Source organism: Pseudomonas sp. 5P_5.1_Bac1 (genome assembly GCF_025466015.1).
Lineage (GTDB): Bacteria > Pseudomonadota > Gammaproteobacteria > Pseudomonadales > Pseudomonadaceae > Aquipseudomonas.
In genome coordinates this window covers 1-57,671 of record NZ_JANLNX010000059.1, presented here as the reverse complement: position 1 = coordinate 57,671, position 57,671 = coordinate 1, and the positions used below count along the sequence as shown (strand labels likewise).

Genomic DNA, 57,671 nt, shown 5'->3' with positions numbered 1-57,671 from the left:
AAGCCATCATCGACAACCCGCCAGCCGTCATCCGCGACGGCGGCGTGCTGAAGACCGGCTACGACAGCGAACTGGACGAACTGCTGTCGATCAGCGAGAACGCCGGCCAGTTCCTGATCGACCTGGAAGCCCGCGAAAAGGCCCGCACCGGCCTTGCCAACCTCAAGGTCGGCTATAACCGCGTTCACGGCTATTTCATCGAACTGCCCAGCAAACAGGCCGAGCAAGCGCCGGCGGACTATATCCGTCGCCAGACCCTCAAGGGCGCCGAGCGCTTTATCACGCCTGAGCTGAAGGTATTCGAAGACAAGGCGCTGTCGGCGAAGAGCCGCGCCCTGGCCCGCGAGAAGATGCTCTATGACGCGCTGCTGGAAACGCTGATCAGCCATCTCGCACCACTGCAGGACACCGCTGCGGCCTTGGCCGAGCTGGACGTGCTGAGCAACATGGCCGAGCGCGCCCTGACCTTGGACCTGAACTGTCCGACCTTCGTGGACGAGCCGTGCATGAAGATCGACCAGGGACGCCACCCGGTGGTCGAACAGGTGCTGACCAGCCCCTTCGTGGCCAACGACCTGTCCCTGGATGACAGCACCCGCATGCTGATCATCACCGGTCCGAACATGGGCGGTAAGTCCACCTACATGCGTCAGACCGCATTGATCGTGCTGCTGGCTCATATTGGCAGCTACGTGCCCGCAGCCGGCTGCCAACTGTCGCTGGTGGACCGCATCTTCACCCGGATCGGTTCCAGCGATGATCTGGCCGGCGGCCGTTCCACCTTCATGGTGGAAATGAGCGAAACCGCCAACATCCTGCACAACGCCACCGAACGCAGCCTGGTGCTGATGGACGAAGTGGGTCGTGGCACCAGCACCTTCGACGGTCTGTCGCTGGCGTGGGCCGCTGCCGAGCGACTGGCTCAACTGCGCGCTTACACGTTGTTCGCCACGCACTATTTCGAGCTGACCGTGTTGCCGGAAAGCGAGCCGCTGGTGGCCAACGTGCATCTGAACGCCACCGAGCACAACGAGCGCATCGTCTTCCTGCATCACGTGCTCCCAGGCCCAGCCAGCCAGAGCTATGGCCTAGCGGTAGCGCAACTGGCGGGCGTACCGTCCGTGGTGATTCAACGGGCCCGCGAGCACCTCGGCCGACTGGAGACCTCCAGCCTGCCTCATGACGTGCCCAAGGCGGTCTCCAGCCCAAGCGCGCCACAAGTCCCGCACCAGAGCGACATGTTCGCCAGCCTGCCGCACCCGGCGATTGAAAGGATCGGCAAACTCGACATGGACAACATGACGCCGCGCCAAGCTATCGAAATGCTCTATGAACTGAAGACTCTGTTATAACGCGCGGCCTTACAAGCTGTTAGAATCCCGCGCGGTTTGGCGGAGCGGCGAGTTATTAGCCTGGCTCGCCGCCAACCTACCAAACCGAGCGGCCCTGACTGGAAGGGCACCGCTGCCGTCGCCTGAGGAGAGAATTAGAAATGACCTTCGTCGTCACCGACAACTGCATCAAGTGCAAGTACACCGACTGCGTAGAAGTCTGTCCGGTGGACTGCTTCTACGAAGGCCCGAACTTCCTGGTCATTCACCCGGATGAGTGCATCGATTGTGCGCTGTGCGAGCCTGAATGCCCCGCCCAAGCCATCTTCTCGGAAGATGAAGTTCCTGATGACATGCAGGAGTTCATCGAGCTGAACGCCGAGCTGGCGGAAATCTGGCCGAACATCACCGAAAAGAAAGACGCTCTGGCGGAAGCCGAAGAGTTCGACGGCGTCAAAGGCAAGATCAAGGATCTGGAGCGCTGAGTCCCAGACTTGCGCCACGATCAACAAAAAAGGCCCTGACGGGCCTTTTTTCATTTTTCGCAGACAAAAAAAGGGGCGGTTTGACCCGCCCACATTTTTTTCCGTAGTCCCTGTATTCCCTATCATCATCCTGATGAATCGCGTCTTGCGATGTCCTTGGTCTTCATCCGTTGAAAACCTGTGTCAGTCCGTAGACACAGGTCAAATATTAACGTTTGCCGCCGCCGCCGCAACTGGCAATGGCTCTCAAAAAAAGACACATGGGTTGTCGACGCACTCTTATAAATGCTTATTTTTCAATGATTTATAAAAAATTCAGACCATATTGAACGTAAAATTTACCCCTATTTACTGCAAATGCTTACATGCAATGTAAGTGATGACTTACACAAAAACACTCAGCTCTGACGGAACTCACTCAGGCAGCCGCATAAACAAGAACGCCCCGATCAGGTCGGGGTGTTCTGTGGGCAAGGCGGATCGTTTTAATTATTGAAACAGCGACTCGCTGGACAGGCCATTCTTCTCCAGGATCTCACGCAAGCGCTTGAGCCCTTCGACCTGAATCTGACGCACCCGCTCACGGGTCAGGCCAATCTCCAGCCCTACATCTTCCAGGGTGCTGCTCTCATGACCGCGCAGACCGAAGCGGCGAATCACCACCTCACGCTGCTTGTCAGTCAGCTCGCTTAGCCACTGATCGATGCTCTGGGACAAATCATCGTCCTGCAACAGCTCGCAAGGATCCGTTGGGCGATCATCTGTCAGGGTGTCGAGCAGTGTCTTGTCCGAATCCGGACCCAGCGATACATCCACCGAGGAAACCCGCTCGTTGAGCCCAAGCATCCGCTTGACCTCGGCAACCGGCTTCTCGAGTAGATTGGCGATCTCTTCCGGGGAAGGCTCGTGGTCGAGTTTCTGGGTCAGCTCGCGCGCGGCGCGCAGATAGACGTTCAGTTCCTTGACCACATGGATGGGCAGGCGAATGGTCCGCGTCTGGTTCATGATCGCGCGTTCGATGGTCTGCCGGATCCACCAGGTGGCATAGGTGGAGAAACGGAAGCCGCGCTCAGGATCGAACTTCTCGACCGCACGGATCAGACCGAGGTTGCCCTCTTCGATCAGGTCGAGCAGGGAAAGCCCCCTGTTGACGTAGCGCCGGGCGATCTTCACCACCAGCCGCAGGTTGCTCTCGATCATCCGCTTGCGTCCCGCCGGGTCGCCGCTTTGCGACAGGCGCGCAAAATGGACTTCCTCTTCGGGTGTAAGCAGAGGGGAGAAACCGATTTCATTCAGATATAACTGGGTCGCATCAAGTGCTCGGGTGTAATCGATGTACTTGTGCTGTTTGAGCGAAGAGCCTTGTTTGGCCCTTGTCCGAACCGGAGATACAGCAGGTTCGTCTGACACCACGTCCGTTTCCAAAACGATGCCGGTCTCCATGAGGAGAACCTCATCGTCGATGTCAAACTCCGGCACTTCTTTACTGAGAGCCATTGTTATAGTCCTTTGCTGAGTTCGAACTCAGACTCGAGCGTACCTTATCCATGGCATCGCTAGAGCCTGTCCCCATTACGCTAAGGAACAGGCCGGGTACCAACCAATCAGCGGTTTGGCAGGAACTGCAAGGGGTCTACCGGTTTGCCCAATCGGCGAATCTCAAAGTGAAGTTTCACCCGATCTGTGCCAGTGGACCCCATTTCGGCAATTGTCTGCCCGACCTTGACCTGCTGTCCCTCCCGAACCAAAAGCCTGCGGTTATGACCGTAGGCACTAACGTAGGTTTCATTGTGCTTGATGATTACGAGTTCACCGTAGCCCCGCAAGCCACTACCGGCGTACACCACCGAACCATCAGACGCTGCAAAAACAGGCTGTCCCAAATCCCCGGCGATATCAATGCCTTTATTCAAACTACCGTTTGAAGCAAATTTTCCAATCAACACGCCGTTTGCCGGCCACGCCCAACCGCCACTGGAACGCTCTGCGGCGGGCACCTGCGTGGGCGCTGTGGAAGGTGTGATGATCGGGGCCGTCGTGGCCGTACCTGTCGATTTCACCGGCGGTGGGGTACCGGCGGGACGCCGTGTCACCGTGGTTTTGCTCGACGGCGACGTTGACGAAACGACCCGTGAAGAGGTGGAACCGGGCTCGTCGAAACGGATCGTTTGGCCAGGACGGATGGTGTAGGGCTGCGCGATGCTGTTGCGGGCGGCCAGGGCCTTGTAGTCCCAGCCGTAGCGGAAGGCAATGGAGAACAACGTGTCCCCGGGACGTACGACATATTGCCCGGAAGTGACCGCAGGACGTTTGGCGGCTGCACTGTTGCGATCAACCACGCGTGCGCTGCTGGAAGAAGAAGAGGTGCTGGAGCAACCTGTCACCAGCGTGCCAAAGGCAAGTGCAACCACCAGAAGCCTGATGCTTGAAAGACCCATACGCTGCCCAATGACTGTTTGACTCACCCGCCGCTCCCTTAAATGGTGTCGAGTTTGAAAATGCAATAACGTTGCAATTATAACCAGGCATGAGCGTCTTGCGCGCTCTGAACAGGTGCAAAACGTGAACCGTTGCAGACTCAGGTTTACAGTGCCCGCCTCATAGACCCGGCGTCGACCCGAGAATTCGCCGATTCTGAAAATAAAGACCGGTCAGGACAGGGTTCCGTTGAGCAGCGGAACGAAGCGCACTGCGCCCAGCACACGCCGGGAGAATCCATGTTCCTCGCGGACGATCAGCAGTAGCTGCTGGGCCTCGCCCACGGCGCCTACGGGGATCACCATGCGTCCGCCTGGTGCCAATTGATCCAGCAGCGCCTGAGGCACTTCCGGTGCTACCGCGGTGACGATGATCCCGTTGTACGGAGCCAATGCCGGCCAGCCTTCGCTGCCGTCGCCCCAACGAAACACCACATTACGCAGGTTCAGTTCGGTCAGACGCTCCTTGGCGCGATCCTGCAGCACCTTGATGCGCTCTACCGAGAACACCCGCTCCACCAACTGCGCCAGCACAGCGGTCTGGTAGCCGGAGCCGGTGCCGATTTCCAGCACCTTGTCCAAAGGTCCCGCCTCAAGCAGCACTTCGCTCATGTGAGCGACCATGAAAGGCTGTGAAATGGTCTGGTTATGGCCGATCGGCAAGGCGGTGTCTTCATAGGCGCGATGCGCCAGCGCTTCATCGACGAACAAATGCCGCGGCGTAAGACGCAGTACATCCAGCACTCGGGGATTGGACACCCCTTCCTCACACAGGCGCTGGATCAGCCGCTCGCGGGTCCGCTGGGAGGTCATGCCGATACCGCGGCGCATCATGTCGCCCTGATCACGCATCAAAGCACGCCCTCCAACCATCCATCCATGCGTTCGAAGGCATCATGGAAGGTGCGGTCCAGTTGCAGTGGCGTGATCGACACATAGCCCTGCATGACCGCATGGAAGTCCGTACCCGGACCACCGTCCTCGGCATCACCGGCCACCGCAATCCAGTAGCCTTCCTTGCCACGCGGATTGACCTCCTTGATCGGAGCCGCGGCCCGCGCGCGGTGCCCCAGTCGGGTCAGCTGGATGCCGCGAATGCGATCAAGCGGCAGGTTCGGAATATTGACGTTGAGCACCGTCCGCGGCGGCAGTTCCAGGCGCTGTTGCGCCTCGACCAGCTTGCGCGCGATGTAGGCGGCGGTCGGCAGGTTGTCGGGCAGGCGCGACAGCAGCGAGAACGCGAACGAGGTGCCCCCCAGGAAACGCCCTTCCAGCGCTGCAGCGACAGTGCCCGAATACAGCACATCATCACCCAGGTTGGCGCCGAGGTTGATCCCCGACACGACCATATCCGGCACGCGATCAAGCAGGCCATTCAGGCCCAGGTGAACACAGTCGGTCGGTGTGCCGTTGATGCTGATAAAGCCGTTGGGCAGGGTTTGCGGGTGCAGCGGACGATCAAGGGTCAGCGAGCTGCTGGCGCCACTCTTGTCTTGATCCGGGGCGACCACCACACATTCGGCGTAATCCGCCAGCGCATCGTGGAGCGCGGCGAGTCCGGGTGCGATGACCCCGTCGTCATTGGAAATCAGAATACGCATGGGCTGTCCGTCTGCCCTACCGGGACCAGGTCAATGAGTTCGCGCACCACGACGGTGGCGAAACATCCGGCCGGCAGGATGAATTCCAGTTGCAGGGTATCAGGCTCTGGATAATGCCACGTCAGACGCCCAATGGGCAGTCGCAGAATGCGTCGTTCCTGCTTCAGCGCAGCATTGCCAAGCCATTCGCAAAGGGCTGCTTCCTGGGTGGCGATACGCTGCTCGATGGCGCCGCCCAACCCCTGCGTCGCGGGTAACCCTTCGCCCCACAACGGCCCGGTAGGATGCAGGTCGAGAATTGCCAATCGTGGATCGCTGCATTCCGGCTCGCCTGCCGGAAAGAAGCTACGGCTATCAGTGAATGCCAGAAGATCGCCAACCTGGGCACGCTGCCAGCTACCGTCGCTCACACGCTCGGCCAGCACCCGGTTGAACAGATAGCTGCGAGCACTGGAAAGCACCCGGGAACGCAGGTTGCGCTGCTCCGGCAGGGCCTTGCGCTCGGCCCAGTGGCGCGCCTCTTCGACGTTGCCTCCCTGATGCCCAAAACGCTGGGTGCCAAAGTAGTTGGGAACACCCTCGGCTTTCAGTTGTTCGAGACGAGCATCCAGCGCCGCGTGATCCGCCTGGAGCCGGGTCAGTCGCAGGGTGAAGCCGTTGGCCGAATGGGCGCCACGCTGCAACTTGCGCGAATGGCGAGTGCGCTTGAGGATGCGCAGGGTTTCGTTTTCGGCGGCGCTCAGGTCCGGATTGGCCTTGCCTGGCAAATGCAGGCTGAACCACTGACGGGTCAGGGCCTGGCGGTCCTTCAGCCCGGCGTAGCTGATGGTCTTCAGCGGAACACCAGCGGCACGGGCCAGACGGCGGGCGGCCTCTTCGGTGTTGAGATCACGCTTCTCGACCCACAGCCAAAGGTGCTCACCCTCTCCCGACAGCGGGATGTCGAGCACTTCATCGACCTGGAAGTCTTCCGCAACGGCCTTGAGCACTGCGCTACCCAGTGCCGGCCCGCTGGCGCGCGGACCGAGAAGATCGAGTTCGGTCATGCGGGCAGCAACAACGCGACGGCATGCACGGCAATGCCTTCTTCACGCCCGGTAAAGCCGAGTTTTTCGGTGGTGGTGGCCTTGACGTTGACCTGGTCGAGCTCGACCTGCAGGTCTTCGGCGATCAGCTCGCGCATGGTTTCGATATGCGGCGCCATCTTCGGTGCCTGGGCAACGATGGTTGCGTCGACGTTGCCGACCTTCCAGCCCTTGGCCTGGACGATGCCAACCACATGACGCAGCAGAACGCGACTATCAGCGCCCTTGAACTGCGGGTCGGTATCAGGGAAGTGGCGGCCGATATCACCCAGCGCGGCGGCGCCAAGCAAGGCATCGCTCAGGGCATGCAACAGCACGTCGCCATCGGAATGGGCGAGCAGCCCGAACTTGTGCGGGATCCGCACGCCTCCCAAGGTGATGAAGTCGCCGTCCGCGAAGCGGTGCACATCGTAGCCGTGGCCAATACGCATAAAAAAACGCCCTGATTGAGTCAGGGCGTGATTCTACCTACTTTGCCGGGCCTTGGGCTTGAATTGTAGGACTCAGTCCTGGCCAATCCCCAAGGCTGTGGCGTGATGTCGCAGGTGGTCATCGATGAAGCTGGCGATGAAGTAATAGCTGTGGTCATAGCCCGGCTGCAAGCGCAGTTGCAGCGGGTAGCCCGCGGCTTGCGCGGCCTGTTGCAGCACCTGCGGCTTGAGCTGGTTTTCCAGGAAGTCGTCGCGATCGCCCTGGTCTACGAGCAACGGCAAGCGCTCGCTGGCCTGGGCGATCAGAACGCTGGCATCCCACTCGCGCCAGCGCGAACGGTCTTCGCCCAGATAGCGGCTGAACGCTTTCTGACCCCACGGGCAATCCATCGGATTGCTGATGGGCGCGAAGGCCGACACCGACACATAGCGCCCCGGATTGCGCAGCGCGCAGACCAGCGCACCGTGCCCGCCCATGGAATGACCGCTGATGGCACGCAGGGTCGAGGCCGGGAAATGCCCCTCGATCAGTGCCGGCAATTCACTCACCACGTAATCGTACATGCGGTAGTTGGCCGCCCACGGCTGTTGCGTGGCGTTCACGTAGAAACCCGCGCCGAGGCCGAAATCCCAGGCACCGTCAGGATCGCCCGGCACCTGCGCGCCACGCGGACTGGTGTCCGGCGCGACGATGATCATCCCCAGCTCGGCGGCGAGCTTGTGCGCGCCAGCTTTCTGCATGAAGTTCTCGTCGGTGCAGGTCAGGCCGCTCAGCCAGTACAGCACCGGCAGCTTGCCGCCCTGCTCGGCCTGCGGAGGCAGGTAGACGGCGAAAACCATGTCGCAACCGAGTGCTTCGGAGCGGTGGCGGTAACGCTTGTGCCAGCCACCGGAACTCTTCTGACAGGAAATGTTTTCCAGGCTCATGAGCACCTCAGAAATGGATGACGCTGCGGATGCTCTTGCCTTCGTGCATCAGGTCGAAGGCCTTGTTGATGTCCTCCAGCCCCATGGTGTGGGTGATGAAGGTATCCAGCGGGATCTCGCCTTTTTCCGCCATGTCGACGTAGCTCGGCAGTTCGCTGCGGCCACGCACGCCACCAAAGGCCGAGCCACGCCAGACGCGGCCGGTGACCAGTTGGAACGGGCGGGTGGCGATTTCCTGCCCGGCACCGGCAACGCCGATGATGACCGACTCACCCCAGCCCTTGTGGCAGCATTCCAGTGCCGCACGCATCAGTTGCACGTTGCCTACGCACTCGAAGGAGAAGTCCACACCGCCGTCGGTGAGGTCGACGATCACTTCCTGGATCGGGCGGTCGTAGTCCTTCGGATTGACGCAGTCGGTCGCACCCAATTGGCGGGCGATTTCGAATTTGCTTGGGTTGATGTCGACCGCGATGATTCGCGACGCCTTGGCTTTCACCGCACCGATGATCGCCGACAGACCGATGCCGCCAAGACCGAAGACTGCCACGGTGTCACCCGGCTTGACCTTGGCGGTGTTGAGCACAGCGCCGATACCGGTGGTCACGCCGCAGCCGAGCAGGCAGACCTTTTCCAGCGGCGCCTCTTTTTGAATCTTGGCGACGGAAATTTCCGGCAGCACGGTGTACTCGGAGAAGGTCGAGGTGCCCATGTAGTGGAACAGTTGCTGACCTTTGTAGGAGAAACGGGTAGTCCCGTCTGGCATCAGGCCCTTGCCCTGGGTCGCGCGGATGGCCTGGCAGAGGTTGGTCTTGCCCGAACGACAGAATTTGCACTGGCCGCATTCCGGGGTGTACAGCGGGATCACGTGATCACCCACCGCTACCGAGGTCACGCCCTCGCCAATGGCCTCGACGATCGCGCCGCCTTCATGACCAAGGATCGACGGGAAGATACCTTCCGGGTCGGCGCCGGACAGGGTGTAGGCGTCGGTGTGGCAGACACCGCTGGCGACCACGCGCAACAGCACTTCGCCGGCCTTCGGCATGGCGACGTCGACTTCGACGATTTCCAGCGGTTTCTTGGCCTCGAAGGCAACGGCGGCACGGGACTTGATCATCAATCTTCTCCAACTGAGGGACAGTTCAAGCACGCAGTGTAATTCAAGCGCTTTTGATGAATAATCCGGCCAAAGACAAAACATTATTGCCATGCAGGGATAATCTATGAGCAACCGCTGGGAAGGCATCGACGAGTTCGTGGCAGTGGCCGAATCCGGACAGTTCACCGCCGCCGCCGAGCGCCTTGGCGTTTCTTCTTCGCATATCAGCCGCCAGGTGGCACGCCTTGAAGAACGCCTGCAAACGCGGTTGCTCTACCGCAGTACGCGACGCGTCACCCTGAGTGAAGCCGGACAAACCTTCCTGCAACACTGCCAGCGGCTGCAGGACGGTCGCGAAGAAGCCTTGCGCGCCATGGGCGATCTCAACAGCGAACCCAAGGGACTGCTGCGCATGACCTGCGCGGTGGCGTATGGCGAACGCTTTATCGTGCCGCTGGTCACGCGCTTCATGACCCAGTACCCGCAACTGCGGGTGGATATCGAACTCACCAACAACACCCTCGACCTGCTCCACGAAGGCATGGACCTGGCGATTCGTCTTGGACGCCTGCAGGAATCAAGGCTGGTGGCCGCGCGAATCGCGCCGAGGCGCATGTTCCTATGCGCCTCGCCGGATTACCTCAGTCGCTATGGCCGACCGCACAGCCTGTCGGAGCTGGCGCGGCACAATTGCCTGATCGGCAGTTCGGATATCTGGGCGGTGCAGCAGGAGGGTCGGGAAATCGCGCAACGGGTTCAGGGCAACTGGCGTTGCAACAGCGGCCAGGCGGTGCTGGATGCCGCGTTACAGGGCATGGGGCTGTGTCAATTGCCGGACTATTACGTGCTGGAACACTTGGGCAGTGGCGCCCTGGTTTCACTGCTGGAGGCCCATCAGCCACCGAATACGGCGGTATGGGCGCTCTACCCGCAGCAACGGCACCTGTCGCCGAAAGTGCGCAAGCTGGTGGATCACTTGCGTGAAGGGCTGGCACTGAGGCCGGAATATCAGCGGGCCTGAGCCGTCAGCCGCGCATCGCCCAACGCTGACGCAGCCACTCCAGGTCTTCAGGACGGGTGACCTTGATGTTGTCGTTGCGCCCTTCGATCAAACGTGGCGCCTGCCCGGACCATTCGATGGCCGAAGCCTCGTCGGTAATCGCAACATCCGCCACCAGGCTGTCGGCCAGCGCCCGATGCAGGGCGCCGAGGCGGAACATCTGTGGCGTGTAGGCCTGCCAGATGGTGCTGCGGTCGACCGTCGCACTGACGCGGCCATCGGCGTCGGCGCGCTTGAGGGTGTCACGGGCGGGCACCGCGAGCAGGCCGCCCACCGGGTCATCCGCCAGTTCCAGCAGCAGCCGGTCCAGGTCGGAGCGAGCCAGGTTCGGCCGCGCGGCGTCATGCACAAGCACCCAATCGCTGTCGGACGCGCCCTGGGCATGCAGTAACAACAAGGCATTGAGCACCGAGTCGGCGCGCTCGCGCCCACCCGCGGCCCGCTGGATACGCGGGTCGCCGGCACACGGCAGGTCGGGCCAGAAAGGATCGTCAGCGGCAAGGCTGACCACCACCCCTTTCACACAGGGATGGTCGAGAAAACAGTTGAGGCTGTGTTCGAGAATCGTAAGTCCGCCCAGTTGCAGGTACTGCTTCGGCCGATCGGCGGCCATTCGCGCACCCACGCCGGCGGCGGGGATCACTGCCCAGAAGGCAGGCAGGGAAGAGTTCATTGGGCCAACTGGTAGAGGGTTTCGCCCTCCTTGACCATGCCCAGCTCGTGGCGAGCCCGCTCTTCGACGGTTTCCATACCTTTTTTCAACTCCAGAACTTCCGCGTCGAGCACGCGGTTGCGCTCCAGCAAACGTTCGTTTTCGGCGTGCTGGTCGGCGATCTGCTGTTGCAGCTCAGCCACCTGGGCCAGGCTGCCATTGCCCACCCACAAGCGATACTGCAAGCCACCGAGCAGTGCGAGAAGGACGAGGAACAACCAATAAGGACTACGCATCAGGACATCCAGTGGCTAAAGACCGCATCTGCGAAGGGCTGATGGCACGAAGCCTGGCCGAAGCCAGGCTTTGTGATTCAAACGCTCGCAGCGCCTGCGCAGCACCGGTCAGGACGACCATGGCGCAACGCAGTGCTGTCTTTTTACCATCTATCGCTTAGCCGCGAAACTCGGCGCGACCACGGTACACCGCCTTGGCGCCCAATTGCTCTTCGATACGCAGCAGTTGGTTGTACTTGGAAACGCGGTCGGAACGGCACAGCGAACCGGTCTTGATCTGACCAGCAGCAGTACCCACGGCCAGGTCGGCGATGGTGGAATCTTCGGTTTCGCCCGAACGGTGCGAGATCACCGCGGTGTAACCGGCAGCCTTGGCCATCTGGATGGCTTCCAGGGTTTCGGTCAGCGAGCCGATCTGGTTGAACTTGATCAGGATGGAGTTACCGATGTTCTTGTCGATACCTTCCTTCAGGATCTTGGTGTTGGTAACGAACAGATCGTCGCCCACCAGCTGTACTTTCTCGCCGATCTTGTCGGTGAGGATCTTCCAGCCAGCCCAGTCGGACTCGTCCAGACCGTCTTCGATGGAGATGATCGGGAAGCGTTCGGTCAGGCCTTTCAGGTAGTCGGCGAAACCTTCGGCGTCGAAGGACTTGCCTTCGCCGGACAGGTTGTACTTGCCGTCTTCGTAGAATTCGCTGGCAGCGCAGTCCAGCGCCAGGGTCACATCGGTGCCCAGCTTGTAGCCAGCGTTGGCTACGGCTTCAGCGATGGCGCCCAGGGCGTCTTCGTTGGAGGCCAGGTTAGGCGCGAAACCACCTTCGTCACCCACGGCAGTGTTCAGGCCACGGGCCTTCAGCACGGCTTTGAGATGATGGAAGATTTCGGTGCCCATGCGCAGGCCGTCAGAGAAGGTCTTGGCGCCAACTGGCTGGACCATGAATTCCTGGATGTCGACGTTGTTATCGGCGTGCTCGCCACCGTTGATGATGTTCATCATCGGAACCGGCATGGAGTACTGGCCTGGGGTGCCGTTCAGGTTGGCGATGTGCGCGTACAGCGGCAGATCCTGATCCTGGGCGGCGGCTTTGGCGGCAGCCAGGGAGACGGCCAGGATGGCGTTGGCGCCCAGCTTGGCTTTGTTCTCGGTACCGTCCAGATCGATCATGGCGCGGTCCAGGGCTTTCTGGTCAACAGGATCCTTGCCCAGCAGCAGGTCGCGGATCGGGCCGTTGATGTTGGCGACGGCTTTCAGCACGCCCTTGCCCAGGTAACGGCTCTTGTCGCCATCACGCAGTTCCAGTGCCTCACGGGAACCGGTGGAAGCACCGGACGGCGCGCAAGCGCTGCCAATGATGCCGTTGTCGAGCAGGACGTCTGCTTCCACGGTAGGGTTGCCCCGAGAATCGAGAACTTCACGACCTTTGATGTCGACGATTTTTGCCATTGTTGTAAGCACTCCAGAATTGACGAAAACAACGCAGCTTGAAGAATCCGCTCTTTCGCAGGCACGGGGCACGGGCAGGCCTGCCGCGGAGAAAACCCCTGGCCATGGACCAGGGGGCGGTACTGTACCGGAGAAACGAGCGTTATGCGGTTTCTACTGTCGGAAAACTCTTGACCAAGTCATCCAGTTGCTTGAGCTGGGCCAGGAAAGGCTCCAGTTTGTCGAGGCGCAGGGCGCAAGGACCGTCGCACTTGGCGTTGTCCGGATCCGGGTGAGCTTCCAGGAACAGACCCGCCAGACCCTGACTCAGGCCGGCACGGGCCAGCTCGGTCACCTGGGCGCGACGACCGCCAGCCGAATCGGCGCGACCGCCCGGCATCTGCAGTGCATGGGTCACGTCGAAGAACACCGGGTACTCGAACTGCTTCATGATGCCGAAGCCGAGCATGTCCACAACCAGGTTGTTGTAACCGAAGCTGGAACCACGCTCGCAGAGGATCAACTGATCATTACCGGCCTCTTCGCACTTGGTCAGGATGTGTTTCATCTCCTGGGGTGCGAGGAACTGGGCTTTCTTGATGTTGATCACCGCGCCGGTCTTGGCCATCGCGACAACCAGGTCGGTCTGGCGCGACAGGAAGGCCGGCAACTGGATGATGTCGCAGACATCGGCGACAGCCTGTGCCTGATGAGGCTCGTGCACGTCGGTGATGACCGGCACGCCGAAGGTCTTCTTCACTTCCTCGAAGATCCGCATGCCTTCTTCAAGGCCCGGACCACGGTAGGAATTGATCGACGAACGGTTGGCCTTGTCGAAGCTGGCCTTGAACACGTAGGGGATACCGAGTTTCTCGGTAACCCGCACGTACTCTTCGCAGACCTTCAGGGCCAGATCACGGGATTCCAGTACGTTCATGCCGCCGAACAGGACGAACGGCTTGTCGTTGGCGATCTCGATGTTACCGACGCGAATGATCTTCTGGGTCATGGATCAGGCCTTGTTCTTCTGAGCCAGAGCCGCCTTGACGAAGCCGCTGAACAGCGGATGGCCGTCACGCGGGGTCGAGGTGAACTCAGGGTGGAACTGGCAAGCGACGAACCATGGGTGATCCTGGGACTCGACCACTTCAACCAGCGCGCCGTCGCCGGAACGACCGGAAACCTTCAGGCCGGCTTCAACCAGCTTCGGCAGCAGGTTGTTGTTCACTTCGTAACGGTGGCGGTGACGCTCGACGATCACGTCCTTGGCGTAGCAATCGTGAACCTTGGAACCGCTCTCCAGCTGGCATTCCTGAGCACCCAGACGCATGGTGCCGCCCAGGTCGGAAGCCTCGGTGCGGGTTTCCACGGCGCCGGTGGAATCTTCCCACTCGGTGATCAGGCCGACGACCGGGTGGCCGCTGTTGCGGTCGAACTCGGTGGAGTTGGCGTCTTTCCAGCCCATGACGTTACGAGCGAACTCGATGACCGCCACTTGCATGCCGAGGCAGATACCCAGGTACGGGATCTTGTTCTCGCGAGCGTACTGAACGGCAGTGATCTTGCCTTCGACACCGCGCAGACCGAAGCCGCCCGGGACCAGGATGGCATCGACGCCTTCCAGCAGGCCGGTGCCCTGGTTCTCGATGTCTTCGGAATCGATGTAGCGCAGGTTGACCTTGGTGCGGTTCTGGATACCGGCGTGGCTCATCGCTTCGATCAGCGACTTGTACGCATCCAGCAGCTCCATGTACTTGCCGACCATCGCGATGGTGACTTCGTGCTCTGGATTGAGCTTGGCATCGACGACCTTTTCCCACTCGGACAGGTCGGCGCCATTGCATTGCAGGCCGAAGCGCTCGACGACGAAGTCGTCCAGGCCCTGGGCGTGCAGCACAGCAGGAATCTTGTAGATGGTGTCGACGTCTTCCAGGGAGATCACCGCACGCTCTTCAACGTTGGTGAACAGCGCGATCTTGCGACGGGAAGAGACATCGACCGGATGGTCGGAACGGCAGATCAGCACGTCAGGCTGCAGGCCGATGGAACGCAGTTCCTTGACCGAGTGCTGGGTTGGCTTGGTCTTGGTCTCGCCAGCGGTGGCGATGTACGGAACCAGCGTCAGGTGCATCAGCATCGCGCGCTTGGAGCCGACTTCGACCCGCAGTTGGCGAATGGCTTCGAGGAACGGTTGCGACTCGATGTCACCCACGGTGCCGCCGATCTCGACCAGGGCCACGTCGGCATCGCCGGCGCCCTTGATGATGCGACGCTTGATTTCGTCGGTGATATGCGGAATGACCTGGATGGTGGCGCCCAGGTAATCACCACGACGCTCCTTGCGCAGCACGTGCTCGTAGATACGGCCGGTGGTGAAGTTGTTGTTCTGGGTCATGGTCGTGCGGATGAACCGCTCGTAGTGGCCCAGGTCCAGGTCGGTTTCGGCGCCGTCGTGGGTGACGAACACTTCACCGTGCTGGAACGGGCTCATGGTGCCCGGGTCGACGTTGATGTACGGGTCCAGCTTGAGCATGGTGACCTTGAGCCCCCGCGCCTCCAGGATGGCCGCCAATGAAGCCGAGGCAATGCCTTTCCCCAATGAAGAAACAACACCGCCCGTGACGAATATGTAGCGCGTCATGAAAAACCCTAGAAGTCTGCGTTAAAGCGGTCTGCGCCGCCGGGGAAAGCGAAGGAAGGCCGAAGCCCCCGATCACCTGCGTCAATTACAGTGCATCCGAAAATACTGCCGCGCCTGTACAGACCGGGGTTGAAAAGCCCGGTACTAAGCTCGCTACACATTTTGAGAATCGCCCAGCAAAAAACTGCTTGGTAATCGGCAACTCCAGTGACTCGAAACGATGTCACAGAAGCTGTATCAAGAAGGGAGCGTAGTCTACCGGAATGTCCCTTTCATCTCAAACCTTGCTCGCTCGTCGGCGCACGCCACGTCAGTTGCAAATCGCCATCAGCCAGCCCTGGCAGATTTGCCACGGCCACCAGACGCTCCCCCGCGAACAGCAATGGCAGGCGCCCGCGGACAAAGGACGGGACATGCCGCTCGTTGAGCAAGCGCTTCAGATCGCGACGGCCGCGCCCCGCCAATTCAAGGGTTTCGCCGCCACGGCGATAACCGATACGCAGGGTTTGTGACAGAGAACTACCGCTCAGGCTGACGCTGCCGTTATCGGGCAACGGCAATGGCTCCAGAAGCTCCGTCCAGGGTGCGGGCTCACTCAAAGGCACAAGCCAGTTACCACTCAGCCAGTAAATCCGCTCGCCCGCTCGATGCAATTCGCCATCGGTCAGTCGCCACACCGGCGAGGCATCGACGCGGGCGTCGCGCAAATCATCCCAGCCGGCCCAATGGTCGCTGTCCGGCAAACGCGTGTACGGCGCCAGCCAGTATTGCAGGGCATTACGCTGACGAGCCGCAGACAACCGCGCCAGACTGCGCAGATCCAGCGAAGGCAGTTCAAGCCAGGGAAATTCATCACCCTCCCGAGCGCAGGCCAGATCCTGCTGCGCCAATTCATCGAGCAGTTCCCGCGCCTCAGTCAGATGCGCGGCCGTGCGCGCCAGGCTGCGATGCGCTTGCGGCCAGCGCGCGGTCAACGCGGGGAGGACTTGGTGACGCAGATAGTTGCGAGAAAACCGTGCATCGCGATTCGACGGGTCCTCGATCCATTGCAGGACCTGCTCCGTCGCGTACGCCAGCAACTGATCACGGGAAATGTCCAGTAGAGGCCGGACCAGTTCCCCCGCCCCCAGCCGTCTTTGCACCGGCATCGCCGACAAGCCGCGCACCCCTGCACCGCGAAGCAAGCGCAGCAGCAGGGTTTCCGCCTGATCATCACGATGCTGGCCGGTCAACAAGACGTCGCCAGCACCCAAGACCTCGATGAAGGCCGAATAGCGGGCATTACGCGCCGACTGCTCAAGGCTCGCACCCTCCTCCACCTGCACATGACAGACCTGCAACTCGATACCCAGCGAATCACAAAGCTGCTGGCAGTGCGCCGGCCAAGCGTCGGCCGCCACCTGTAAACCGTGGTGAACATGAAGGGCGCGGAGAACGGGAAGATCATGACGGCGCTTGAGTTCCGCCAACAGGTGCAGCAGGACGCTGGAATCCAGGCCACCGGAAAGGCCCACGCACCACGACCGCGCACTGCGCCACGGCGCAAGACGTGAAAGCAGCCGGGAGGCGAGATCAGTCATGGCGGCCAGCCCTCAAATGAAAACGCGGGACGGGCCCGCTCCACCTAGTGGAAGCGTACCCGCCCCGCGTTCAGATGCCACGATGGCGTCAGATCAGAGCCCGTAGCTCATCAGGCGATCATAGCGACGCTTGAGCAGCGCTTCGTTGTCGAATTTCTTCAGCATGTCCAGTTGCTGGGTCAATTCGCCGCGAATCGATGCGGCCATGGTGGCCGGATCACGGTGCGCACCACCCAGTGGCTCGCCAATGACCTTGTCGACGATACCCAGGCCTTTCAGACGCTCGGCAGTGATGCCCATGGCTTCAGCGGCATCGGAGGCTTTCTCGGCGGTTTTCCAGAGAATCGAGGCGCAACCTTCCGGCGAGATCACCGCGTAGGTCGAGTACTGCAGCATGTTCAGTTGGTCGCAGACGCCGATCGCCAGCGCACCACCCGAGCCACCTTCGCCGATAACGGTCGCGATGATAGGGGTTTTCAGGCGTGCCATGACGCGCAGGTTCCAGGCGATTGCCTCGCTCTGGTTGCGCTCTTCGGCGTCGATGCCCGGATAGGCGCCCGGGGTGTCGATGAAGGTCAGGATCGGCATCTTGAAGCGTTCGGCCATTTCCATCAGACGGCAGGCCTTGCGGTAGCCTTCCGGACGCGGCATGCCGAAGTTACGGCGAACCTTCTCGCGGACTTCGCGGCCCTTCTGGTGACCGATGACCATTACCGGACGGTCTTCCAGGCGGGCAATACCGCCGACGATCGCGGCGTCGTCGGAGAAGTGACGGTCGCCGTGCAGTTCGTCGAACTCGGTGAAGATGTGCTCGATGTAATCGAGGGTGTACGGCCGGCGCGGGTGACGCGCCAGGCGGGCGATCTGCCAGCTGGTCAGGTTGCCGAAGATGCTCTCGGTCAGCGCGCTGCTTTTGTCTTGCAGGCGGCCAATCTCGTCGCCGATGTTCAGCGAGTTGTCATTGCCGACCAGGCGCAGCTCTTCGATCTTGGCTTGCAGGTCAGCAATCGGCTGTTCGAAATCCAGAAAATTCGGGTTCATAGGCATCCGTCTAGGGTCGACGGCCAGGCGGCCGGCCGGTTGATCCGTTTGGCGCCCTACCTTAAGGGATCAGGCGCATTCAGGTCGAGATTAAAAATTCATCGATAGTGCAAAAAGACGTTCTCACGCCCGAACTGGTCACGCAGGGCTTGAATCAAGCCATCAGCCGGGTCGATACGCCAGTTCTCGCCGAACTGCAGCAAGGCTTTCGCGTCGCTGCCGGTGTACTCCATGCTGATCGGGCAGGCCCCGCGATGACGCTTGAACAAGTCGCCGAGCCAGGCCAGACGGTCGCCCTTGAGCGCCTCGGCGTGGATCTTGAGACGCAGGCTGTCGGCCAGGTTGGTGCGCGCATCTTCCATGCTCATCACCCGCTTGACCCGCAGGCGCAGACCGCCCGAGAAATCATCGTTGCTGACTTCGCCCTCGATCACCACCATGGCGTCGGTCTGCAACAGCGACTGCGCGGCCATGAAGGCATCGGCGAACAGCGACGCCTCGATACGCCCCGAGCGGTCGTCGAGGGTGACGAAGCCCATCTTGTCGCCCTTCTTGTTCTTCATGACCCGCAGGGCAATGATCATCCCCGCGACGGTCTGGGTGTCGCGCGCCGGCTTCAGGTCGATGATGCGCTGACGGGCGAAGCGGCGGATTTCGCCTTCGTATTCGTCGATCGGGTGGCCGGTCAGGTACAGGCCGAGGGTGTCTTTTTCGCCGCGCAGGCGCTCCTTGAGTGTTAGCTCACGAGCCGCACGGTGCTTGGCATACACGTCAACATCCGCCTCGTCGAACAGCCCGCCAAACAAGTCGGCATGCCCGCTGTCATGCGTGCGTGCGGTCTGCTCGGCAGACTTGATCGCTTCTTCCATGGACGCGAGCAACACAGCGCGGTTGAGGTCGACGTTGGCCTGATAGGCTTTGATCTCGTCGTGGAAGTAAGGACCGAGACGGTCCAGCGCGCCGCTGCGCACCAGTGCGTCGAGGGTCCGCTTGTTGATCCGCTTGAGGTCGACGCGGTGGCAGAAATCGAACAGGTCCTTGAACGGCGCCTCGGCGCGCGCCTCGACGATCGCCTCCACTGGACCCTCGCCGACGCCCTTGATCGCGCCAAGGCCATACACGATACGGCCGTCGTCGTTGACGGTGAACTTGAAATCCGAGGAGTTCACGTCCGGCGCGTCCAGGCGCAGCTTCATGCTGCGCACTTCCTCGATCAGCGTCACGACCTTGTCGGTGTTGTGCATATCCGCCGACAGTACCGCCGCCATGAAGGCCGCCGGGTGGTGCGTCTTGAGCCAGGCAGTCTGGTAGGAAACCAGGCCATAGGCGGCGGAGTGGGATTTGTTGAAGCCGTAGCCCGCGAACTTCTCCACGAGGTCGAAGATGTTACCCGCCAGGTTGCCGTCGATGCCGTTATCCGCGCAGCCCTCGATGAAACCGCCGCGCTGCTTGGCCATTTCCTCGGGCTTCTTTTTACCCATGGCGCGACGCAGCATGTCCGCACCGCCGAGGGTGTAGCCGGCCATGACCTGGGCAATCTGCATCACCTGTTCCTGATACAGGATGATGCCGTAGGTCGGTGCCAGAACCGGCTTCAGACCTTCGTACTGGTAATCCGGGTGCGGGTAGGCCAGTTCCGCGCGACCGTGCTTGCGGTTGATGAAGTCGTCAACCATGCCCGATTGCAGCGGGCCGGGACGGAACAGTGCCACCAGTGCGATAAGGTCTTCGAGGCAGTCGGGCTTGAGCTTCTTGATCAGCTCCTTCATGCCCCGCGATTCAAGCTGGAACACCGCAGTGGTTTCAGCTTTCTGCAGCAGGTCGTAAGTGCGCTTGTCGTCGAGCGGGATGAAATCGATGTTGAGGTCTGGCAGACCTTCCTTGGCTTGCTCGCGGTTGATGGTCTCCATCGCCCACTTGATGATCGTCAGCGTACGCAGGCCGAGGAAGTCGAACTTCACCAGCCCCGCGGCTTCGACGTCATCCTTGTCGAACTGGGTAATCAGGCCGCCGCCTTCTTCGTCGCAGGCGATCGGCGAAAAATCGGTCAGTTTGGTCGGTGCGATAACCACACCACCGGCGTGCTTGCCGGTACCCCGGGTGACCCCCTCCAGCTTGAGGGCCATGTCCCAGATTTCCTTGGCGTCTTCATCGACCTTGAGGAAATCGCGGAGAATTTCTTCCTGCTCGTAGGCCTTTTCCAAGGTCATGCCGACTTCGAACGGAATCATCTTCGACAGCCGGTCGGCCAGGCCGTAGGACTTGCCTTGGACCCGCGCCACGTCACGCACCACCGCCTTGGCCGCCATGGTGCCGAACGTGATGATCTGGCTTACCGCGTTGCGGCCGTAGGCTTCGGCAACGTACTCGATCACACGGTCGCGACCGTCCATGCAGAAGTCGACGTCGAAGTCGGGCATGGAAACCCGTTCCGGGTTGAGGAAACGTTCGAACAGCAGGTCATACGCCAGCGGGTCGAGGTCGGTGATCTTCAGCACGTAGGCCACCAGCGAGCCGGCACCCGAACCCCGGCCCGGGCCAACCGGCACGCCGTTGTTCTTGGCCCACTTGATGAAGTCCATAACGATCAGGAAGTAACCGGGGAATCCCATCTGGATGATGATGTCCAGCTCGAACTTGAGCCGGTCCAGGTAGGTCTGGCGTTTCTCTTCGTAATTCGGCGTGGTTTCTTTCGGCCAGAGCACCGCCAGGCGCTCTTCCAGACCCTCGTGGGAGACGTGTCGCAGGTAATCGTCGATGCCCATGCCGTTGGGCGTCGGGAAGTCCGGCAGGAAGTATTTGCCCAACTGCACTTCGATATTGCAGCGCTTGGCAATCTCGACGGTGTTTTCCAGCGCCTCGGGCAAGTCACTGAACAGCTCGGCCATTTCCTCGGCGCTTTTCAGGTATTGCTGATCGCTGTAGTTACGCGAGCGACGCGGATCGTCCAGCGCCCGGCCCTCGCCGATGCACACGCGGGTTTCGTGGGCGTCGTAGTCGGTCTGCTTGATGAAGCGGACATCGTTGGTGGCCACCAGCGGTGCACCCAGGCGATCAGCCAGTTCGACGGCAGCATGCAGGTATTCTTCGTCGCCGGCGCGGTTGGTACGTTGCACCTCGACGTAGAAGCGATCGGGGAACATCGCCATCCAGTCCCGCAGCAGCGCTTCGGCGTCCACCGCGTTACCAGCCAGCAAGGCCATGCCGATGTCACCTTCCTTGGCCGCGGACAGAGCAATCAGCCCCTCGGAGGCGGCAGCAATCCACTCGCGCTGGATAATCACCAGGCCATTGCGCTGGCCCTCGACCCAACCACGGGAAATCAATTCGGTGAGATTGCGATAGCCCTGGGCATTCATCGCCAGGAAGCAGATGCGCGACAGCGGCGCATCGGGGTCGTCGTTGGCCAGCCACAGGTCAGCACCGCAGATCGGCTTGATCCCGCCCCCCATCGCGGTTTTGTAGAACTTGACCAGCGAGCACATGTTGCTCTGGTCAGTCACCGCCACTGCCGGCATGTTCATCGCGGTCAGGGCCTTGGCCAGCGGCTTGATCCGTACCAGGCCGTCGACCAGCGAGAATTCGGTGTGCAGGCGAAGATGAACGAATGAAACCGACATGATGGTCCTATAGCAGCGCAAAACGACAAGGCCCGGATTGTACCGGGCCTCGATCAAAACAACAGCCGGGGGATTCTGATCCTGACTGAAGGTGGAGCCGATGGCTCAGCCCGGGATTAGTTGGTCAGCCATCAGGGCCCGGGCCTCGAAGGCCGCCCGCACAGGCGCGAAGGAGCGCCGGTGAATCGGCGTCGGACCAAGGCGGGCAAGCGCCTCAAGGTGCACCGGGGTCGGATACCCCTTGTGGCCACCCATTCCGTACCCAGGATAGATCAGCTCGAACGCCGCCATTTCCCGATCACGGGTGACCTTGGCCAGGATAGACGCAGCCGCGATGGCCGGTACCTGGCTATCGCCTTTCACCACGGGAGCGGACGGCACGTTCAACTTGGGGCAGCGATTGCCGTCGATCAGCGCCAAGCGGGGGGTGATGTGCAAGCCCTCCACCGCCCGCTGCATCGCGAGCATGGTAGCGTGGAGAATGTTCAGCTCGTCGATTTCATCGACTTCGGCCCGGGCGATGTGAAAGCTCAGGGCCTTTTCGCAGATCTCGTCGAACAGCTTTTCGCGGCGAGCCTCGGTCAGTTTCTTCGAATCATTGAGGCCAAGAATCGGGCGATTCGGGTCAAGGATCACCGCGGCGGTCACTACCGCGCCACACAGCGGCCCACGACCGACCTCATCGACACCGGCGACAAGGTCTTCGACCAGGTTGAAGTCCAGTCCCATTTGCATTTATCGGGTTTCCAGCAAGGCCAGCACTGCTTCAGCGGCCTGGTTCGAGGCATCGCGACGCAGTGTGCGGTGAATCTGATCGAAACCTTCGGTCTGCTGCACGCCATCGGTCACCAGCGGCGCCAGGGTCTGGGCCAGGGACTCAGTGGTCGCGGCCTCCTGCAACAGTTCCGGAACCAGCAAGCGCTGGGCCAGGAGGTTGGGCAGCGAGACGTAGGGACTTTTGACCAGGCGTTTGAGAATCCAGTAGCTCAGCGGCGCAAGGCGGTAGGCCACCACCATGGGGCGCTTGAACAGCAGCGCTTCAAGGGTGGCAGTACCGGAAGCGATCAGTACCGCATCGCAAGCCGCCAGGGCCTGGTGGGACTGACCGTCGAGCAGCGTCAGCGGCAGGTCACGGCCTTCGAGCATCTGTTCAAGCTGCGCACGCCGCGCGGCATTCGCGCACGGCGTAACAAAACGCACACCCGGCACCAGCTCGCGCAGACGCTGAGCGGTATCGAGGAAAAGAGCACCCAGCCGGCCGACTTCGCCTCCTCGGCTGCCCGGCATCAAGGCGACCAGCGGGCCATCGGGCAAGCCCAGAGCACCGCGGGCGGCCTGTCGATCAGCATCCAGGGGAATGGTGTCAGCCAGCGGATGGCCAACGAAACGCACGGGAACGCCCTGCTCTTCGTAGAACTTCGCCTCGAAGGGGAACAGGGTGAGCATCAGGTCGCAGCCTTCGCGGATCTTCAGCACGCGCTTCTGACGCCAGGCCCAGACCGACGGGCTGACATAGTGCACGGTCTTGATGCCGGCGCGGCGCAGCTTCAATTCGATATTCAGCGTGAAGTCAGGTGCGTCGATGCCGATGAACACGTCGGGCTTTTCATCGATAAGCGTCTGAACAAGCTGCTTGCGGCGCTTGAGTAGCTCAGGCAGCCGCCCCAGTACTTCGACCAGGCCCATGACCGCCAGGCGTTCCATGGGGAAGTAGGAGACGAGCCCCTCGGCTTCCATAAGGGGACCGCCAACGCCGATGAAGCGGACATCCGGATGACGCGCCTTGAGCGCCCGCATCAGACCGGAACCAAGAATGTCGCCGCTGGCCTCACCGGCCACCAGCGCTACGCAGAGTTCGGACATATCAGCGGGTGATGCCGCGGGCGGAATTCTGGATCGACTGGCGGAACATCTCGACCTCGGGGAACTGGCTGGCCGGTTCGGCCAATTCGACGATAGCCTGCTCGACGGTCAGGCCTTGACGGTAGACAACCTTGTAGGCGCGACGCAGCGCATGGATCGCATCTTCGCTGAAACCACGGCGACGCATGCCTTCGAAGTTCATGCTGCGCGCTTCGGCCGGGTTGCCGAATACGGTGACGAACGCTGGAACGTCCTTGCCAATGGCAGTGCCCATGCCGGAAAAACTGTGGGCGCCGATATGGCAGAACTGGTGAACCAGGGTGAAACCGGAAAGGATTGCCCAGTCGGCAACATGCACATGACCAGCCAGCGCAGTGTTGTTGACCAGGATGCAGTGGTTGCCGATGACGCTGTCATGACCGATATGGGCATACGCCATGATCAGGTTGTGATCGCCCAGGGTGGTTTCCGAGCGGTCCTGCACCGTGCCGCGGTGAATGGTCACACCTTCGCGGATGACGTTGTGGTCACCAATTACCAGGCGAGTGGCCTCGCCCTTGTACTTGAGGTCAGGGGTGTCTTCGCCAACTGACGAAAACTGATAGATGCGGTTGTGCCGCCCAATCCGGGTCGGCCCTTTGAGCACAACGTGTGGACCGATGACGGTCCCTTCCCCGATCTCGACATCCGGGCCGATGATCGACCAAGGGCCGACCTCGACACCATCGGCCAGCTTGGCCGAAGGATCGATGATTGCCCGAGGGTCAATCAAACTCATAGTTTGCGTTCCGCGCAGATGATCTCGGCCTTGCACACTGGCTTGCCGTCGACCGATGCCTGGCAATCGAACTTCCAGATCTGGCGTTTGCAACTGATGAATTTCGCTTCAAGGATCAGTTGATCCCCTGGCAGAACCGGCTGGCGGAAGCGCAGCTTGTCGGAACCGACGAAGTAATAGAGGGTGCCGTCCGTCGGCTTGGCATCGAGCATTTTGAAACCGAGGATGCCGGCTGCCTGGGCCATGGCCTCGATGATCAGCACGCCCGGCATGATTGGATGCGCGGGGAAGTGACCATTGAAGAAGGGCTCGTTGATGCTGACATTCTTGTAGGCACGAATGCGCTGGGCCTCGACGTCCAGTTCCACCACGCGATCCACGAGCAGGAACGGGTAACGGTGAGGCAGGTATTCGCGAATCTCGTTGATGTCCATCATTTCTGGGGGAAGCCTGTAGTAAAGATAGGGAGCATGCGCTGGGCGCCATGCACCTTTTGCGAATCAAGAAAGCCGTACAGCTATCGAGCGGCCTTGATCAGGAAAGGGTATCAGCCATCAGATGAAGGCTGGCTGCCTGAGGTCACGGCATCGACACGCTTTTCTACCTGTTGAAGGCGCTTGGCCATTTCGTCCAGTTGACGAATTCGCGCCGCACTCTTGCGCCAGTCTCCCAACGGCTGCATCGCCGTCCCGGACGAATAGCCGCCCGGCTCGGTAATGGAGCGGGTGACCATGGTCATGCCGGAGACGAATACGTTGTCGCAGACTTCGATGTGTCCAACCATTCCGACACCACCGGCGATCGTGCAATGCTTGCCGATCCGGGTGCTACCGGAGATGCCCACGCACGCCGCCATGGCGGTGTGGTCGCCGATCTGTACGTTATGGGCGATCTGAATCTGGTTGTCGAGTTTGACGCCATTGCCGATGCAGGTATCGGCAAGAGCACCACGGTCGATGGCGGTGTTGACACCGATTTCGACGTCATCGCCGACAGTGACACCGCCAATCTGGGCGATCTTCTGCCAGACGCCTTTCTCATTGGCGAAACCGAAACCTTCACCACCCAGCACGGCGCCGGACTGGATCACCACCCGCTTGCCGATGCGAACATCGTGGTACAGGGTCACACGCGGGGCCAGCCAGCCACCCTCGCCGATCACGCAACGAGCACCGACGAAACAGTGCGCGCCAATGGTGACACCGGCCGCAATGACCGCGCCGCTCTCGATGACAGCGAAGGGACCGATACTGGCGCCGGCATCGACCTGAGCGTCCGCCGCAACCACGGCGCTGGGATGGATTCCCGCCACAGCCTTGGGTTTGGGGTCGAACAGGTGAGAGATGCGGGCGTAGGCCAGGTAAGGGTCCGGCACGATCAGGGCGTTGCCGACAAAACCTTCGGCATCTGCAGCACGCAGAAGCACCGCAGCAGCCTGGGTATCAACCAGGTATTTGCGGTACTGGGGATTAGCCAGGAAGCTCAGTTGGCCGGGGCCAGCTTCCTGCAAGGTCGCGAGACCAACGATCTCAAGTTCCTCGGGACCCTGAAGGGTCGCTCCAAGGAACTCGGCCAGTTGGCCGAGTTTCATGGTCGCCGTCATATCAACGGGACTGGTTCATGCGCTCGATGACCTGGCGGGTGATGTCGTACTGAGGTTTGACATCAATGACCGCGCCACGCTCGAGAACCAGATCGAAGCCGCCTTTCTTGATGACTTCTTCTACAGCGCCATCCAATTTCGGCTTGAGCTGCTTGAGCATGTCACGGTCAGCAACGGCCTTGGCTTCGTTCAGTTCCTTGGACTGGAACTGGAAGTCACGGGCTTTTTGCTTGAACTCGAGCTCAAGACGCTCACGCTCGCCCTGGGCCATTTTGTCGCCGCCCTTGACCAGACGATCCTGGATGCCCTTGGCGCTGCTTTCCAGGTTCTTCAGCTTGGTCAGTTGTGGGCCGAATTTCTTCTCGGCATCAACCGCGTACTGCTTGGCCGGGTCCGACTCGAGCAGCGCCATTTGATAGTTCAGGACAGCAATCTTCATTTCGGCAAACGCCGGGGTCGCGACCAGAGCCGCTGCCAGTACCGCCAGTTGAGTCAACTTACGCACGATGCACTCCTACAGAATCCGTTGTCATTTACGTGGACCAGACCCTTAGAAGGTCTGACCCAGAGAGAATTGGAACACCTGGGTATCAGCATCGTCCGGTTTCTTCACCGGCATCGCCAGGCTGAAACTCAACGGACCCAGTGCGGTAATCCAGGTCACACCCAGGCCGACGGAGCTGGCCAGGCCGGAAAGGCCGAGCTTCTCGCAATCAGGCTTGGAGCCGCAATTGGTGTCATACACGTTACCCACGTCCCAGAACACGGAGGTACGCAGCGAACGCTGGTCCTTGATGAACGGAAGCGGGAACAGTAGTTCTACACCACCCTGAACAAGAACGTTGCCGCCGAACGGCAGTGGATCCTGATCCGGGTCTGCTGCAGTTCCTGGTCGGGTGCCGTTGCTTGGCGTACTGCGTGGACCGAGGCTGCTGTCTTTGAAACCACGTACCGAGTTGAAACCACCCGCGTAGTAGTTTTCATAGAACGGCAGACCGGAAGTCGAACCGTAACCGTCGCCATAACCCAGCTCGGTATGCAGACGCAGGGTGTAGTCGTTGGTGATTGGCTTGAACAGCTGGCCGCGGTAGTCGAGCTTGAAGAACGACAGGTCGCTGCCAGGCGTAGTTGCTTCCAGCACCAGGCTTTGCGAGTGACCGCGGGTTGCCAGGGTACCTTTGTTCAACGTCGACTCGGACCAGCCGGCCGAGGCCTTGAAGTTCAGGAAGCTGTCGCCGCCTTCCTTGTCCAGGAAGTCGAAGATCTCATCAACGGTGTAAGTACCGGTTTTGATCTTGTCCTGCTGAACTGTCAGGCCGAAGGTCAGGCGCGACGTTTCGCTGATCGGGTAACCGACGTTGACACCGGCACCCATGCTGTCCACGGCATAGCTTGCCACGTCGACGTCGAGGTCATCGTAGTTGGTCGTGCGGTAGAAGGCGTTGTAGCCCAGGCTGACACCATCGGCAGTCCAGTAGGGGTCCACGAAGCCGAAGTTGTATCGGCTCTGGTACTCGGAACGGGTCAGACCGATGGAGACCTTGTTACCGGTACCCAGGAAGTTGTTCTGGCTGATCGAACCACCGAGGATCAGACCGGCGCTCTGGGCGAAACCGACACTGGCGGTGATCGAACCGGAAGCCTGCTCTTCAACGGTGTAGTTGACGTCGACCTGGTCATCGGTACCCGGAACAGCCGGGGTCTCGACGTTGGCTTCCTTGAAGAAGCCCAGGCGCTCCAGACGGGTCTTGGACTGGTCGATCAGGTAGGTCGAAGCCCAGCCCCCTTCCATCTGGCGCATTTCGCGACGCAGCACTTCGTCTTCGGACTTGGTGTTGCCACGGAAGTTGATGCGGTTGACGTAGGCGCGCTTGCCCGGATCCACGACGAACATGATGTCGACGGTATGGTCGTCATCGTGCGGCTGCGGCACACCGTTGACGTTGGCGAAGGTATAGCCTTCGTTACCCAGACGGCGGGTGATCAGCTCGGAAGTGGTGGTCATCACCTTGCGCGAGAAGACCTGGCCCGGCTGTACCAGCAGCAGCGCCTTGACCTGGTCTTCAGGCACTTTCAGGTCACCGGACAACTTGACGTCGCGTACGGTGTACTTCTCGCCTTCGTTGACGTTGACGGTGATGTAGACGTGCTTCTTGTCCGGGGTGATGGACACCTGGGTGGAGGCGATGTCCATGTTGATGTAGCCGCGGTCCAGGTAGTAGGAACGCAGGCGCTCAAGGTCACCGGAGAGTTTTTCACGGGCGTACTTGTCGTCGTTCTTGAAGAACGACAGCCAGTTGGTGGTCTTGAGTTCGAACAGACCGGCCAGATCCTCGTCGGAGAACACAGTGTTGCCCACGACGTTGATGTGCTGGATGGCAGCGACCGTGCCTTCGTTGATCTTGATCTTCAAGGCAACGCGGTTGCGCGGCTGAGGAACCACTTCAGCATCGACCTCGGCGGAGTAGCGACCCTGAGCGACATACTGACGCTGCAGTTCGTTACGCACGCCCTCGAGGGTCGCCCGCTGGAAAATTTCGCCTTCCGCCAGACCGGATTGCTTCAGGCCTTTCATCAGGTCTTCGGTGCTGATCGCCTTGTTACCGTCGATTTCGATGCTCGACACCGACGGGCGCTCAACGACGTTGATGATCAGGACATTGCCATCACGGCCCAGTTGGATGTCCTGGAAGAAACCGGTCTTGAACAGCGAACGGGTAGATTCCACCAGGCGGCCGTCGTCGGCATGATCGCCAACGTTCAGCGGCAATGCACCAAATACGCTGCCCGCGGAAACCCGCTGCAGACCATTGACACGAATATCGGAGATGGTGAAGGACTCGGCGTGAACTTCAGCGATCATCAGTGCGGCGAGAGCCGCAGTTAGCAGCAGACGTTTCATGAAGTCCTTTCTTATTCCAACTGGCAATAAACGACCCGCCGCGAAAGGCGGCAGGTTCGCAATTGAGCGAAGCGTTACAGTCGACCCAAATCGTTGATCAGGGCTAGCAACATCACCCCGACTACCAAACTGATACCGATCTGGATACCCCAACCTTGCACCCGGTCCGACAGTGGGCGGCCACGCGCCCACTCGATCAGGTAAAACAGCAAATGCCCCCCATCCAGAACTGGAATGGGCAGCAAGTTAAGAACTCCTAGGCTAATGCTCAGATAGGCAAGGAAATTCAGGAAATCCCCAAGGCCGGACTGGGCCGAAGCGCCCGCCACTTTAGCAATGGTTATCGGTCCGCTCAAGTTTTTTACCGAGAGCTCGCCGAAGAGCATTTTCTTCAGTGAATCGAGGGTCAGAACACTCATGTTCCAGGTACGGGAAAGACCCTCACCGACTGCTTCGAGCGGCCCGTAACTGACCTCGCGCAGCATCTGCGCCGGCCATTCGACCGCCTGGACACCAGCGCCGAGGTAACCGGCGGCAGACTTGCCCTCGCCGCGACTGGCCAGGGTGACCGGCAACTCGATGCGAGCACCATCGCGCTCGACGGTGAGCACGATGCGGCTGTCAGCACGCCCCCGCACGGTGTCGACCACCTGCTGCCAGTCATTCAGCGCCTGACCATCCAGCGCCAGCAGGCGATCACCGGTTTTCAGCCCGGCGGCCTGGGCCGGCCCCTTCGGATCCAGCTCGGCCAGCACCGGCGCAAGCGCCGGGCGCCATGGGCGGATACCCAGGGAGCGAATCGGATCAGGCTCGTCAGCGCCCTTGAGCCAATGATCGAGGGTAATCGTGTGAGCGCTGTCAACGGTGGCGCCTTCAGTGCGCACACCGACCTGTAGCGCTCCGCTTTCGCCCAGACGGCGAACCAGTTGAAGATTGACCGCGGCCCAACCATTGGTCGGCTCGCCGTCGATCGAAACGATTTCCTGCCCGGAACTCAACCCGGCGACGGCTGCCAGGCTACCCGCCTCGACCCCGCCGATGACCGGGCGAACCTGCTGGCTGCCAAGCATCGCCAGCGCCCAGAAGAACACGATAGCGAGCAGGAAGTTGGCGATCGGCCCCGCCGCAGTGATCGCGATGCGCTGGCCAACGGTTTTTCGATTGAAACTCTGCTCGGCCTGCGCGAGCGGAACATCGCCCTCGCGCTCGTCGAGCATCTTGACGTAGCCGCCCAGTGGAATCGCGGCGATCACGAACTCCGTACCCTGACGGTCGTGCCAGCGAAGCAGCGGCGTGCCGAAGCCGACGGAGAAACGCAACACCTTGACGCCGCAGCGCCGAGCCACCCAGAAGTGCCCGAATTCGTGAAAGGTAACCAGAACACCCAGTGCAACCAGGGTGCCGATAATCATGTAGAGCGCACTCATGTCTTTCTCCGAATAACGTTCAACAGGGCCCGGCACGACGCCTTGCGGTGTCGCACCTCAGCGCCCGTGATGCGCCAACCACTGCCCGGCAAGCACCCGGGCCCGCTGGTCGGCGGCAAACACCGCATCCAGCGTATCCACGGCCACCACTGGCTCCTGGTCAAGCACCTGCTCGATCATACTCGCGATTTCCGGGAAGCGGATGCGTCGCTGAAGAAACGCCTCCACCGCGATTTCATTGGCTGCATTAAGCACCGCCGGCGCGCTGTTGCCGGCCTCCGCAGCTTCCCGCGCCAGACGCAGGCAAGGAAAACGCTGCTCATCGGGCGACTGGAAATCCAGACGAGCGATGGCAAACAAGTCCAGCGGCGCCACACCGGAATCGATTCGCTCCGGCCAGGCCAGTGCGCTGGCGATGGGGGTACGCATGTCCGGGTTACCCAACTGGGCAAGCACCGAACCGTCGACGTAGTCCACCAGCGAGTGAATCACACTCTGCGGATGCACCACGACCTCGATCTGCGAAGGGCGAGCATCGAACAGCCAGCAGGCCTCGATCAGTTCCAGCCCCTTGTTCATCATGCTGGCCGAATCGACGGAAATCTTCCGCCCCATGGACCAGTTGGGATGCGCGCAGGCCTGCTCCGGGGTGACAGCAGCGAGTTCGCTGGCCGGGGTCTGACGGAAAGGCCCACCCGAAGCGGTCAGCAGAATCCGGCGAACACCCACCTGAGCCAGCCCGCGACCATAGTCACCTGGCAGGCACTGGAAGATGGCGTTGTGCTCGCTGTCGATCGGCAGCAGCACCGCATTACTGCGGCGCACCGCCTGCATGAACAAGGCGCCGGACATCACCAGCGCTTCTTTATTGGCGAGCAGCACCTTCTTGCCCGCCTCCACTGCCGCCAGCGTCGGGCGCAAGCCCGCAGCACCGACGATCGCCGCCATTACCGCATCGACCTGCGGGTCAGCCGCGACCGCACACAAGCCCTGCTCGCCCACCAACACTTCAGTGCGCGAGCCCGCCGCCTTGAGCCCTTCGCGCAGAGTGCAAGCCCCCGCCTCGTCCGGCACCACGGCAAACACGGGCGCATGGCGCAGGCACAACTGCAACAGCTCGTTCAAACGCGAGTAGCCAGTTACGGCGAAGACTTCGTAGCGATCCGGGTGCCGAGCAATGACATCCAGGGTGCTCAGACCGATGGAGCCAGTGGCCCCAAGCACGGTAATGCGCTGTACGCGACTCACAGGACGCCCCAGTCAGCCGCCCACAACAGCACGGCGAACAGCGGGATGGCCGCGGTCAGGCTGTCTATACGGTCCAGCACACCGCCATGACCCGGCAACAGGTTGCTGCTGTCCTTGATCCCGGAACGGCGCTTGAACATGCTTTCAGTCAAGTCGCCGACCACCGAACCCATTACCAGGAGCGCGGCACCGAACAATCCGAGTACCAGTTCGCCCACACTCCAATGCCGGGTCAGACCGACAGCCAGCGTGATGACCAGGCTCAGCGCCAGGCCACCATAGACGCCCTCCCAGCTCTTGCCGGGACTGACGTGCGGCGCCAGTTTGCGCTTGCCGAACGCCCGGCCGGAGAAGTACGCACCAATGTCGGCACCCCAGACCAGCACCATGACCGCGAGAATCAGCCAGTTGCCCATTGTCCAGTGCTTGAGCAGCACCAGCCCTTGCCAGGCAGGCAGCAGGATCAGCGTACCGATCAGCAACCGACAGGCCGCGCTGGCCCACAGTTCACTGGTGCGCGGATAGGTCATGACAAGCCAGGTTGCCACGCCCCACCACAGCACCGAAGCACCGAGCACCCAGGGCGCCAGATCCGGCATCAGGTAGAGCAGCATCAGCAAACCGGCGATGACTGCGGCATAGGCAACCCGCAAAACCTGCGCCATCAGGCCGGCCAAGCGAGCCCATTCCCAGGCGCCAAGGGTGACCACCAGCCCGATGAACAGGGCAAAGCCAGCCCCTTCGAGCAGGAAGAACCCGCCCAGGGCGATCGGCAACAGAATCAGCGCGGTAATGATGCGTTGTTTGAGCATTAAGCACGGGCTCCAGCTTCGACCTGCTCGCTGGTTTTACCGAAGCGGCGCTGGCGCGAAGCAAAATCGGCCAGCGCGGTACGCATGGCCTCGTGTTTGAAGTCCGGCCAAAACAGGTCGGAGAAATACAGCTCGGCGTAAGCCAGTTGCCACAGCAGGAAGTTGCTGATGCGGTGCTCGCCCCCGGTGCGGATACACAGGTCCGGCAACGGCAGGTCGCCAGTAGCCAGGCAGGTTTGCAGGAGTTCGGGAGTGATGTCTTCCGGACGCAGATGCCCGGCCTGGACTTCGCGCGCGAGGCGCTGAGCGGCCTGCGCGATATCCCACTGACCACCATAGTTGGCGGCGATCTGCAGGATGAAACGGTTACTGCCAGCGGTCAGCGCCTCGGCCTCGCGCATGGCCGCCTGCAGTTCAGGGTGAAAGCGGGAGCGATCACCGATGATCCGCAAACTGATGTTGTTCTCATTGAGCCGCTTGGCTTCCCGGCGCAAGGCCGAGAAGAACAGCTCCATCAACGCACCGACCTCTTCGGCCGGGCGTTGCCAGTTTTCGCTGGAGAAGGCGAATAGGGTCAGCACCTCGACCTTGGCCTCGGCGCAGACCTCGATAACGGCCCGCACCGCGTCCACGCCAGCCTTGTGCCCGGCAACGCCGGGCAACAGGCGCTTCTTCGCCCAGCGATTATTTCCATCCATGATGATCGCGACATGACGCGGCACCGATGGAGGCACACCCTGCTTGCTCTTTTCCATTAAAAAAAGCCCCGACCTTAAACGGCCATCAGGTCCTTTTCTTTTGCTTTCACGGCAACTTCGATATCAGCAACGAACTTGTCAGTCAGCTTCTGAACATCATCAGCGGCACGACGCTCTTCGTCTTCGCTGATTTCCTTCTCCTTGACCAGATCCTTGAGCTGGCTCAGGGCATCACGGCGGATATTGCGCACGGCAACCCGAGCGTCTTCAGCGGCATCACGCGCCTGCTTGGTGAAGCCCTTGCGGGTTTCCTCGGTCAGGGCCGGCATGGAGATCAGCAGCAGCTCACCCAGGTTGGTCGGGTTGAAGCCCAGGCCTGAGTTGAGGATGGCTTTATCCACGGCACCCAGCATGCTGCGCTCGAAAGGCACGACTTGCAGGGTACGCGAATCCTTGACCGTGACACTGGCGACTTGGTTGATCGGCGTATCGGTGCCGTAATAAGGCACCATCACGCCAGCCAGAATCTGCGGGTTCGCGGCGCCGGTACGGATACGACCGAAAGCGTGGTGCAGCGACTCCAGCGATTTGCCCATGCGTTCCTGGGCGTCTTTCTTGATTTCGTTGATCATTGTTCGCCTTCCTCGATCAGAGTTCCTTCAGCGCCGCCCACTACGATGTTCAGCAAGGCGCCAGGCTTGTTCATGTTGAAAACCCGCAACGGCATCTTGTGGTCACGGCACAGGCAGATTGCGGTCAGGTCCATTACGCCGAGCTTGCGGTCGAGTACTTCATCGTACGTCAGACGGTCGAATTTCTCGGCATGCGGATCCTTGAATGGATCGGCAGTGTACACGCCGTCGACCTTCGTCGCCTTCAACACGACGTCAGCATCGATTTCGATGGCACGCAGGCATGCGGCCGAGTCGGTGGTGAAGAACGGGTTACCGGTACCGGCAGCGAAGATCACCACGTCGCCAGAGTTCAGATGACGAACACCTTTGCGGCGGTCGTAGTGGTCAGTGACACCGACCATGGAAATGGCCGACATGACGATGGCGGGGATATTCGAGCGCTCCAGCGCGTCGCGCATGGCCAGGGCGTTCATCACGGTCGCCAGCATACCCATATGGTCACCGGTGACGCGATCCATGCCGGCCGCGCTCAGGGCCGCACCACGGAAGAGGTTGCCACCACCGATAACCAGGCCGACCTGGACACCGATACCAACGAGCTGACCCACTTCCAGCGCCATGCGATCCAGCACCTTCGGGTCGATCCCGAAGTCTTCCGAGCCCATCAGGGCCTCGCCGCTAAGTTTGAGCAAAATGCGTTTATAGCGAGGTTGACGACCACTCACCTGCTGAGCCATTGCGAATCTCTCCTGCGGCGTTTGTAAAATTCCGGGCGGGCTGTTTTCAGCCTGCGCCAACTGTAGCGTGGCGCTTGAATAGCGCCAGAGCGAAAGCAGATCTTGTAAACCGCTCGCGCTTTGACAAAGAGGCTGCGCGCGTGAGCGGGCAGCCTCTTTGGGGCGACAGATGTGAATCCGTCTTATTGCTTCTGGGCAGCAGCCAGTTGAGCAGCAACTTCTTCAGCGAAGTTGTCTTCTTTCTTCTCGATGCCTTCGCCTACTTTGAAGTAAGTGAAGGAAACGATTTCAGCACCAGCTTTCTTGACCAGAGCACCAACGGTGACTTCCGGGTTCTTGACGAAAGCTTGCTCGACCAGCGAGGCCTCGGCCAGGAACTTGGTGATACGACCAGCAATCATCTTCTCGACGATTTCAGCTGGCTTGCCTTTCATCTTGTCTTCGTTGAGCGTCAGGAATACGCCTTTCTCGCGCTCGATCGCTTCAGCGGAAACTTCCGATGGCAGCAGGAACTCAGGGTTGCTGGCAGCAACATGCATTGCAACATCTTTGGCCAGCTCGACGTCACCGCCTTTCAGGACAACAGCAACACCGATCTTGTTACCGTGCAGGTAGGTACCGACAACGTCACCCTCAACGCGCACCAGGCGACGGATGTTGACGTTTTCACCAACCTTGGAAACCAGGGCAAGGCGAGCCTCTTCCTGAGCTTCGATCAGCGGAGCAACGTCGGTCAGCTTGTCATTGAAAGCTTTCTCGACGCTGGCAGTAACGAATGCCTTGAAGTCGTCTTGCAGAGCCAGGAAGTCGGTCTGCGAGTTGACTTCCAGCAGAACGGCGGCTTTGCCGTCGTCCTTGATGGCGATGGCGCCTTCGGCGGCAACGTTGCCAGCCTTTTTGGCAGCCTTGATGGCACCCGAGGCGCGCATGTCGTCAATGGCTTTTTCGATATCGCCGCCGGCTTTGGTGAGGGCTTTCTTGCAGTCCATCATGCCTTCGCCAGTACGCTCACGCAGTTCCTTGACCAACGCTGCAGTAATTTCTGCCATTTCAAAATCCTCTTGGATAGGTTTTCAACCATTCCACCCGATACTCACGGGCGCTAAATTCTGGAAATCCACTACCTGTATGCGGCGCGTCGATAATGCGGACACTTGGCGACAGGAGGATTTCAAGGTGGCAAAAAGGGGGCCTAGCCCCCTTTTTGCGTGCCAAGTCGACGCTAAGCGTCACTTACTCGGCAGCTGGCGCTTCTTCAGCGTAGACTTCGGTGCCGCCGGCAACGTTGTTGCGACCACGGATGACGGCGTCAGCCATCGAACCCATGTACAGCTGGATGGCGCGAATGGCGTCATCGTTGCCTGGGATGATGTAGTCAACACCTTCAGGGCTGCTGTTGGTATCGACAACGCCGATGACCGGGATGCCCAGCTTGTTGGCTTCGGTGATAGCGATGCGCTCGTGGTCAACGTCGATCACGAACAGTGCATCAGGCAGGCCGCCCATGTCCTTGATACCGCCCAGGCTGCGATCCAGTTTTTCCAGATCACGGGAGCGCATCAGCGCTTCTTTCTTGGTCAGTTTGGCGAAGGTACCGTCTTCAGCCTGGACTTCCAGCTCGCGCAGACGTTTGATCGAAGCGCGGATGGTTTTGTAGTTGGTCAGCATGCCGCCCAACCAGCGATGGTCGACGTACGGCGAACCGCAACGTGCTGCTTCTTCAGCAACGATCTTGCCAGCGGAACGCTTGGTGCCGACGAACAGGATCTTGTTTTTGCCCTGGGCCAGGCGCTCTACGAAGCTCAGAGCGTCGTTGAACATTGGCAGGGTTTTTTCCAGGTTGATGATGTGAATCTTGTTGCGCGCGCCGAAAATGAACTTGCCCATTTTCGGGTTCCAGTAACGGGTCTGGTGGCCGAAGTGCACACCGGCCTTCAGCATATCGCGCATGTTGACTTGGGACATGATAGTTCCTTGATAAGTCGGGTTGGGCCTCCACGCATCCCAATGACCAACCCGCGATCTGTCGATCGGAGCACCCAGGTCATCGTGTCGATACGTGTGTGGGTTTGAGCTTGACGGGGCTATCCCCGGAAAGCGGCGCATTTTATACCACACTCGATCGATGAACGAAACCCGCAATACCATCGCCTTAGCGGCCTTTTGCACCCCGGGCGCAATCGCGCCAGAATGCCAGCATCCATGAGGCACCAGCCGTGGCGCGGGGCCCTGAAACCGCCAACGCTCTGCTAGAATCGCGCCTTTCCTGTTTGCCAGCGCCGCTGCGCGCCGTAGAGAGCCTGCAATGACCGTTACCATCAAAACCGCCGAAGACATCGAAAAGATGCGCATCGCCGGCCGCCTTGCCGCCGAAGTCCTGGAAATGATCGAAGAACACGTCAAGCCCGGCGTGACCACCGAAGAACTGGACCGCCTCTGCCACGACTACATCGTCAACGTGCAGCAGGCCATTCCGGCGCCGCTCAACTATAAAGGCTTCCCCAAGTCGATCTGCACCTCGATCAACCATGTGGTCTGTCACGGCATCCCCAACGAGAAGCCGCTCAAGGCCGGCGACACGTTGAACATCGACGTGACCGTCATCAAGGACGGCTACCACGGTGACACCAGCCGCATGTTCCATGTCGGCGAAGTGCCGGTCTGGGCCGAGCGCCTGTCGAGAGTTACCCAGGAATGCCTGTACAAGGCCATCGAACTGGTCAAGCCGGGCTGCCGCCTGGGCGATATCGGCGAAGTGATCCAGAAGCACGCAGAAAAGAACGGCTTCTCGGTCGTCCGCGAGTTCTGCGGCCACGGCATCGGCAAGGTGTTCCACGAAGAGCCGCAGATCGTGCACTACGGCCGTGCCGGCACCGGCATGGAACTGAAGGAAGGCATGACCTTCACCATCGAGCCGATGATCAACCAGGGCAAGGCCGACACCAAGGTGCTGGGCGACGGCTGGACCGCCATCACCAAGGACCGCAAGCTTTCCGCCCAGTGGGAGCACACCATGGTGGTCACCGCGACCGGCTACGAAATCTTCACCCTGCGCAAAGACGACACCATTCCCCGTACTTCAGCCTGACCAGACAGGACGCGACTCGATGCCACAGGTGGATCCCGAGCTGTTCGACCGCGGCCAGTTCCAGGCGGAACTGGCCCTCAAGTCAAGCCCGATCGCGGCCTTCAAGAAAGCCATTCGTCGTGCCGGCGAAGTGCTCGATGAACGGTTTCGCCAGGGCCGTGATATCCGCCGGTTGATCGAGGACCGCGCCTGGTTCGTCGACAACATCCTGCAACAGGCCTGGAACCAGTTCGACTGGAGCGAAGATGCCGATATCGCCCTGGTCGCGGTCGGTGGCTACGGTCGCGGCGAGCTGCACCCGCACTCGGACATCGACCTGCTGATCCTGCTGGACAGCGCCGATCATGAGATTTTCCGCGACTCGATCGAGCGTTTTCTGACGCTGCTCTGGGATATCGGCCTGGAAGTCGGCCAGAGCGTGCGCTCCGTCGATGAATGCGCCGAACAGGCCCGCGCCGACCTGACGGTGGTCACCAACCTGATGGAAAGCCGCACCATCAGCGGCCCCGAGCACCTTCGCCTGCGCATGCTGGAGGTCACCAGCCCCGAGCACATGTGGCCGAGCAAGGAGTTCTTCCTGGCCAAGCGTGCCGAGCAGAAAGCCCGTCACCACAAGTACAACGACACCGAATACAACCTCGAACCCAACGTGAAGGGCTCGCCCGGCGGCCTGCGCGACATCCAGACGGTACTCTGGGTCGCCCGTCGCCAATACGGCACCCTGAACCTGCACGCCCTCGCGGGCGAAGGTTTCCTGCTGGAAAGTGAGAACAAGCTGCTGGCCTCGTCCCAGGAATTCCTCTGGAAAGTGCGCTACGCCCTGCACATGCTCGCCGGGCGCTCCGAAGACCGCCTGCTGTTCGACCACCAGCGCAGCATTGCCGCCCTGCTCGGCTTCAAGGATGAAAACCCGAAACGCGCCATCGAGCAGTTCATGCAGCAGTATTACCGGGTGGTCATGAGCATTGCCGAGCTCAGCGACCTGATCATCCAGCACTTCGAGGAAGTCATCCTCGCCGACGACTCCAGCAGCACCACCCAGCCGCTGAACGCGCGCTTCCAGTTGCACGATGGCTATATCGAGGCCGTGCGCCCGAACGTGTTCAAGCGCACGCCGTTCGCCATGCTGGAAATCTTCGTACTGATGGCGCAGCACCCGGAAATAAAGGGCGTTCGCGCCGACACCATCCGTCTGCTGCGGGAAAATCGTCACCTGATCGACGACAGTTTCCGCAACGATATCCGCAACACCAGCCTGTTCATCGAGCTGTTCAAGTGCGAGATCGGCATCCACCGTAACCTGCGCCGAATGAATCGCTACGGCATCCTCGGGCGCTACCTGCCGGAGTTCGGCCTGATCGTCGGGCAGATGCAGCACGACCTTTTCCACATCTATACAGTCGATGCCCACACCCTCAACCTGATCAAGCACCTGCGCAAACTCCAGTACACCCCGGTGTCGGAGAAGTTTCCGCTGGCCAGCAAGCTCATGGGCCGGCTGCCCAAGCCGGAACTGGCGTACCTCGCCGGGCTCTACCACGACATCGGCAAGGGCCGTCAGGGCGATCACTCGGAGCTGGGCGCGGTGGACGCGCAAGCCTTCTGCGAGCGCCATCAACTGCCGGCCTGGGACAGCCGCCTGATCGTCTGGCTGGTGCAGAACCACCTGGTGATGTCCACCACCGCGCAGCGCAAAGACCTTTCCGACCCGCAGGTGATCCACGATTTCGCCCAGATGGTCGGCGACCAGGTGCATCTGGACTACCTCTACGTGCTGACCGTGGCCGATATCAACGCCACCAACCCCAGCCTGTGGAACTCGTGGCGCGCCAGCCTGCTGCGCCAGCTCTACACCGAGACCAAGCGCGCCCTGCGCCGCGGCCTGGAAAACCCGCTGGACCGTGAAGAGCAGATCCGCCAGACGCAAAGCGCCGCCCTCGACATTCTGGTGCGCGAAGGCACCGACCAGGACGACGTCGAACAGCTCTGGTCGCAACTGGGCGACGACTATTTCCTGCGCCACACCGCCGCCGATGTCGCCTGGCACTCCGACGCGATCCTCCAGCAGCCCGCCGATGGCGGCCCGCTGGTGCTGATCAAGGAAACCACCCAGCGCGAATTCGAAGGCGGCACGCAGATCTTCATCTACGCGCCTGACCAGCATGATTTCTTCGCCGTGACCGTGGCGGCGATGGACCAGCTCAACCTGAACATCCATGACGCGCGGATCATCACCTCCAGCAGCCAGTTCACCCTCGACACCTACATCGTGCTCGACAACGACGGCGGCTCGATCGGCGACAACCCGCAGCGCATCAAGCAGATCCGCGACGGCCTGACCGAAGCCCTGCGCAACCCGGACGACTACCCGAACATCATCCATCGCCGGGTGCCGCGCCAGCTCAAGCACTTCTCCTTCGCGCCGCAGGTGACCATCCTCAACGATGCCCAGCGCCCGGTGACCATCCTCGAAATCATCGCGCCCGACCGCCCGGGCCTGCTGGCGCGGATCGGCAAGATCTTCCTGGACTTCGACCTGTCGCTGCAGAACGCCAAGATCGCCACCCTCGGCGAGCGCGTGGAAGACGTGTTCTTCATTACCGACGCCGACAACCAACCGCTTTCCGACCCACAACTGTGCAGCCGCCTGCAGGACGCGATCGTCGAACAGTTGCGCGTCGACCAGGCCAGTGGCAATGAACCCTTTCGCCTGACCATTTAATGCTTTGACGAGAACCCGCGCCGATGAACACCGCTTTGAACCAGCTTCAGCCCTACCCGTTCGAGAAACTGCGCGCCCTGCTGGGCAGCGTCACCCCTGCGGCGGACAAGCGTGCCATCGCCCTGTCGATCGGTGAGCCGAAGCACACCTCGCCGGCTTTCGTGGCCAAGGCCCTGGCCGACAACCTCGACCAGATGGCGGTGTACCCGACCACCCTCGGCCTGCCGGCCCTGCGCGAATCCATCGCCCACTGGTGCGAGCGCCGCTTCGGCGTGCCGGCCGGCTGGCTCGACGCTGCCCGCCATGTGCTGCCGGTCAACGGCACCCGTGAAGCGCTGTTTTCCTTCACCCAGGCCGTAGTCAATCGCAGCGATGACGGCCTGATCATCAGCCCGAATCCGTTCTATCAGATCTACGAAGGCGCGGCGCTGCTGGCCGGCGTCAAGCCGCACTACCTGCCATGCCTGGACCAGAACGGCTTCAACCCGGACTTCGACGCGGTGCCGGCGGACGTCTGGCAGCGCTGCCAGATCCTCTTCCTCTGCTCGCCCGGCAACCCGACCGGCGCCCTGGTGCCGCTGGAAACCCTGAAGAAACTCATCGCCCTGGCCGACCAATACGACTTCGTCATCGCCGCCGACGAGTGCTACAGCGAACTGTACTTCGACGAACAAACCCCGCCGCCGGGCCTGCTCAGCGCCTGCGCCGAACTGGGCCGCAGTGACTTCAAGCGTTGCGTGGTGTTCCACAGCCTGTCCAAGCGCTCCAACCTGCCGGGCCTGCGTTCCGGTTTCGTTGCCGGTGACGCCGACATCCTCAAGGGCTTCCTGCTGTACCGCACCTACCATGGCTGCGCAATGCCGGTGCAGACCCAACTGGCGAGCATCGCTGCCTGGAACGACGAAGCCCACGTGCGCGACAACCGCGACCTGTACCGCGAGAAGTTCGACGCCGTACTGGATATCCTCGGCCCGGTACTGGACGTACAAAAACCGGATGGCGGCTTCTACCTCTGGGCGAAAGTCCCGGGCAATGACGATGCCGCATTCTGCCGTGACCTGTTCGAGCAACAGCACGTGACCGTGGTGCCGGGCTCGTACCTGTCCCGTGACGTTGACGGCGTCAACCCGGGTGCCGGCCGCGTGCGCATGGCGCTGGTGGCACCGCTGGCGGAGTGTGTGGAAGCGGCGAAGCGTATTCGGGCGTTTATCGAAGGTTGAACATTCTGCGCTAGCATCCCGCCCGGTGCACAACTGATGTTTCTGTCAGTTGTGCACCCAAAATAGCGCTCGGCGACGAGGGCTGTTCATCCTATTGCACCAGTTGGTTGATCTCGATGATCGGCAACAGCACCGCCATGACGATCACCAGCACCACCCCACCCATCACCACGATCATCAGCGGCTCAAGCAACGCGGTCATGCCCATGGCGCGGCGCTCGATGTCGCGGGACAAGGTTTGTGCAGCGCGCTCGAGCATCGGCGGCAGCGACCCGGTTTTCTCACCGCTGGCAATCAAATGAATCAACAGCGGCGGAAACACATTCTCCACCTTGAGCGCCGCCGCCAGGTTCGCGCCTTCTCGTACCCTGGCCGTGGCCTCGCTGACGCTCAGGCTCAGGCGTTCGTTGGACAGGGTCTGACGTGCCGCCTCCAGCGCCCGCAACAGCGGCACCCCGGCGCCGCCAAGAATCGCCAGCGTGGAGGCGAACCTTGCCGTGTTCAATCCCAGGACAAAACGACCGATCAGGGGAAGCTTAAGCACCCGATGGTGCCAGCTCAAACGCGCCGTCGGGTTGCGCAAATAAAGTCGCCAGCTCCAAAACGCACCGGTCATGACGGCAGCGCATAACCAGCCCCAGGTGCGGATGAAATCACTGGCATTGAGCATCGCAAGCGTCAGCCACGGCAAATCCTGACGGGCCTGGGAAAACGCACTCACCACCTGCGGCACCACGTAGCTGAGCAGGAAAATCACGATCCCGATCGACACCAGCCCGACCACGCCGGGATAAATGAACGCCGTGAGTATCTTGCTGCGCAGGTTGTTGCGCTCCTCGATGTAATCCGCCAGCCGCTCCATCACCTGCGCCAGGTCCCCGGACTCCTCCCCCGCCGCGATCAACGCCCGGTAGATTTCGGGAAAATCCCGGGGCCGCGCCGCCAGCGCCTCGGCCAGGCGCATGCCGCTGCGTACGTCGGCACGCACGCCACTGAGGGTGTGGGCGATATGCTTTTTCTCGGACTGCTCCACCGTAGCGCTCAGCGCAGCTTCCAGCGGCAGGCTGGCACTGAGCAGGCTCGCCAGTTGCCGGGTGGCCCAGGCCAGGTCGTTGTCCGAAAGCCGCGGGCTGAACAGACTGTCGGAACCGGAATGGGCCGCAGGATTCTCCTGTTGCACCGACAGCGCCGTCAGACCCCGACTGCGCAGCACGCCTAGCGCCGCACTCTGGCTATCGGCCTCGAGGTGTCCGGACTCGATCTTGCCGCTGGCATCAGCAGCTTCAAAACGGTAGCGGTTCATCAGGTGTCCCGTGTCACACGCAAGATTTCTTCAGGGGCCGTGACACCGCTGCGGATCCAGCGCTCGCCGTCCTCGCGCAAGCTGAGCATCCCGGCTTGCTGCGCGGCTGCCCGCAAGGCCTGCTCTCCGGCGCCTTGATGGATCAGGGTGCGGATATCGTCGTCGATGCAGAACAACTCATGAATCCCGGTACGGCCGCTGTAACCCGTGTGGTTGCAGGCCTCACAGCCCACTGGACGCCAGGTGCCGGGGGTTGCCGGGTCTTGCTGCCTGCACTGCGAACACAGGCGCCGCACCAGTCGTTGCGCCAGCACGCCGAGCATCGACGACGCCAACAGAAACGGTTCGACGCCCATGTCGACCAACCGGTTGACCGCCGACACGGCATCGTTGGTGTGCAGGGTCGCCAGCACCAGGTGACCGGTCAACGAAGCCTGCACGGCGATCTGCGCGGTTTCGAGGTCACGAATCTCGCCGATCATGATGATGTCCGGGTCTTGCCGGAGAATCGCCCGCAGGGCCAGGGCGAAGGTCATGTCGATCTTGGCGTTGACCTGGATCTGGCTGATGCCCGGCAGGTCATATTCCACCGGGTCCTCCACGGTGAGGATATTGCTGGTGCTGGCGTCGAGCCGTGCCAGTGCCGCATAGAGACTGGTGGTCTTGCCGCTGCCGGTCGGGCCGGTGACCAGCACGATGCCGTGGGGCTGGCGGATCAGTTGGTCGAGCCTGGCCAGCACCTGCGCGTCCATGCCGAGCGTTTCCAGATGCAATCGCCCAGCCTGTTTGTCGAGCAGGCGCATCACCACCCGTTCGCCATGACCGGTGGGCACGGTCGAGACGCGGATGTCGATCGGCCGCCCGGCCACGCGCAAGGTGATACGACCGTCCTGGGGCAAGCGCTTTTCAGCGATGTCGAGCAGGGCCATGATCTTGATCCGTGACACCAGCGCGCCATGCAGTGCCTTGCGCGGCGAGACCACGTCGCGCAGGGTGCCGTCGACCCGGTAGCGCACCACCGAATGGGTTTCGAAGGGTTCGATGTGGATGTCGCTGGCCTCGTCACGCGCCGCCTGGGTGAGCAAGGCGTTGATCATGCGAATCACCGGCGCGCCGTCCTGGGTGTCGAGCAGGTCGGTGATTTCCGGCATGTCCTGCATCAGGCGGTCGAGGTCGACTTCGTTCTCCGCCGCACCGACCACTGCCGCCGCGCTGCCGGTATCAGCGTAGGCCGTGGCCAGCAGACCGTCGAGTTCGTCATCGCGCACCCGCTCCAGCCTGGCCGGGCCGAACTGGCGACGCACCTCGCTGATCGACCAACCCGGTGTCGACGGGCACACCGTCAGCACCCCTTCACGCAACAGAATGCGCTGGGCCTTGGCCCAGGCGTAGGGCAGTGCGCTCACAGGTTCGGGCCTCCATCCAGCGGCACCGCCCTGATGGTCGCCCTCGGCGCTGAAACTGCCCCCGGAGCCGGGACGCCCTGCGCTGCGGTCGGCAGCTGCGGAGCCTGCATGTCTGGCATCGCCCAGTTGCGCTCCGGTTGCAATCCGCCCTGGGCGCGACGCATGAAGTCGTAACGATTGAGGGTGATGCTGCGCCCCGCCGCGCTGTCGCGAATGATGTACGGGCGCAGGAATACCATCAGATTTGTCTTGTTGATCGAGCGGCGTTCGTTACGAAACAGCGCGCCGATCCCCGGCAGGCTGCCGAGCCATGGCACCGCTTCGTTGCTCTGGCTGTAGCCGTCCTGCAACAGACCGCCGAGCACCATGATCTGGCCGTCGTCGAGCAGGATGCTGGTGTCGATCGCACGCTTGCTGGTGACGACCCCCGCCGACGTAGCGGAGGCCGATGCCCGCTCGTCGATGCTGCTGACTTCCTGATAGATATCGAGCTTGACCGTGCCGCCCTCGGAAATCTGCGGTCGCACGTTGAGCTTCAACCCGACCTCTTCACGGGTCACGGTCTGGAACGGGTTGTTGCTGGTTCCGCCGCCACCGGTAACGTAACTGCCGCTGACGAACGGAATGGTCTGGCCGACGAAAATGCTCGCGGCTTCGTTATCCAGGGTCAGCAGGTTCGGTGTCGACAGCACGTTGGTGCCGCCTTTGCTCTTCAAGGCCCGGGCCAGGACTTTCAAATCGAGGATTTTGCCGATGCCGGGGATGTCGACACTGCCATTCACGTAGCCGAGATTCAGCCCTTGGGGCAGAACATCTAGACTGGTCTTGCCGTTGAGGTTGATTCCGGAGCCGCCCAGATTGGCGCCGCCGATCACACCCTTGCCACCAAGATTGCCGGTCTGCCATTGCACGCCGAATTCACTGGCATCGTCTTCGCCGACCTCGACGATCAGGCTTTCGATCATCACTTGCGCACGGCGCTGGTCGAGCAGATCGATGACTTCCCGCAGGTTGCGGTACAGCGGTTCCGCTGCCGAAATCAACAATGTGTTGGTGGTGGCGTCGGCCTGGATGGTCACGCCACCCGCGCTGAACGCGACGTTCTGTTCACTGTCCTGCGCATTGCTGCCGCCGCTGCTGCCCTGGGCATAGTTGCCGCCCGAGCTGCCGTTATGGGCCGTTGAAGCGGTGCCGTTGGTTTGCATACCACTCTGGCTGCCCTGCCCGCTCGAATTGCCGCCCATGGCACTGAGTGCCGAGCGCGCGCTATCGCTGGTGTTGCTGTCGCTTTCGCCGGTCAGTAAACCCCGCAAGGTCTGAGCCAGCTTGCCGGCCTGGGCATTGCGCAGGTAAACCACATGCAGGTTGCTCGGGTTGCTTTGGGCGTTGTCGAGCTTGTAGATCAGGTTGCGGGCCAGCTCGGTGCGCTCGGGGCTGCCGGCGCGGATGATGATGGTATTGGAGCGCGGATCGCCGATCACCACGATTTTCTGGGTCGGATCGTTGCCCGATGTCTCCAGCAGATCGGCCACCATCGGCGCGATGTCGGCGGCGATGCCGTTGTGGATCGGTACCACGTCGGTGTCGATGGCACTCGGGATATCGATGGTGGCGATCAGCTCTGCGACCCGCTCAAGGTTGGCAGCGTAGTCGGTGACCACCAGGGTATTGTTGCCGGGATAGGAGTTGATCGGATTGTTCGGCGAGACGATCGGCCGCAGCACCGGGATCAGGTTGACTGCATTTTCGTACTGCAGGCGGAAAGTGCGGGTGAACATGCCATTGCCGGCCGGCTTGTCGGCGCTGTAGACCGGTCCGCCAAGAAATTTGGCGTCGACTTCCGGCACCACATGGGCCACGCCACCGACATCCACCACGCTGAAGCCCTGCATGCGCAGCACCGCCAACAGCATTTCGTAAGCCTGGCGCGCCGGCACCTGGCCCTCGGACACAAGCGTCAGGTTGCCTTTGACCCGCGGATCGACCAGAAACTGCTGGCCGGTGGAGCGGGACAGTGCCCGCACCACTGCCTGAATATCGGCCTCCACGAAGTTCAGGGTCACCAACTGGTCGCCCAGCGGATTGACCGCCGCGTGTGGCGTAGAAGCAGTGCGGGGCCGTTCGGTGATGTTGTGCCGTTGCTTGGGGACGGGCCTGGCCTGGGCCTGCATCCGCTCGCGATCCAGCACCGCGTCGCCACTGCGCTGGGTATTGGCCAAGGGCCGGCCGAGCTCGCTGTCCACCAGCAACGGCGGCTGGTTTTGCGGTGTGGTGCTGCTGCACGCACTCAACGCCATCAACAGCATTGGCAATGCCTTGCGCACCGGGTTGAAACCTGACCCCTTCATGAAGCTTCCTTAGCGCCCAGCGCCTGATCCATGCGTACAGTGCCTGACAGAGTGCCGGCGGTATCATCGGTCGCAGCGCCGCCTGCACGTTGCAGACGGGCCTCGACCACTTGCAGCGAAAATTGCCGTGGGCGGCTCAGCAGCCAGTCGAGCACCGCATCGGCGGGTGCGGCATCGAAGGTCAACTGCCAGCCCCCGGACGGTGCAGCCTGCAACTGGTAGTGGCCGCCCAGCCCGCCGGCCTGCAAGGTCTGTTGCAGCGCGTGTTCGAGGTTTTGTCCGTCGGGCCGGGGGCTGACGTCCCGCAGCAGCACGTCCAGTGCTTCGGTCTGGGCGCGCAGTTTCGGTGCCTCGGCTTGCCAATAGGCGATCTTCGCAAGCGGCGGCTGGATCAATGCCACCCAGAAAAACAGCCCCACCAGCAGCACCGCCATACCGCCGACCATGCGCTTTTCCCGCAGGGTCAATGCCTGCCAACCGGTCTGCAATCGAACGTTCAGGCGCTGCCACCCGGCCCGATGCCTGGCAAGGATTGGGTTATTCATCCTCTGCTCCGCTGCTGTCGTCGGTGGAGATCACCTCGGCTGCCGGGCGCAAAACCCAGCCGTCATCAGTGGCACTGACGCTGATGCCCGCCTGAGCCAGTGCACCTTGCCAGCCCTTGTCGTTGTCCGATCGGCTGGCCTCGGCCAGCAGGCTCAGTTGCAACGCACCGTCGGCGAACACCAGCCGCTGTACGCTGCCCATCATGAACGGCATGCTGCTGCCAGCCTGCAACACCAGACGATTGAAGCCTTGGGCGGGATCGTCCGCCGTGCCTTGCTGGCGGGCAGTGAGTTGCTGCCGGGCCTGTTGCAGCGGATTGAGGATCACCGGCAATTCGGGGAACGCCTGCTTCACCCGCTGTGTCATTTGCGCCTTGAGCTGCTGGCCCTGGAGGGCTTCACGGGCGGCGTACAGATTCAACCCGATCACCCAGACAGCCAATGCCACTGCGCAGCAAGCGAGCGCCCGCCCCAGCTTCGCCGCCCGGTATCCGCTTGCCGAACACCTCCGTGAAGCCCCCAATTCGGCGCAATACCTGACCAATAAAGCGCTGCAGGCTTTTCGTCGAGGCTCTCGCCGCGAGCGCCTTGGCCAATCCAATTCACCCTGTCGCCATCCGCCAGCAAGTCATCCAGGCGGTCTTCCATCAATGGCTCCACGGCCCCTTGCTCAGCGCTCTGGCGTAACAGCAAGTGGTCGTCCAGCAAGCAGGCGCTTATGTGTCCGGCAGGCGGCAAGGCAAGCCTGTAAGGCGCGGGATAAAGGCCACGCAAGGTCAATCGATGCTGGGCCAACAGCCGGGCGAGGCGATCCAGCTCAGCCTTGGCCAACCAGCTCACATGAACCTGCCCGTTGCCATCCCGGGCGCTATGGGCGACATGCAGGCGGTCCTTGTCCCCAAGGATCAGCGTCTGTACAGCGCACCCCACCGCAGCCCGCACTCTCGCGGCAGAAAGCGGCGGCAGTTCGATGCTGGTCATTACGCTGTCCGCAGGATGAAGAAAGCACTCGACGGCTCGCGACCCGGTTTGCTGCCCTATCTGCATGAGCGTGCTGACGCCGGTCTGCCCGACACGGCCGCGGTGTTCCAGACAAGCGAATTCAAGCTCGGTGTTTGCCGTCAGGTGCTCCAGTGGCGGCAATGCGATTCTCAGCAGCGTCATACTCCCGGCCTCGACCAGATCACCTTGGGCACGCCCTGTTCCGGACTATGCAGAAGCGCTTCCATGCCGACGCGACGCTTCTCGCAGCGGGTCTGGCCATGAAGCAGGAACCACTCGCTGCTAATGCCGACTTTGAGCCCGTCGATACTCAACTGCGGCAAGCGCAGACGATTGCCGATATCGCCTCGGTCTATGAACCAGAGACCGCTGTCACGTTCCGCCACGGCTGCTCTGGCCTGCGTCAGAGACAACCCCGGCACCATCGCGGCCAGGACTTCCGCACTGGCGGTATTGGCGTTGACCCAGGCATTGACCGGAATGATGCTGACGAATTGATCCAGCCGGGCAAGTAGCGCCTCGTTCATGCCATCGATGCCACGCAAACCTTCCAGGCTGCGCAACATCGGCAGGGCAGCAGGCAGCGGTTTGTGAATGTAGCCAGGAGAGGTGGAGCGACCACTGGCGAAGCTGTTCTGGGTAGCCGATTGCTCCGACACTTGTGGCCCGGGAACTCGCGGATAGGAGGCAATGACCCGTTGACTGATACGCTGCGCGAGACCGGCATCGATGCCAATCATTTCGCATAACCGCTCGAAACTGCGCACCTGATCGGCATCAACGCGCTCATTAGCCAGCAAGTTGCGCAGGTTGAACTTGCCTTGCTGATCGACCAATCGACCTTCGAACGGTCCCATCCGGGGGGTCGGAACGACGGTCTGAATGAGTTGTGCCCATGGCTGGTCAGGTCGGGTCAGCCGATCTCGCTTGCGAGAATCCAGAAGGACGTACCGGCTGACTTCCAGCCCCCCCAGGAGTGCCGCATGGCTCTGCACGCGACACTGTTCTGCCTCAAGTGACCGCGTGAGTACACTCTGGCGGGTCAGCATGCCGGCGGCAATCACCGCCACTACCGCCGCGATCAACAAGGCGCTGATGATCGCCATGCCCCTCTGCCTGGGCAATGTCCGCGAATACGATTTCATGGCGGCGCTTAGAGCTGCCAGGAGCCGATATCGGCATTCGCGCCTTCGCCATCCGGCTGGCCGTCGGCCCCCAGAGAAAAGATGTCCACTTCGCCATTGGCGCCGGGATTCAAGTAGTGATACGGATGACCCCAAGGGTCATTGGGCAGGCGCTCCAGATAGGAACGCCAGTGGGTATTTTTCGCGTCGGCCGGACGCTCCACCAGCACCTTGAGTCCCTGATTCATGCTGGGGTAGCTACCGTGGTCGAGACGATAAAGCTTCAGCGCCTGCATCAGCCCCGCGACGTCTTGCTTCGCCGCCGTGGCCCTGGCCTGGTCAGGACGATCGAGCACCTTGGGTACGACCATGGCCGCAAGGATACCGAGGATAACCACGACTACCATGATTTCTATCAGCGTGAACCCACGTTGACCGCGACGGTTTGCGGACTGATATTTGGCGCGCGCGAAATCCATTTCCACCTTCCTTGGCTTGGTTGCGATTCGGCGCGCAGTGTAACAAAACCGGTCCGATGAAAAATACAAATACCACCTGGGGCGCCTCGCCATTTCCTCGGGCCCGGGTGCTATTCTGCGCCCCTGTTTTCAGCCAAGAGTCATTCATGGAGACGTTGCGCAAGGAGCGTGGATTCACCTTGATCGAGGTCCTTGTGGCCTTGACGATCATTGCCATTGCGATGTCGGCGGCCGTTCGCATCGCGGGCCTGATGACTCAAATCAACGAACGGCTGCGTGATCGCTCGATGGCGCTGCTGGCGGCGCAAAGCCAGATCGCCGAGCTACGACTTGAAGGACGCTTTTCCGCGGGCCTGAAGCGTTTTGAATGTGATCAGGGAAGGTTGCAACTTCGTTGTGAGCAGACCATTGCTCCAAGCGCCGATGGGCGGCTGATGCACGTCACGGTCCTGGTTTCAGATGGCCTGCGCGAGGCACCGCCGCTGGCTCGGCTCGACACGCTCCTCAGCCAGGCAATGGAATAACGCCAGGAGCGTGTTCATGGACGAGTCAATCGAGGTAATACAGGGGAGTCCGGCAGCGTGCTGACTTTGAATCGGCTCTGCTCCGAACCTCGCTCGACGATGACCGCATCCCCTTCTATCGCCAGCAGGCGCAAACCGTTGGCCAGGCGGTCACCGGTGAGAAAGCTGCGGGGCGGGCCGTTGTTGAGGCTGATGATGGCCACCGCGCCTTGCGCACCGGCCATCACCCCGGACACCTTGATGTCCATCATCACAGGCTGGCTGGAAAACCATCGCAATGCGGGTGTGTCGGCGCGGGCCACTGGATCAGGGCGCGTTGCCGCCGGTGCATTGGATTCGGCCGACGTCAGCAACAGCGCTGACCAGACCAACACGCCCGCCAGCGCCGCGATCAAGGCCGCGCCTTGCAGAATGTGCGGCGCCGCTACACGAAAAGTGAATGCCAAGACAAAACCTCCCTGTTGTCTGGTGTTGCAGTCTACAGGACCGATAAACAACGACGGAACGTTGGCCATGCCCCAATACGGACAAAAGGGTTTTACCCTGATCGAACTGATGGTGGTGCTCATCATTGTTGGAATCGCCAGCGCGGCCGTCAGCATCAGCATCAAGCCAGATCCGCAACAACGCTTGCGCAAGGATGCCAATCGGCTGGTCCAGTTGCTGCAAATTGCCCAGGCCGAGGCGCAAGTCGATGGGCGCCCGATCACCTTGGAATCCGATGGCAAGGGTTTTCATTTCAGCCGTCGCAGTGACCAGGGGTTCGGCTTCGATCATTTCACCCAGGATTCACACCTGCATCCGCGCACCTGGGAAACGCCGGACCTCAAGATAAGCGTCACACCGAAACAGCGAGTGATCTTGAATGGGGAGTGGTTCAACCCGCCCATGCAACTGGCACTCTCCGACGGTCGCAACACCCTCGCCGTGCAGCGGACGGCCGACGGGCAAATCAGGGTAGTGAACGAGCCATGAAGCGCAGACAGGGCGGCCTTACCCTGATCGAGGTCATGGTGGCGATTCTGCTGATGGCAATCGTCAGTCTGATTGCGTGGCGTGGTCTGGACAGCGTGACGCGCACCGACAGTCATTTGCAGAGGGACGCAGAACAAAACCGGGAGGTCCTGCACACCCTGCACCAACTGGAGCGAGATGTGGCTTTGCGGGCGAACATCGAGTTGCAGGCGCCGGACCTGAACAACAACGACCCCCAACACGCCGCGAAGTCGAAGGTCATCAGCGTCCGCAGTACCGACAACAACAGCTTCCGTCTCGACGTGATCCGCAGCGCGGCAACTTCGGAGAGTGGCTTGCAGCGTGTTCGCTGGTGGCTGGAGGGGGACACGCTGTACCGTGCTAGCGCTGCTGCCCGGGATCGCTTCCCCTTGCCGACGCCCACGTCTCGCGACGGCGTGGCGGTACTGGGTAATATCACCAGCCTGCAGGTGCGTATCTGGGAGCCCGGCGCAGGCTGGCGCCAGTTGAACGGCAATCGTAAAAACGGCCCGCGAGGCCTGGAAATCCGATTGACCCGGGAAACGCCCCAGGGTGAGGAGCGTTTTCGACAGGTGCTGGGCCCACTGAATTGATTCGCTGACCCTCTACATACCGATGGAGCTCAGGGCAGCGTAAGCCCCAAGGCGGGTTCACTTCACCTGCCCCAGATTAGCCTCACTCAAGTCCAACTCCCCCAGCACCCTGCGCACCACATCGTCGCCGATCTCGTGATGACGGTGCAGCCGATACAGCTCCAGACGCTGCGCCCGCAGCGCACGCAAACGCAAGCGGCGCTCCAGTTGATCCATCTGTTCGGCCAGCGCGCGGGCCTCGGCGCTGTCGTTATAGGCATCGAGTTGCTGGCGATACTCGGCCATCAGGCGCGCTTTCAGTTCAGCCGCCAGTGCCGCCTGCGAAGCATCCTGCTGTGCGCCAGGTTCGGCGGTTTCTTCTGCTTCCAGCGCGTGAATCGCCGCCTCGGCAGTGCGGCGCCAGGCTTCATCAGCTTCCTGTTGCAGGGCGTCGTCCGCGCTTTTCTCGACGCCGCGCAGCAACAGCGGCAAGGCAATGCAGGCCGACACCAGCGACAGCAGGATCACCCCGGCGGCGATGAAAATCAGCAGGTCGCGTTCCGGGAAATCCTTGCCGGCACTGATCAGCAGCGGCACCGACATCACACCCGCCAAGGTCACCGCCCCGCGCACGCCACCCACGGTCAGCAGCCAGCAGGAGCGCGCATTCGGGCCGAGTACCAACTCGCCCTTGCCCCGCCAGCGACGCACCATGCCGATCAGTCGCCAGATGCTCTGCACCCAGACATAGCGCAGCAGCAGCAACACGCCGAAGATCGCCACCACCTCCAGGCAGCGCCAGGCCAGGGTCGGCCAGAGCGAGGCTTCGTGGCTGGTCACCGCCTTGATGATGTCCGGCAATTGCAGGCCCAGCAGCAGGAAGATCAGGCCATTGAAGGCGAACTCCAGCAGCGACCAGACACTGCGGTTGAGCAGTCGGGTACTGGTCTGCCGCGGCAGCAGGTCGAGCCAGCTCTGCATCATTCCCGCCGCCACGGCCGAGAGAATGCCCGAAGCGCCCAGGCGCTCGGCCAGTACATAAGCGGCGAACGGCAGGAGCAACATGAACACCACGTGGGTAGCCGGGTCGTCCCAGCCGCGAGCGATCATCCAGGTGCGCAGGCGGCCCACCAGCCAGCTCAAGGCAACGCCGATGGCCAGGCCGCCGAGCGCCACCAGGACGAAGGTCAGGCTGGCCTCGGCCAGGGAAAACACCCCGGTGATGGCTGCCGCCAGGGCGAACTTGAAAGTCACCAGGCCCGACGCGTCGTTCATCAGCGCTTCGCCTTGCAGCATGTGCATCAACGGCGTCGGCAGGCGGTCCTGGGTGATGGCCGACACCGCCACGGCATCGGTCGGCGACAGCACCGCGGCAAGCGCGAAGGCCACGGGCAGCGGAATGGACGGAATGATCCAGTGGATGAAGTAACCGGCGCCAACCACGGTAAACAGCACCAACCCCACCGCGAGCGTGAGGATCGGCCCGCGCAAGCGCCACAGTTCGCGCTTGGGCATGCGCCAGCCATCGGAGAACAGCAGCGGCGGCAGGAACAGGAAGAGAAACAGTTCAGGGTCCAGCGCCACATGCAAACCCAGGGTCGGCCAGGCCAGCAAGGCACCGGCGGCGATCTGCACCAGCGGCAACGGCAGCGGGATCATTCGCCCCACCAGCTTGGAGACACTGACCAGCATCAGCAGGATGAGGACGGTATAGGCTGACTGCATACGGCGTGTTTCCTGTTCGATTCGAAAGCATTCCCTGGCACGCTGGACAGCCGAGTGCCATTGGACACATATAGTAACGACCTCGACCACCGAGCGACCGCTGAACATACGTCGCAGGTCGGCGGAGAATGTGTAACACCATGCTACACAAGACTTTTATCCTGCTGCATCGGTTTTACCCTCCCATACCGTGATTACAAGGAAGAGCGTCCGATGGCCCCAGACCTGAACAACGATAGCCCCGATCGCGCCCTGCTCGTCATCGACGTGCAGAACGACTTCATTCCCGGCGGTGCCCTGCCGGTGACCGGCGGCGACCAGATCGTGCCGCTGATCAACCGCATCGCCGGCGGCTTTCGCAACGTGGTCCAGGCCCAGGACTGGCACCCCGCCGGTCACGCCTCGTTTGCCTCCAGCCATCCGGGCCGCAAGCCGTTCGAGGTGATCGAATTGCCATACGGCCCGCAGGTGCTGTGGCCCGACCACTGCATCCAGGGCAGCGAGGGCGCGCTGTTCCACCCGTTGCTGAACATCCCCCATACCCAGTTGATCGTGCGCAAGGGCGGCAATCCGGCGGTGGATAGCTACTCGGCATTCACCGAGGCCGACCAGAAGACCACCACGGGCCTCGCCGGCTACTTGCAGGAAAAGGGTATTTCCACCGTCTACGTGGTCGGCCTGGCGCTGGATTTCTGCGTCGCCTGGACGGCACTGCATGCCCGGGGCAAGGGTTTCGTCACTTATGTGGTGCTGGACGCCTGCCGGGCCATCGACAGCGACGGCTCGCTGGAGCGGGCAATGGCGGAGATGCAGCAAGCCGGGGTGATTTTCATCGAGTCCCGGCAGTTACTCGTCGCACCCTGATACACGCATGTCCGATGCCGGCGCCACAGCCGTGGCGCCGTGCCCGTTGTTGCCGCATAATCCAGCCCACCCAAAATTCCGAGGAGTCGCGGGGTTGCTGCGGGAACGCCCGACAACCCTTAATGTTCAATGGCTTACACTCTTTACGGCATCAAAGCCTGTGACACGATGAAAAAGGCACGTAGCTGGCTCGAAGAACAAGCCATCGACTACGCCTTCCACGATTACAAAACCCAGGGCATCGACCGGGACAGCCTCAACCGCTGGTGCGACGAGCACGGCTGGAACGTGATCCTGAACCGCGCCGGCACCACCTTCCGCAAGCTCGATGACGCCCAGAAGGCCGACATCGACCAGGCCAAGGCCGTCGAACTGATGCTCGCCCAACCGTCGATGATCAAGCGCCCGGTACTCGACCTGGGCGACAAGACCCTGGTGGGTTTCAAACCGGACCTGTACGCGGCCGCGCTGAAGTGAGCCGCACGCTTTTCATCAATTTCAGTACGAGGTAACTGCATGTCCACTTCCCTGTTCAGCCTGGCCTTCGGTGTCGGCACCCAGAACCGCCAAGGCGCTTGGCTGGAAGTCTTCTACGCCCAGCCACTGCTCAACCCGGCCGCCGAACTGGTCGCCGCCGTCGCCCCATTGCTGGGTTATGAAGGCGGCAACCAGGCCATCACCTTCACCACGTCCCAGGCCGCGCAACTGGCCGAAGCGATCAAGGCTGTCGATCCGCTGCAATCCGCCCTGCTGACCCGCCTTGCTGAAAGCAGCAAGCCGCTGGTCGCCACGTTGCTGGCCGAAGACGCCACCCTGAGCTCGACGCCCGAGGCGTACCTCAAGCTGCACCTGCTCTCCCACCGCCTGGTCAAGCCGCACGGCCTGAGCCTGGCCGGCATCTTCCCGCTGCTGCCGAACGTCGCCTGGACCAGCCAGGGCGCCATCGACCTGGCCGAACTGGCCGAGCAGCAACTGGAAGCGCGCCTGAAAGGCGAGCTGCTGGAAGTGTTCTCGGTAGACAAATTCCCGAAGATGACCGACTACGTCGTGCCGACCGGCGTGCGTATCGCCGACAGCGCCCGTGTCCGCCTGGGCGCCTACATCGGCGAAGGCACCACGATCATGCACGAAGGCTTCGTCAACTTTAACGCCGGCACCGAAGGCCCGGGCATGATTGAAGGCCGCGTTTCCGCGGGCGTCTTCGTCGGCAAGGGTTCGGACCTGGGCGGCGGTTGCTCGACCATGGGCACCCTGTCCGGTGGCGGCAACATCATCATCAAAGTGGGCGAAGGCTGCCTGATCGGCGCCAACGCTGGTATCGGCATCCCGCTGGGCGACCGCAACACCGTCGAAGCCGGCCTGTACATCACCGCTGGCACCAAGGTGCAACTGCTCGACGAGCAGAACCAACTGGTCAAAGTGGTCAAGGCCCGCGACCTGGCCGGCCAGACCGACCTGCTGTTCCGCCGCAACTCGGTTTCCGGCGCTGTCGAGTGCAAGACGCACAAGTCGGCCATCGAGCTGAACGAAGCGCTGCACGCCCACAACTAAGTGGTACGATCGGGTCTGGCCTTTCGCCAGACCCGATATTCAGGCCCTACGATCATGTTCCAACCCTCTCCCTGGCGCGCGGATTTTCCCGCCATCGCCGCCCTGCAACGCCAGCACCAGACCTATCTGGACAGCGCGGCAACCACCCAGAAACCCCAAGCCCTGCTTGATGCGCTGAGCCATTACTACGCCCATGGCGCAGCCAATGTGCACCGTGCCCAGCACCTGCCGGGCGCCCTGGCGACCCAGGCCTTCGAGGCCAGCCGGGAAAAAGTCGCGCTCTGGCTCAATGCCAGTGCCAGCGGACAAATCGTCTTCACCCACGGCGCCACCTCGGCACTGAACCTGCTGGCCTACGCCCTCGAAGGACGCTTCGAGGCCGGTGAGGAAATCGCTGTCAGCGCCCTCGAACACCACGCCAACCTGTTGCCGTGGCAGCAACTGGCCAAGCGCCGCGGCCTGAAGCTGGTGATCCTGCCGCTGGACGGGCGCGGCCAGATCGACCTCGACGCGGCCCTGCAACTGATCGGGCCGCGGACCCGCGTGCTGGCGGTCAGCCAGCTCTCCAATGTCCTCGGCACCTGGCAGCCGTTGCAGCCGTTGCTCGACCATGCCCGCGCCCAAGGCGCGCTGACTGTGGTCGACGGTGCACAAGGCGTGGTCCACGGCCGGCACGACGTTGCCCGGCTGGGTTGTGATTTCTACGTCTTTTCCAGCCACAAGCTCTACGGCCCGGATGGCCTCGGCGTGCTCTACGGGCGCCACGAGGCATTGGCGCTGCTGCGCCACTGGCAGTTCGGCGGCGAAATGGTGCAACTGGCCGGATACGAAGAGTCGAGCTTCCGCCCCGCCCCACTTGGCTTCGAAGCCGGTACGCCGCCGATCGCCAGCGTGATCGGCCTCGGCGCGACCCTGGACTACCTGGCCAGCCTCGACCAGAACGCCGTCACCGAACATGAAGCCGCGCTGCACCGCCATCTGCTGCGCGGCCTGCAGGACCGCGAAGGCGTTCGCCTGCTCGGCGCACCGCAGGCGGCCCTGGCCAGCTTCGTGGTGGATGGCGTGCACAACGCCGATGTATCGCACCTGCTGACCGAGCAGGGTGTCGCCGTGCGCGCCGGCCATCACTGCGCCATGCCACTGGTCAATCGCCTCGGGCTCGACGGCGCGATCCGCGTGTCGCTGGCGCTGTACAACGATTCGGACGACCTGCTGCACTTCTTCAACGCGCTGGACCAGGCCCTGGAGTTGCTGCGATGAGCCTCGCCCCCGGTACACAAGAGGCACTCGACAGCTTCAACGCCGCTGCGGGCTGGGAACAGCGCGCCCGCCTGCTGATGCAGTGGGGCGAACGGCTGGCGCCGCTGAGTGATGAGGAAAAGTCCGACGCCAATCGCGTCCATGGCTGTGAAAGCCAGGTGTGGCTGGTGGCCCATGAAGCAGACGGCCGCTGGCGTTTCGCCGCGGGCAGCGATGCGCGCTTGATTCGCGGCTTGCTGGCGTTGTTGCTGGTGCGGGTCGAGGGCTTGTCCAGCGCCGAACTGCGCGCGCTGGACCTGCCCGACTGGTTCAATCAGCTCGGCCTCGGCCGGCAGCTCTCCCCTTCGCGCAGCAACGGTCTGAACGCCGTGCTGCAACGCATGGCTCAGCTCGCTTCGGGCGGCTGAGCCTTTTTGCGCTCGGCCGGGGGGGGGGGGGGGGCCCCCCCCCCCCCCCCCCCCCCCCCCCCCCCCCCCCCCCCCCC

The 57,671-nt window shown here is 61.7% G+C and carries 53 protein-coding genes and 1 pseudogene (1 of these 54 running past the window's edge); 14 read left to right on the top strand and 40 right to left on the bottom strand.

From position 1 onward, the window contains the following. Together mutS and fdxA are read left to right on the top strand one after the other, a co-directional pair. On the top strand, positions 1-1,352 hold the 3' portion of the coding sequence (mutS, locus tag NTD82_RS13545; protein WP_095154053.1) for a DNA mismatch repair protein MutS. It extends 1,222 nt beyond the left edge of the window; the window shows 1,352 of its 2,574 coding nt (coding positions 1,223-2,574); its start codon lies beyond the left edge, outside the window; the stop codon is at positions 1,350-1,352. A gap of 140 nt (positions 1,353-1,492) precedes the next feature. Further along, complete coding sequence (gene fdxA / locus NTD82_RS13540; protein WP_095154054.1) at positions 1,493-1,816, top strand: ferredoxin FdxA; 324 nt, start codon at positions 1,493-1,495, stop codon at positions 1,814-1,816. A gap of 489 nt (positions 1,817-2,305) precedes the next feature. On the opposite strand, the gene rpoS is transcribed toward fdxA, so the two are convergent. From rpoS to NTD82_RS13500, 8 genes are all read right to left on the bottom strand, one after another. After that, a complete protein-coding gene (gene rpoS / locus NTD82_RS13535; RefSeq protein WP_262129073.1) occupies positions 2,306-3,313 on the bottom strand; it encodes an RNA polymerase sigma factor RpoS in 1,008 nt (335 codons plus the stop codon). A gap of 107 nt (positions 3,314-3,420) precedes the next feature. Continuing rightward, positions 3,421-4,281, bottom strand: coding sequence for a peptidoglycan DD-metalloendopeptidase family protein (locus NTD82_RS13530; RefSeq protein WP_095154056.1), 861 nt, complete (start codon positions 4,279-4,281; stop codon positions 3,421-3,423). Positions 4,282-4,467: 186 nt separating this feature from the next. Beyond that, complete coding sequence (locus NTD82_RS13525) at positions 4,468-5,106, bottom strand: protein-L-isoaspartate(D-aspartate) O-methyltransferase (protein WP_175651925.1); 639 nt, start codon at positions 5,104-5,106, stop codon at positions 4,468-4,470. A gap of 38 nt (positions 5,107-5,144) precedes the next feature. Further along, positions 5,145-5,894 carry a 5'/3'-nucleotidase SurE gene (gene surE / locus NTD82_RS13520; protein WP_095154058.1) on the bottom strand — a complete coding sequence of 250 codons (750 nt, stop codon included), beginning with the start codon at positions 5,892-5,894 and terminating at the stop codon, positions 5,145-5,147. Further along, complete coding sequence (gene truD, locus NTD82_RS13515; RefSeq protein WP_262129072.1) at positions 5,882-6,940, bottom strand: tRNA pseudouridine(13) synthase TruD; 1,059 nt, start codon at positions 6,938-6,940, stop codon at positions 5,882-5,884. Before truD ends, surE begins: the two co-directional genes overlap by 13 nt. Then, a complete protein-coding gene (ispF, locus tag NTD82_RS13510) occupies positions 6,937-7,410 on the bottom strand; it encodes a 2-C-methyl-D-erythritol 2,4-cyclodiphosphate synthase (protein WP_262129071.1) in 474 nt (157 codons plus the stop codon). Before ispF ends, truD begins: the two co-directional genes overlap by 4 nt. Positions 7,411-7,482: 72 nt before the next feature. Continuing rightward, a complete protein-coding gene (gene fghA, locus NTD82_RS13505) occupies positions 7,483-8,337 on the bottom strand; it encodes an S-formylglutathione hydrolase (protein ID WP_410017052.1) in 855 nt (284 codons plus the stop codon). Between the two features lie 7 nt (positions 8,338-8,344). Then, entirely contained in the window at positions 8,345-9,457 is a 1,113-nt protein-coding gene (locus NTD82_RS13500) for an S-(hydroxymethyl)glutathione dehydrogenase/class III alcohol dehydrogenase (protein ID WP_095154062.1), read from the bottom strand. 106 nt (positions 9,458-9,563) lie between these two features. Here NTD82_RS13500 and NTD82_RS13495 point away from each other — a divergent pair, with 106 nt between their 5' ends. Beyond that, complete coding sequence (locus NTD82_RS13495; RefSeq protein WP_095154063.1) at positions 9,564-10,460, top strand: LysR substrate-binding domain-containing protein; 897 nt, start codon at positions 9,564-9,566, stop codon at positions 10,458-10,460. Between the two features lie 4 nt (positions 10,461-10,464). Here NTD82_RS13495 and ispD read toward each other — a convergent pair whose 3' ends face one another. The 23 genes from ispD to rpsB form a co-directional block, all read right to left on the bottom strand. Next, positions 10,465-11,172: a 2-C-methyl-D-erythritol 4-phosphate cytidylyltransferase gene (gene ispD / locus NTD82_RS13490; protein WP_175651257.1), complete on the bottom strand. Its 708-nt coding sequence runs from the start codon at positions 11,170-11,172 to the stop codon at positions 10,465-10,467. Next, the gene (gene ftsB / locus NTD82_RS13485; RefSeq protein ID WP_095154065.1) at positions 11,169-11,447 is read right to left on the bottom strand and encodes a cell division protein FtsB; all 279 of its coding nucleotides are present in this window, start codon (positions 11,445-11,447) and stop codon (positions 11,169-11,171) included. Before ftsB ends, ispD begins: the two co-directional genes overlap by 4 nt. 157 nt (positions 11,448-11,604) lie before the next feature. Further along, a complete protein-coding gene (gene eno, locus NTD82_RS13480; protein ID WP_095154066.1) occupies positions 11,605-12,894 on the bottom strand; it encodes a phosphopyruvate hydratase in 1,290 nt (429 codons plus the stop codon). A 142-nt stretch (positions 12,895-13,036) separates the two neighbouring features. Then, positions 13,037-13,882 (bottom strand): 3-deoxy-8-phosphooctulonate synthase, encoded by an 846-nt coding sequence (kdsA, locus tag NTD82_RS13475; protein WP_095154067.1) that lies wholly within the window; start codon positions 13,880-13,882, stop codon positions 13,037-13,039. A gap of 3 nt (positions 13,883-13,885) precedes the next feature. Beyond that, positions 13,886-15,514, bottom strand: coding sequence for a CTP synthase (locus NTD82_RS13470; RefSeq protein WP_095154068.1), 1,629 nt, complete (start codon positions 15,512-15,514; stop codon positions 13,886-13,888). Between the two features lie 272 nt (positions 15,515-15,786). After that, complete coding sequence (tilS, locus tag NTD82_RS13465; protein WP_262129068.1) at positions 15,787-17,094, bottom strand: tRNA lysidine(34) synthetase TilS; 1,308 nt, start codon at positions 17,092-17,094, stop codon at positions 15,787-15,789. Between the two features lie 93 nt (positions 17,095-17,187). Beyond that, positions 17,188-18,135 (bottom strand): acetyl-CoA carboxylase carboxyltransferase subunit alpha, encoded by a 948-nt coding sequence (locus tag NTD82_RS13460; RefSeq protein ID WP_095154070.1) that lies wholly within the window; start codon positions 18,133-18,135, stop codon positions 17,188-17,190. Positions 18,136-18,233: 98 nt separating this feature from the next. After that, positions 18,234-21,755 carry a DNA polymerase III subunit alpha gene (gene dnaE, locus NTD82_RS13455; RefSeq protein WP_262129067.1) on the bottom strand — a complete coding sequence of 1,174 codons (3,522 nt, stop codon included), beginning with the start codon at positions 21,753-21,755 and terminating at the stop codon, positions 18,234-18,236. Positions 21,756-21,860: 105 nt separating this feature from the next. Continuing rightward, positions 21,861-22,490 (bottom strand): ribonuclease HII, encoded by a 630-nt coding sequence (gene rnhB / locus NTD82_RS13450; protein WP_175651253.1) that lies wholly within the window; start codon positions 22,488-22,490, stop codon positions 21,861-21,863. Further along, positions 22,491-23,618, bottom strand: coding sequence for a lipid-A-disaccharide synthase (gene lpxB, locus NTD82_RS13445; RefSeq protein ID WP_095154073.1), 1,128 nt, complete (start codon positions 23,616-23,618; stop codon positions 22,491-22,493). Position 23,619: 1 nt separating this feature from the next. Further along, positions 23,620-24,396, bottom strand: coding sequence for an acyl-ACP--UDP-N-acetylglucosamine O-acyltransferase (lpxA, locus tag NTD82_RS13440; protein ID WP_095154074.1), 777 nt, complete (start codon positions 24,394-24,396; stop codon positions 23,620-23,622). Then, positions 24,393-24,833 carry a 3-hydroxyacyl-ACP dehydratase FabZ gene (gene fabZ / locus NTD82_RS13435; RefSeq protein WP_095154075.1) on the bottom strand — a complete coding sequence of 147 codons (441 nt, stop codon included), beginning with the start codon at positions 24,831-24,833 and terminating at the stop codon, positions 24,393-24,395. Before fabZ ends, lpxA begins: the two co-directional genes overlap by 4 nt. Positions 24,834-24,943: 110 nt before the next feature. Then, positions 24,944-25,999, bottom strand: coding sequence for a UDP-3-O-(3-hydroxymyristoyl)glucosamine N-acyltransferase (gene lpxD, locus NTD82_RS13430; protein ID WP_262129066.1), 1,056 nt, complete (start codon positions 25,997-25,999; stop codon positions 24,944-24,946). Position 26,000: 1 nt separating this feature from the next. Further along, positions 26,001-26,504, bottom strand: a complete 504-nt coding sequence (locus NTD82_RS13425) for an OmpH family outer membrane protein (RefSeq protein WP_095154077.1) — start codon at positions 26,502-26,504, stop codon at positions 26,001-26,003. 45 nt (positions 26,505-26,549) lie between these two features. Next, entirely contained in the window at positions 26,550-28,901 is a 2,352-nt protein-coding gene (gene bamA, locus NTD82_RS13420; RefSeq protein ID WP_110968279.1) for an outer membrane protein assembly factor BamA, read from the bottom strand. 74 nt (positions 28,902-28,975) lie between these two features. Then, entirely contained in the window at positions 28,976-30,328 is a 1,353-nt protein-coding gene (rseP, locus tag NTD82_RS13415; protein WP_175651249.1) for an RIP metalloprotease RseP, read from the bottom strand. 57 nt (positions 30,329-30,385) lie between these two features. After that, positions 30,386-31,576, bottom strand: a complete 1,191-nt coding sequence (gene ispC, locus NTD82_RS13410; RefSeq protein ID WP_095154080.1) for a 1-deoxy-D-xylulose-5-phosphate reductoisomerase — start codon at positions 31,574-31,576, stop codon at positions 30,386-30,388. Continuing rightward, a complete protein-coding gene (locus NTD82_RS13405; protein ID WP_095154081.1) occupies positions 31,573-32,388 on the bottom strand; it encodes a phosphatidate cytidylyltransferase in 816 nt (271 codons plus the stop codon). The genes ispC and NTD82_RS13405 overlap by 4 nt, the downstream gene beginning before the upstream one ends. After that, positions 32,388-33,143, bottom strand: a complete 756-nt coding sequence (gene uppS / locus NTD82_RS13400) for a polyprenyl diphosphate synthase (protein ID WP_095154082.1) — start codon at positions 33,141-33,143, stop codon at positions 32,388-32,390. The genes NTD82_RS13405 and uppS overlap by 1 nt, the downstream gene beginning before the upstream one ends. A gap of 17 nt (positions 33,144-33,160) precedes the next feature. Next, on the bottom strand, positions 33,161-33,718 hold the full coding sequence (frr, locus tag NTD82_RS13395; protein ID WP_095154083.1) for a ribosome recycling factor: 558 nt from the start codon (positions 33,716-33,718) through the stop codon (positions 33,161-33,163). Next, positions 33,715-34,458 (bottom strand): UMP kinase, encoded by a 744-nt coding sequence (pyrH, locus tag NTD82_RS13390; RefSeq protein WP_095154084.1) that lies wholly within the window; start codon positions 34,456-34,458, stop codon positions 33,715-33,717. Before pyrH ends, frr begins: the two co-directional genes overlap by 4 nt. Positions 34,459-34,640: 182 nt before the next feature. Further along, a complete protein-coding gene (gene tsf / locus NTD82_RS13385; RefSeq protein ID WP_095154085.1) occupies positions 34,641-35,507 on the bottom strand; it encodes a translation elongation factor Ts in 867 nt (288 codons plus the stop codon). Between the two features lie 184 nt (positions 35,508-35,691). Continuing rightward, positions 35,692-36,423, bottom strand: a complete 732-nt coding sequence (rpsB, locus tag NTD82_RS13380) for a 30S ribosomal protein S2 (RefSeq protein WP_095154086.1) — start codon at positions 36,421-36,423, stop codon at positions 35,692-35,694. Positions 36,424-36,763: 340 nt separating this feature from the next. On the opposite strand from rpsB, the gene map reads away from it, so the two are divergent. The 3 genes from map to dapC are packed head-to-tail and all read left to right on the top strand — an operon-like array spanning position 36,764 to position 41,488. Beyond that, entirely contained in the window at positions 36,764-37,546 is a 783-nt protein-coding gene (gene map, locus NTD82_RS13375) for a type I methionyl aminopeptidase (RefSeq protein ID WP_095154087.1), read from the top strand. A 19-nt stretch (positions 37,547-37,565) separates the two neighbouring features. Then, positions 37,566-40,268, top strand: coding sequence for a [protein-PII] uridylyltransferase (locus tag NTD82_RS13370; protein WP_095154088.1), 2,703 nt, complete (start codon positions 37,566-37,568; stop codon positions 40,266-40,268). A 23-nt stretch (positions 40,269-40,291) separates the two neighbouring features. Continuing rightward, entirely contained in the window at positions 40,292-41,488 is a 1,197-nt protein-coding gene (gene dapC, locus NTD82_RS13365; protein ID WP_262129065.1) for a succinyldiaminopimelate transaminase, read from the top strand. Positions 41,489-41,579: 91 nt separating this feature from the next. On the opposite strand, the gene gspF is transcribed toward dapC, so the two are convergent. The 7 genes and pseudogenes from gspF to gspG all read right to left on the bottom strand — a co-directional run bounded on the left by gspF (position 41,580) and on the right by gspG (position 49,695). Continuing rightward, entirely contained in the window at positions 41,580-42,791 is a 1,212-nt protein-coding gene (gene gspF / locus NTD82_RS13360; protein ID WP_262129064.1) for a type II secretion system inner membrane protein GspF, read from the bottom strand. Further along, the gene (gspE, locus tag NTD82_RS13355) at positions 42,791-44,197 is read right to left on the bottom strand and encodes a type II secretion system ATPase GspE (protein WP_095154091.1); all 1,407 of its coding nucleotides are present in this window, start codon (positions 44,195-44,197) and stop codon (positions 42,791-42,793) included. Before gspE ends, gspF begins: the two co-directional genes overlap by 1 nt. Beyond that, on the bottom strand, positions 44,194-46,545 hold the full coding sequence (gene gspD / locus NTD82_RS13350) for a type II secretion system secretin GspD (protein ID WP_262129063.1): 2,352 nt from the start codon (positions 46,543-46,545) through the stop codon (positions 44,194-44,196). Before gspD ends, gspE begins: the two co-directional genes overlap by 4 nt. Next, complete coding sequence (gene gspM, locus NTD82_RS13345) at positions 46,542-47,090, bottom strand: type II secretion system protein GspM (protein ID WP_095154093.1); 549 nt, start codon at positions 47,088-47,090, stop codon at positions 46,542-46,544. The genes gspD and gspM overlap by 4 nt, the downstream gene beginning before the upstream one ends. Then, a pseudogene (gene gspL / locus NTD82_RS13340) lies at positions 47,083-48,254 on the bottom strand (type II secretion system protein GspL). The gene gspM and the pseudogene gspL overlap by 8 nt, the downstream one beginning before the upstream one ends. After that, entirely contained in the window at positions 48,251-49,237 is a 987-nt protein-coding gene (gene gspK, locus NTD82_RS13335; protein WP_262129062.1) for a type II secretion system minor pseudopilin GspK, read from the bottom strand. Before gspK ends, gspL begins: the two are co-directional and overlap by 4 nt. Positions 49,238-49,245: 8 nt before the next feature. Next, positions 49,246-49,695 (bottom strand): type II secretion system major pseudopilin GspG, encoded by a 450-nt coding sequence (gene gspG, locus NTD82_RS13330; protein ID WP_095154096.1) that lies wholly within the window; start codon positions 49,693-49,695, stop codon positions 49,246-49,248. Positions 49,696-49,841: 146 nt separating this feature from the next. On the opposite strand from gspG, the gene gspI reads away from it, so the two are divergent. Beyond that, positions 49,842-50,219 (top strand): type II secretion system minor pseudopilin GspI, encoded by a 378-nt coding sequence (gene gspI / locus NTD82_RS13325; RefSeq protein ID WP_095154097.1) that lies wholly within the window; start codon positions 49,842-49,844, stop codon positions 50,217-50,219. Positions 50,220-50,233: 14 nt separating this feature from the next. On the opposite strand, the gene NTD82_RS13320 is transcribed toward gspI, so the two are convergent. Then, complete coding sequence (locus tag NTD82_RS13320) at positions 50,234-50,665, bottom strand: general secretion pathway protein GspC (protein ID WP_095154098.1); 432 nt, start codon at positions 50,663-50,665, stop codon at positions 50,234-50,236. A gap of 67 nt (positions 50,666-50,732) precedes the next feature. Between NTD82_RS13320 and gspH the strand changes: the two genes are divergently transcribed. Beyond that, on the top strand, positions 50,733-51,194 hold the full coding sequence (gene gspH, locus NTD82_RS13315) for a type II secretion system minor pseudopilin GspH (RefSeq protein ID WP_262129210.1): 462 nt from the start codon (positions 50,733-50,735) through the stop codon (positions 51,192-51,194). Then, the gene (locus tag NTD82_RS13310) at positions 51,191-51,808 is read left to right on the top strand and encodes a type II secretion system protein GspJ (RefSeq protein WP_262129061.1); all 618 of its coding nucleotides are present in this window, start codon (positions 51,191-51,193) and stop codon (positions 51,806-51,808) included. Before gspH ends, NTD82_RS13310 begins: the two co-directional genes overlap by 4 nt. A 57-nt stretch (positions 51,809-51,865) precedes the next feature. Here NTD82_RS13310 and NTD82_RS13305 read toward each other — a convergent pair whose 3' ends face one another. Further along, positions 51,866-53,512: a Na+/H+ antiporter gene (locus NTD82_RS13305; protein ID WP_262129060.1), complete on the bottom strand. Its 1,647-nt coding sequence runs from the start codon at positions 53,510-53,512 to the stop codon at positions 51,866-51,868. A gap of 213 nt (positions 53,513-53,725) precedes the next feature. Between NTD82_RS13305 and pncA the strand changes: the two genes are divergently transcribed. The 5 genes from pncA to NTD82_RS13280 all read left to right on the top strand — a co-directional run bounded on the left by pncA (position 53,726) and on the right by NTD82_RS13280 (position 57,594). Next, a complete protein-coding gene (gene pncA / locus NTD82_RS13300) occupies positions 53,726-54,376 on the top strand; it encodes a bifunctional nicotinamidase/pyrazinamidase (RefSeq protein ID WP_262129058.1) in 651 nt (216 codons plus the stop codon). A 129-nt stretch (positions 54,377-54,505) separates the two neighbouring features. Beyond that, positions 54,506-54,853, top strand: coding sequence for an ArsC family reductase (locus NTD82_RS13295; RefSeq protein ID WP_095154103.1), 348 nt, complete (start codon positions 54,506-54,508; stop codon positions 54,851-54,853). A 39-nt stretch (positions 54,854-54,892) separates the two neighbouring features. Continuing rightward, positions 54,893-55,927 (top strand): 2,3,4,5-tetrahydropyridine-2,6-dicarboxylate N-succinyltransferase, encoded by a 1,035-nt coding sequence (gene dapD / locus NTD82_RS13290; protein ID WP_262129057.1) that lies wholly within the window; start codon positions 54,893-54,895, stop codon positions 55,925-55,927. Positions 55,928-55,981: 54 nt separating this feature from the next. Beyond that, positions 55,982-57,187 (top strand): aminotransferase class V-fold PLP-dependent enzyme, encoded by a 1,206-nt coding sequence (locus tag NTD82_RS13285; RefSeq protein ID WP_262129056.1) that lies wholly within the window; start codon positions 55,982-55,984, stop codon positions 57,185-57,187. Continuing rightward, a complete protein-coding gene (locus NTD82_RS13280) occupies positions 57,184-57,594 on the top strand; it encodes a SufE family protein (protein WP_262129055.1) in 411 nt (136 codons plus the stop codon). Before NTD82_RS13285 ends, NTD82_RS13280 begins: the two co-directional genes overlap by 4 nt. Positions 57,595-57,671: the final 77 nt, after the last annotated feature.

Excerpts from the sequence above, each read along its gene's own strand:
- fdxA (WP_095154054.1), top strand. The coding sequence starts at position 1,493 with ATGACCTTCGTCGTCACCGACAACTGCATCAAGTGCAAGTACACCGAC.
- rpoS (WP_262129073.1), bottom strand. The coding sequence starts at position 3,313 with ATGGCTCTCAGTAAAGAAGTGCCGGAGTTTGACATCGACGATGAGGTT.
- NTD82_RS13525 (WP_175651925.1), bottom strand. The coding sequence starts at position 5,106 with ATGACCTCCCAGCGGACCCGCGAGCGGCTGATCCAGCGCCTGTGTGAG.
- surE (WP_095154058.1), bottom strand. The coding sequence starts at position 5,894 with ATGCGTATTCTGATTTCCAATGACGACGGGGTCATCGCACCCGGACTC.
- truD (WP_262129072.1), bottom strand. The coding sequence starts at position 6,940 with ATGACCGAACTCGATCTTCTCGGTCCGCGCGCCAGCGGGCCGGCACTG.
- ispF (WP_262129071.1), bottom strand. The coding sequence starts at position 7,410 with ATGCGTATTGGCCACGGCTACGATGTGCACCGCTTCGCGGACGGCGAC.
- fghA (WP_410017052.1), bottom strand. The coding sequence starts at position 8,337 with ATGAGCCTGGAAAACATTTCCTGTCAGAAGAGTTCCGGTGGCTGGCAC.
- NTD82_RS13500 (WP_095154062.1), bottom strand. The coding sequence starts at position 9,457 with ATGATCAAGTCCCGTGCCGCCGTTGCCTTCGAGGCCAAGAAACCGCTG.
- NTD82_RS13495 (WP_095154063.1), top strand. The coding sequence starts at position 9,564 with ATGAGCAACCGCTGGGAAGGCATCGACGAGTTCGTGGCAGTGGCCGAA.
- ispD (WP_175651257.1), bottom strand. The coding sequence starts at position 11,172 with ATGAACTCTTCCCTGCCTGCCTTCTGGGCAGTGATCCCCGCCGCCGGC.
- ftsB (WP_095154065.1), bottom strand. The coding sequence starts at position 11,447 with ATGCGTAGTCCTTATTGGTTGTTCCTCGTCCTTCTCGCACTGCTCGGT.
- eno (WP_095154066.1), bottom strand. The coding sequence starts at position 12,894 with ATGGCAAAAATCGTCGACATCAAAGGTCGTGAAGTTCTCGATTCTCGG.
- kdsA (WP_095154067.1), bottom strand. The coding sequence starts at position 13,882 with ATGACCCAGAAGATCATTCGCGTCGGTAACATCGAGATCGCCAACGAC.
- NTD82_RS13470 (WP_095154068.1), bottom strand. The coding sequence starts at position 15,514 with ATGACGCGCTACATATTCGTCACGGGCGGTGTTGTTTCTTCATTGGGG.
- tilS (WP_262129068.1), bottom strand. The coding sequence starts at position 17,094 with ATGACTGATCTCGCCTCCCGGCTGCTTTCACGTCTTGCGCCGTGGCGC.
- NTD82_RS13460 (WP_095154070.1), bottom strand. The coding sequence starts at position 18,135 with ATGAACCCGAATTTTCTGGATTTCGAACAGCCGATTGCTGACCTGCAA.
- dnaE (WP_262129067.1), bottom strand. The coding sequence starts at position 21,755 with ATGTCGGTTTCATTCGTTCATCTTCGCCTGCACACCGAATTCTCGCTG.
- rnhB (WP_175651253.1), bottom strand. The coding sequence starts at position 22,490 with ATGCAAATGGGACTGGACTTCAACCTGGTCGAAGACCTTGTCGCCGGT.
- lpxB (WP_095154073.1), bottom strand. The coding sequence starts at position 23,618 with ATGTCCGAACTCTGCGTAGCGCTGGTGGCCGGTGAGGCCAGCGGCGAC.
- lpxA (WP_095154074.1), bottom strand. The coding sequence starts at position 24,396 with ATGAGTTTGATTGACCCTCGGGCAATCATCGATCCTTCGGCCAAGCTG.
- fabZ (WP_095154075.1), bottom strand. The coding sequence starts at position 24,833 with ATGATGGACATCAACGAGATTCGCGAATACCTGCCTCACCGTTACCCG.
- lpxD (WP_262129066.1), bottom strand. The coding sequence starts at position 25,999 with ATGACGGCGACCATGAAACTCGGCCAACTGGCCGAGTTCCTTGGAGCG.
- bamA (WP_110968279.1), bottom strand. The coding sequence starts at position 28,901 with ATGAAACGTCTGCTGCTAACTGCGGCTCTCGCCGCACTGATGATCGCT.
- rseP (WP_175651249.1), bottom strand. The coding sequence starts at position 30,328 with ATGAGTGCGCTCTACATGATTATCGGCACCCTGGTTGCACTGGGTGTT.
- NTD82_RS13405 (WP_095154081.1), bottom strand. The coding sequence starts at position 32,388 with ATGCTCAAACAACGCATCATTACCGCGCTGATTCTGTTGCCGATCGCC.
- uppS (WP_095154082.1), bottom strand. The coding sequence starts at position 33,143 with ATGGAAAAGAGCAAGCAGGGTGTGCCTCCATCGGTGCCGCGTCATGTC.
- frr (WP_095154083.1), bottom strand. The coding sequence starts at position 33,718 with ATGATCAACGAAATCAAGAAAGACGCCCAGGAACGCATGGGCAAATCG.
- pyrH (WP_095154084.1), bottom strand. The coding sequence starts at position 34,458 with ATGGCTCAGCAGGTGAGTGGTCGTCAACCTCGCTATAAACGCATTTTG.
- tsf (WP_095154085.1), bottom strand. The coding sequence starts at position 35,507 with ATGGCAGAAATTACTGCAGCGTTGGTCAAGGAACTGCGTGAGCGTACT.
- rpsB (WP_095154086.1), bottom strand. The coding sequence starts at position 36,423 with ATGTCCCAAGTCAACATGCGCGATATGCTGAAGGCCGGTGTGCACTTC.
- map (WP_095154087.1), top strand. The coding sequence starts at position 36,764 with ATGACCGTTACCATCAAAACCGCCGAAGACATCGAAAAGATGCGCATC.
- NTD82_RS13370 (WP_095154088.1), top strand. The coding sequence starts at position 37,566 with ATGCCACAGGTGGATCCCGAGCTGTTCGACCGCGGCCAGTTCCAGGCG.
- dapC (WP_262129065.1), top strand. The coding sequence starts at position 40,292 with ATGAACACCGCTTTGAACCAGCTTCAGCCCTACCCGTTCGAGAAACTG.
- gspF (WP_262129064.1), bottom strand. The coding sequence starts at position 42,791 with ATGAACCGCTACCGTTTTGAAGCTGCTGATGCCAGCGGCAAGATCGAG.
- gspD (WP_262129063.1), bottom strand. The coding sequence starts at position 46,545 with ATGAAGGGGTCAGGTTTCAACCCGGTGCGCAAGGCATTGCCAATGCTG.
- gspM (WP_095154093.1), bottom strand. The coding sequence starts at position 47,090 with ATGAATAACCCAATCCTTGCCAGGCATCGGGCCGGGTGGCAGCGCCTG.
- gspK (WP_262129062.1), bottom strand. The coding sequence starts at position 49,237 with ATGAAATCGTATTCGCGGACATTGCCCAGGCAGAGGGGCATGGCGATC.
- gspG (WP_095154096.1), bottom strand. The coding sequence starts at position 49,695 with ATGGATTTCGCGCGCGCCAAATATCAGTCCGCAAACCGTCGCGGTCAA.
- gspI (WP_095154097.1), top strand. The coding sequence starts at position 49,842 with ATGGAGACGTTGCGCAAGGAGCGTGGATTCACCTTGATCGAGGTCCTT.
- gspH (WP_262129210.1), top strand. The coding sequence starts at position 50,733 with ATGCCCCAATACGGACAAAAGGGTTTTACCCTGATCGAACTGATGGTG.
- NTD82_RS13310 (WP_262129061.1), top strand. The coding sequence starts at position 51,191 with ATGAAGCGCAGACAGGGCGGCCTTACCCTGATCGAGGTCATGGTGGCG.
- NTD82_RS13305 (WP_262129060.1), bottom strand. The coding sequence starts at position 53,512 with ATGCAGTCAGCCTATACCGTCCTCATCCTGCTGATGCTGGTCAGTGTC.
- pncA (WP_262129058.1), top strand. The coding sequence starts at position 53,726 with ATGGCCCCAGACCTGAACAACGATAGCCCCGATCGCGCCCTGCTCGTC.
- NTD82_RS13295 (WP_095154103.1), top strand. The coding sequence starts at position 54,506 with ATGGCTTACACTCTTTACGGCATCAAAGCCTGTGACACGATGAAAAAG.
- dapD (WP_262129057.1), top strand. The coding sequence starts at position 54,893 with ATGTCCACTTCCCTGTTCAGCCTGGCCTTCGGTGTCGGCACCCAGAAC.
- NTD82_RS13285 (WP_262129056.1), top strand. The coding sequence starts at position 55,982 with ATGTTCCAACCCTCTCCCTGGCGCGCGGATTTTCCCGCCATCGCCGCC.
- NTD82_RS13280 (WP_262129055.1), top strand. The coding sequence starts at position 57,184 with ATGAGCCTCGCCCCCGGTACACAAGAGGCACTCGACAGCTTCAACGCC.